Here is a 52,163-nt window from a genome sequence, read left to right as displayed (position 1 = left end):
ATCGTTTGTGGCGTATAATGATGCCCGTACATTTTTTCGATTAATCCAGCAATCTCAGACATTGTCACCCCTTTTTGAAACATATGGATGACGAATGATTCCAGTGTGTCATTAGAGCGCTTATAAGGCGCAACCGTCTGTTGTTTAAACTCACCATTGCGGTCACGAGGAATCGTGATTTCAAGATCACCAAACTCCGTATGCAGTTTGCGTGCATACGAGCCATTACGTGAATTACCTGAATTGAAGCCAATCCGGTCGTATTTTTCATAATCTAAAAAGGCCGTCAGCTCCGTCGCCAACAGCGTATTCACAGCTGTTTCTAAATGGGAGCGAAAAACTTCGGTAATATCTTGTTTTTTTACTAGAGCTTCGATGATTTCTGTTGTAAACTGATTCATAGGGAAGACCTCTTTTCTAGGATTGGTTGTGGTGACTTAATTCTACCAAGAAAAGGTCTTCCTTTTTTGTATTTATTCATTTACACAAAATATTTTACACTCTCAACTGAAATATCAGACTATAATTAGTTGAGAATATAATGTATGATGAAGGAATTAGGGTTAGGTATATTAGAAGGTAGCTTATGTCTACATTATAACGATGAACAGCGTAAGTCATTGTTTGACAAGTGGGCACAATGAAAATCTACACTTAAGAAATGAAAAGTGTATTGCCAAAATTATTACAGAAAGATTCTTCGATAAAAAAGTGTAGATAATAGGGAGAACAATGTGCTTGTCCTCGCTTATCAAGAAAAGGGCGAGGTACTTGAATATGTAACTTTTCGCTTAAAATATTTTTTCTTAGTCTGACGTTTACTACAAGGATTATTAATGATAATATTCAAAATAATAAATAATAAATGCGATGATGAGGAGAGTAAATAAATTTTTTCTTCCCAGAGAGCTCCGGTTGCTGAAAAGGAGTAAGAATAATTTATTGAATCAAGCCTCTGAGCAGCACATTGGAACCTAACAAAGGGGATGGTGTGACAGGAGCTCCTGTTATAGAGCTAAGGTATAAGCATTTCTTTTGATGTCGTACCCGATAAGTTTAATATGGTGACATATTAATAAACTGGGGTGGTACCGCGATTTTACAAATCTCGTCCCCAAGACACACAAGTCTTGGGGATGGGATTTTTTATTTTGTCCAAAATTATTAAAAGCTAAGGGGGAATTAAATTGAGTTTTAAAAAAATACTAGAAACTTGGCGACATCCATCCATCCTATTGTTCAGTATTGGTGTTTCAAGTGTTGGAAGTTGGGTTTATTTTATTGCATTGAATCTTATTGTTCTTGATATAACAGGATCAGCTATTGCTGTTTCTGGACTATATATTATTAGGGCTTTGTCAACGGTTTTTACTAATATTTGGTCGGGTAGTGTTATTGATCGTTTGAATAAAAAATATCTCATGATCGTTCTTAATATCTTTCAAACTTTACTAATTGTATTGTTACCTTTTTTTTCGTCTTTAAATTTTATATATTGCATGGTCTTTTTTATCACGATAGCCAGTTCCATGTATCATATAACATCTATGACTTACATTACAAAATTAATGCCAGCTGAACAAAGAAAACGTTTTAACTCTTTACGTAGTTTATTAGATTCCGGAGCTTTTTTAACCGGCCCAGCAATAGCTGGAATGTTGTTTACAATTGGTACACCTAACATGGCAATTTACGCTAATGCCATTGCTTTATTTTTATCAGTATTAATCACATTATGGATGCCAAATATTGAGTCCTCTGAACAACTTGCTGGGATTTCAGATAGAAGATTATCTGTTAAGTTATTAACAGATGATTGGAAACTTGTTATAAGGTTTAGCCGTAAATATTCATATATCATGATTGTTTATTTTTTATTTAGTGTCATGATTGTAATGATGACAGCTACGGATTCTTTAGAAGCAGCTTTTGCAACTCAAGTGCTCTCATTATCTGCAGGTGAATACGGCGTTTTAGTCAGTATCGCTGGTGCTGGAGTATTAGTAGGGTCTTTAACAAATACAATTATTGTTGAAAAAGTACCTACTTCTTGGCTTATTGGTACGGGATCACTGATAACTGCAGGAGGTTATATGGTTCTCACATGCTCTAATACATTTGTTATAGCATCTGTCGGATGTTTTGTTTTGGCGTTTGCCACTGCCTTTGCAAATACAGGTTTTTATACTTTTTATCAAAATAATATACCTGTGGATCTTATGGGGAGAATAGGAAGTATTTATGGCCTTGTTGAAGCCTTTCTAATTATCGTTGCTACAGCCATTTTTGGTGTTGCTTCTGAGGTTGTAGCTATTAGATTTATTGTAGTTTTGGGATCATCGATAATGTTACTAGTAGCAAGCATATTGTTTATTTGTACTATTCAATCATCAAAAACTAAATATTATTCTGCTGTCTTTACAAATCTCAAAGAAGAATAATTATCCTCTTTATTGATGAATGGCAACCTCCATTTTCCATAGTGAACGTTGGAGATGACGGATTAAGAATCAGTTTAAACAATAAGAAGTAATCTTCTATACCATTCGCGAAAAATATCTGAATTTTTAATAATATGATAAAATAAGTATATACGGTTTTGCGGAGGCGAAGGTTTGAGGGGAATTGCAGTATATACTTGGAGGGAAACTTATAGTACGTTTATTCCGAAAGATATTTAAGAACGTTGTAATGTAGGGACAAGAGATAAAGCGATTGGTCAGTTGTATTTTGGGGTACATATAGAAGTGAATGGGGGTGGGTCCTTGGTATATGTCAAAATAATCGTTCAAATACTCGTTATCGCAATGTTCATTTTTTATGTTAGTGGGCGGTTGATGGGTTCGCAAATAAATTTGATGAAACGGATTCTGTCGGTTTTCATGAGTGTAGCATTTACTTCCATTGTGTATTGGTATTCGTACTTACGTTACACTGATTATTTAGATGATGTGTATGTCTATATGGACGTTAGGACAATCATTTGGATTGGGAGTATGCTGCTTATTTCGATGTTACTTTATCTTTTTTTCGAGCTTTTCGACCCACTTGCGATTGGTGAAAAAGGGGAAAGGATTACAAGACATAAGTCACCTTTTTTACGTTTGCGAAATCAGTGGAGAAGCCAAAAAAGATTACGCCAAGTCATGCAAATTGCTGTGAAAAACGGTATTTCTCGTACGTTAAAGTATGCGCGCCACCGGGAAAATGAGCATGAATTAGCGATTGCTTTTCGAGACACACTCGAGGAGTCAGGTGGTATTTTTATCAAATTTGGTCAAGTGTTGTCTACTCGTAATGATTTATTTCCGACGGCATTTGTTCAAGAGTTAGGAACACTGCAACAAAATGTGAAACCCTTATCGGAAGAGCAAGTAAAGCATATTTTAGAAAAAGCGCTACCGTATAAAATGGATGATGTGTTTTTGCAGTTTGAAATGGCACCGATCGCTGCTGCGTCTATTGGACAAGTACATAAAGCAACATTGCGAAAGAATAACGAAGAAGTGGCTGTCAAATTATTGCGACCTGACGTAAAAGATATGATGAGAGATGATTTAACGATTTTAGTAGAGTTCGCAAGATGGGTATCGGATAAATCCACTTGGGCAGAGAATTTAGGTTTTCGAGAATTGGCAGTTGGATTTGCAACTAGTTTGCGCGAAGAAGTAAATTTTGATATTGAAATGCGTAATACAATGCAAGTGGCGACAACGCTGAGAAATAGCCCTTATCAAATGAAAATACCCCATGTTTATGAAGAATATAGCAATCATCAACTAATCGTTTCTGAATTTATACATGGTAAAAGTGTTGCAAGTGGGAAAGCATTGTTTGCATCTTTACAAGTAGATAGGGAAGAATTCGCTCGTACAGTGCTTTTTTCTTTTTTCGAACAAATGTTGTTTTCAGGTATTTTTCATGCGGATCCGCATCCAGGAAATATATATATTGATGAGCAAGATGGAACTCCCATCTTATTAGATTTTGGGGCAGTTGGTCGTTTAGCTGGACCTCAGCAAGAGGGACTTAAATTATTCCTCATGGGAATTCAGCAAAATGATGCGAATATATTATATGATGCTATTACGTTACTTGTAGAAGAGCATGAACATATAGACCGTGTGAAAATGGAGCAGGAGATGGCTCAGATTTTGCTACGTATCTCATATGTACCACGGATTCAAACGGATGAGTTAATCCATTCTTTTTTTGAAGTTGTTCGAGATTTTGGTTTATTATTCTATCCATCGGTCAGTATTGCATTACGCTCTATTATCACGCTAGATGGAACATTACGTCTAATCAAGGATGATTTTAATTTATTTCAAGAAGCCAAAGAGTTCTCCAAACATTATATAACATCCATGTTGAAAAGACCGTTTAAAGAACCGTTTGTGACAAAAGAGCGGTTGGAAGAAGAGTTGGCATTATGGTTACCAGCGCTTCGTAAAATACCCAGACGTGTCGATAAGCTTATCCAGCGGGTAGAAAGCGGAAAGATCATTTTGCATCATGATGTATTTTCCAATAAGCAAAATGCAATGTTTATTACCCAATTGTTTTCCCGTTTCGTGTTGTTACTTGCCGGTATAACGTTTGGTTTTATTTCGGTAGCCCTTTTAGCGATAGCGCAATTTATCAATGCACCATACGCTGTGTATTTAAATACTGCTGCATATGTTGGATTATTTTTATGTGCAGTTTTACTTGTGCGTTTATCGATTCAAGCAATACGGTTAATGAAGAGGGGTTAGTAGTCATCCATCATAAAGTTTGAAAAAAAGGATGTGTATATGACCACATCCTTTTTTTACTTATCAGTGAGGGCAGGGTGCTCCCAGTAGCTATCGGCAACTGTGTGAATATTGCCCGCTTTGAAATGTTGAAAGTTTATCTTTTCTAATGTTTCTCTGCTCATTAGTACTATCATCACGTCTCCAGTTTTTACATTGCCGAATGGGTCTGTGAGTGGTGCTTGGACGATGTAGGTCGCCTGTGTTACATTTGGGTGAGATTTCATCGATTTCAAATAATCAAAAGCAGTAGTCAACGAAGCATGTTTGAGTGTTTTAGCTGTTGAAATTTTGTTTGCCGATATAATAACTTCCACGACACCATTTTCATATTCAGCAGAGACGATTGTATTTTCTTTTTCTTCCTTTGTTGATCCAAATCTTTTTTTGATTAATTGAGCTGCAATTACATCAGGGGTCGGCTTGTTCTCTACTATTTCTTCCTTTACAGCCTCTTCTTGAAAAGCAGATGTGATTGCGTCTGCTCTTTCCATTCTAGCTTGGGTGCTATCATCAAATACATTTTCAATAATCCCTACTGCTAAAACAATGATTAATATAATAAACCACCATTGTTGGTAAAAAGGGTCCTTCGAATTTTCTGCCAAAGTAACTCTCCTTTCTTACTGGGACAAGTCTTTTATTCTATGCAAAGAGGTTAGAAAATATTTTTACTAGCGTTTGCAGTTTTGTGTCAAGGTATGACAAATGGTAGAATCACACTAAGCTCTTGTACGATTTATTTACGAAAAAGGGAAAAAATTTATGAAATAATGGATCTAGGAAATAATGGTGCGTGTAGAAATGAAACGTTTAAAAGTATTATGATAAGGTATTGCGTTTCGAGTGAGACTATCATTGATGAAAAAGTACTGGGCTGAAAGCTTAAATATTCTTCTAACATAACATTATTAAATTATTCCATTTGGGCAAAGTATTATGAAGACGAAGAAGTGGTACCTCGTTTTCGTATGATAAACAAGAACAACGACAATCGATTAAACGTGCTTTTAGGATGAATCTCTGTATAAGTATATATATCGTCTTCATTTTATCCTTTTCTTTCTACACCAATATGTTATTCAAAAATGAGCCTTTCATTTCTTCGAGTTTTGATGGAGTGATAAGATCGTTACTATTTCTCGGATTATTATATTGGTTTTATAAATTCCTTCAAATTTTGATCAATTATCGAAAAAGTATAAAGGCGTTAGATCAATAATGTAAACTGAATAGGAGGAAAATAATTGAGTATTAATCAGCAAGCTATTGAATTGCTTGAAAATAATAGATATGAAGATGCTTTAAAGTTATTTCAAAAAGCAGTAGATAAATCAAGAGATGTACAGTCTTTGACTAATCTTGCGTGGATGTATTGTTATGAAGAAGAGGAAGATACAAAAGCGATGAGTTTATTGGAAGAAACCATAATTATGAAACCATCCTCCCATATGCCTTATAATTTGTTAGGTGAGATTTATATTAGAAAAGAAAAGTGGTCATCTGCAAAAGGTGTACTGAGTAATTCAATTAGCATTCACCCAACTAAAACTGCTTATAATAATTTAGCGATTGCAAACTACCATATAGGAAACTTGAAAGAAGCTTCCAAATATTTTCTGATGGCTTCAGAGAAGTCTGATAATGCAATGTATAGTCATGTAAAATGTTTAATTGAATTAGGGGATTCAAACGAGGCAATAATTAAACTTGGTGAGTTTTCGGAGAACAACGATAAGTTTGTCGGGGATGTAGAAGTAGCTGATTTATATGTAGAGTTGGGTAGATATCAAGAAGCTATCAAATGGTTTGAAAAAGGGTGGAAAACCTATTGGAAGCAGCCTAATTGGGTTAGTCGATATGTATATTCACTACTTCAGCTAAATGATTCGACTCGTGCTCGTGAAATATTGAATGAAGCGATCAATCAAAAACTAGATGAAATCAAGGAAGCGATTGAAGAAGAATGTGATGATGATTGGTTAGAAAGTGACAAACAAGCGCATATAAATGAATTACTAAATGAAAAAGTAGAATACGAACAAATGATTAATGGAATCTCGTCTGGTCACATTCCTACTATGGAATTTGATACATTCATCATGACAGGATGTTACTTATTTGGTTGTGCCCGACATAATCATCCTGAGTATGATGATAAACAAAAAGAGTGACCCAAGTGGATCACTCTTTTTGTGCTGTCGTAGCTGCTCGGAGGGGAAGAAAGGAAGTTTCAAATCCTATGCACCTTTATGATCCGAGATTTGAAAGATTGTTTAAATTTGATTATTGAATGTTAAGACTTAAGAGCTTTAAATGTTCACTTTTTAAGTTTAAGGGTTAAGCTTTAAGCTTTTTTACCTTCCACTAAAATGCGTTGGATGCAGGGTTTGACCCAGACCCTGCTTCGGGGAAACTTTCTTCTTTTTCGCTAGAACAGCAAGTTGTAAAGAGAAGGTTAGCTAATAGAGATGAACGTTCGTGCATTGATTTCGCTTAATGCTACATCGACATCGTCTTCAAAAGTCTCGATATCTTGCGTCATTTTTGTCGCAACATCATTAACATGGACAGGGTCAATTAGCTTCGTTTCTTCCGATTCCCAAAAAAGCTTTTTATAACCTTCTACAGCCGTTAAGTCCGTTTTGCCATCTTTGGAAATCATATTATTTAGTTGTGTGTCCAGTCTATCCTGAGCTAGCTCGTTTTGTTGTTCTACTCTTACTTGAGCTTGACCGTAATCACTGTTCATTTTTCGGAGGAGTGTCTTTTCGATTTCGATAAAGTTTTTACGTTCGATTGCGTCAGCGACTGTCATCTTTACTCCAGCAACTTCTACAATTGTTTTCGCGTTCGATTCAACGATCGCTGTTTTGATTTGTTTTCTACGATTCATCAAATCTTGTATCGATTGAATGTTTTCTTTAGCTTTATTTTCGAACTCAGTGACTGTTTTGAAGCCTGCTATATTTTCTTTTGGTTTTTTTGATGTGGCAAAAGTTGTTTCATTAATCTTCTTAATAATACGTGCATCGAGTGTCTTTAATTCGCGTAAAGCTCTTGTAATCGTGATATCCATTTATATGTCACTCCTTTTGACGGTCATTCTATTATAACTACCAGTATATAGTAATCTCCAAATCTTTTCAAAACATCACATGAAAGGCTAAACTTAAAAGATAACCCGATACGATAAACGCTACAAACTGACGAAAAGGGACAACGCGCATATTGTGTAGGATAAATTCTTTTACACTTGTAATGGCAAGCAATCCGATCGTTACTCCTAAAAGAACACTTTGTACTTTTTCGCTGGGTATGACATGATGCCCAATCCAAATAAATGCACTAAAGCAGAAAGAAAGACCAATGAAACTAAGAAATAATCCACCTAGTTTATTACCTTGTGAAAGAAATGCGGAAGTGAGAGCGAATCCTTCCGGAAGATGATGAAGAAGCGTGGATGTCGTAAGAGAAAGAGCAACTGTAGACTCCCCTAGTAAATTTCCGATTGTCAAGCTTAATGGAATCGTATGTATGAACAAGGCAATTGTGAGAAAATAGACGGATGATTTATGAATGCTTGTGGAAAAAAACAAGCTGTCTATCAACAGTAGAAAGATGAATCCTATGAACACACCAAGTATTATTCCAGGTGATTTGTGTAGCCCTATCGCAGATGGAATAATATCAAGTACGAGTAGTCCTACTAAAAAACCACCACATAATAATGCTAATCTTTCATGGGAACGATGAAATATTTTAGATACTAGCCAAGCAAGACCGCCTCCAACACTTACACTGAAAAAAAGTAATCCACCAAGAATTAGTACGCTCAATTTTAACGTCCTCCAGTATAAAAAAGATGTTTACAAAATATATGCTTATCCATGATTCATATGTGCACACACAATTCTTCTTTCTTCCATTACTGTACTCATGTAAAATGAAAGTATACAAGGATGAAACAAAGGGGGAAGCGAGAGCGTTCATATGACAATAGAAAAAATGAAACAAACAACATTTAAAGCAGCTTCGATTTCAGATTGGGAGCAAGTAGCACTTAAATCATTAAAGGGGAAAACACTAGATTCACTTTCTACAAAAACATTAGAGGATATCATTTTGAAACCGCTTTATTCAATAGCTGATGCGGCATATATACCTGCTTCACAAACGGATATTGTACGACAAGCAAAAAGTTCTTCCGAGTGGTCTATCGCACAACTTGCAGAAGGTGCTACAAGTGAGGAAGTATTAGCGAATATTAAAGAATCGCTTGGAAGAGGGAATAATGTCATTCATTATAAGGTAGAAAAAGAACATGTATGGAATGCGGTTCAAATAGAAGAATGGAAAACACTATTAGCAGAACATGCAGCTATTTTAGACGTAACGAATAATCCATCTTTTATGAAGCCTTTCACTGTCCTAAAGGGACTCGTGAAAGGAGCAGAGGACATTCATATTCCAAACGTTCGAACGTATTTCTTAAATGGCTCTAACATCCATCAAGCAGGAGGAGATGCTGTTAGTGAACTAGCAAGCGTTCTTGTACAAGCAGATGCACTTGCTCGGCAAACAAGCATAGGGGAGCTTGTTCAAAAAGCATTTATTCAGTTTTCTGTGGATACACATTTCTTTATGGAAATAGCGAAAATTCGTGCTTTCCGTATACTTTGGCAAGCTTTTGGCGAAGGATATGGACATCACGATATAGAAGCAATTCCTGTACATGTGGAAACTTCCTTACGATCTTTTTCTATATTAGATCCGCATGTTAATATTCTTCGTGCGGGAAATAGTGCGCTTGCTGCAGTACTTGGGGGAGCGGACAGCGTGACGACGTACCCACATGATTATTTAACAGGAGTTACACCAACATCGAATCGTATTGCCCGTAATATGCAGCTCGTACTAAAAGAAGAAACCCATATTCAGCGCGTAGTCGATGCGGCAGGTGGTTCTTATTTTGTAGAGAGTTTAACGAAAGAACTTGTCGAAAAAGCATGGGCGTATTTTTTAGAGTTAATGAAGGAAGAAACAATAGAAGATAGACAAACGAAACTTTTAGACCGAGCAAATGAAAAATGGGAGCAGCAGCTTGCTTTACTTTCAACTCGTAAAAAGTCGTTAATTGGCACGAATACTTATGCAAATCCGGATGATCTAATACCTGGTTTCATACAACAGACAGAATACAAACGGCTTGCCTCGCCTTTTGAGCAGCTTCGAAAAGCATTCCAACAAAATCCATTGAATACAGCTATTGTTCCTTATGGTCTATTAAAAGAATATAAGGCGCGGATGGATTTTGTTAGTGGATATTTAATCGCGTTAGGAATTTCTCCAGTCGTAGCACCGGAAAACTTAAAACCATTCGATTTGCAAAAGTGGATAGACGAACATCGTATTGCCTATGTCATCTTTGTCGGAAGCGATGAACAGACAGCAGGTTTAGTACCCGCAATTTTAAATGAACAATTGTCTGTTCCAATGGATGTAGTAGGGAAATTTGAGGAGTACGAAGATTGGTTAGAAGCTGGACTATCCGGACGTGTTTTTGCCGGTCAATCACTGCTTGAAAAAGGACAACAATTACTCGCACTTGCAAAAAGGGAGGATTCAAATGTCAACGCCTAATTATTCAGCTGTTTCCATCGAAAAACTAGTAGAAAAAGCAACGGATAGTCAAGAGAAAGTCGCTTCATTTCTAACAAATGAAGGAATCGAGTTAAAAAAAGTATATGAAGAATCCGACCGAAGCAATGTGCAACATTTAAATGACTTACCAGGAATCGCACCAAATACACGTGGACCATATCCAACGATGTATGTTGCGAAACCTTGGACAGTCCGCCAATATGCAGGATTTTCAACAGCAGAAGAAAGTAATGCCTTTTATAGAAGAAACTTAGCGATGGGACAAAAAGGTTTATCGGTAGCATTCGATTTACCTACTCACCGGGGGTACGATTCGGATCATGAACGAGTAACAGGAGACGTTGGAAAAGCGGGAGTTGCCATAGATTCTGTGGAAGATATGAAAATTCTATTTAGTGGTATTCCACTCGATCAAATGTCTGTTTCGATGACGATGAATGGTGCCGTTTTACCGATTTTAGCGTTTTATATTGTAACTGCAGAAGAACAAGGGGTAACGCCGGAGCAGCTTGCTGGGACGATTCAAAATGATATTTTAAAAGAATATATGGTACGAAATACGTATATTTACACACCAGATATGTCGATGAAAATTATTGCGGATATTTTTGCATATACCGCAAAGTATATGCCGAAGTTTAACTCGATTTCGATATCTGGTTATCATATGCAAGAAGCAGGTGCCACTGCGGACATTGAGCTCGCTTATACGTTAGCGGACGGCCTTGAGTATGTACGAACAGGTTTAAAAGCAGGCATTGAAATAGATTCATTCGCACCTAGGCTTTCATTCTTCTGGGCAATCGGTATGAACTATTTTATGGAAGTGGCGAAAATGCGCGCTGCACGTAGAATATGGGCACAAATGATGGCAAGCTTCGATCCGAAAAATCCAAAAACATTGGCATTGCGTACACATTCTCAAACATCTGGTTGGAGTTTAACCGAGCAAGATCCATTTAATAATGTAACGAGAACGTTAGTGGAAGCAAACGCAGCTGCAATGGGGCATACGCAATCTCTTCATACGAATGCACTCGACGAAGCAATCGCACTCCCGACAGACTTTTCCGCTCGAATTGCCCGTAATACACAGCTGTTTTTGCAAGAAGAAACGAATATGACGTGCGTCATCGATCCATGGGGTGGTTCGTATTATGTGGAAACTTTGACAAACGAACTAATGGAAAAAGCTTGGAAGCTGATTGAAGAAATCGAAGAACTTGGTGGAATGGCAAAAGCGATTGAAACAGGCTTACCGAAGATGAAGATCGAAGAAGCAGCTGCGAAAAAACAAGCCCAAATCGACTCTTCGAAAGAAATTATTATAGGGGTCAATAAATATCGACTAGGACAAGAAGATGCGATTGATATTTTGAATATCGATAATACTGTTGTGCGCCAAAAACAAATAGAACGCATAACGGAAGTAAAAGCAAATAGAGACGAACAAGCTGTACAAGCAGCACTTGCTGCATTAACAGAAGCTGCGAAAACAGGAAATGTGAATCTACTTACCGCTGCTGTAGACGCAGCAAGAAAACGTGCAACAATTGGAGAAATCTCAGATGCGATTGAATACGTCGCAGGAAGACATAAGGCGGTGATTCGTTCCGTGAGTGGTGTGTATAGTGCAAACTTTAGTGATGCAGAAGAAATCGAAGCAGTCAAACAAATGGCGGAAGACTTCCGGGAAAACGAAGGAAGACGACCACGTATTTTAATCGCCAAAATGGGTCAAGATGGACATGATCGTGGTGCGAAAGTGATAGCAACAGCATTTGCCGATTTAGGATTTGATGTCGATATTAGTCCTTTATTTCAAACGCCGGCAGAAACTGCGCAACAAGCAGTGGAAAATGATGTCCATGTTGTGGGGGTAAGTTCATTAGCGGCTGGCCATATGACGCTTGTTCCTGCTTTACGTGAAGAGCTTGCAAAGCTAGGTCGAGAAGATATTTTAATCGTCGTAGGCGGTGTTATTCCTGCGCAAGATTACGCATTTTTACGCGAAAACGGAGCTTCCGCTATTTTTGGACCTGGTACAGTTATTCCAGTTGCAGCGCAAAAAGTGATTGAAGAAGTGTATAAACGATTAGGTTATGAGGAAGTAGAAGGCTAATGGCTGGAACGCATAATACAAACCAAACTTCGATGCATGTCATGAGTGGGATTAAATCGCAACATGATGGTATGGGGAAGGCTAGTGTAAAAAAATTCACTAAAAAGAAGTCACTTGTCATTGATGAGGAAGCATATATCCGAGAAATCCGAAATGGCTCTAGGTTACATTTAGCAAAAGCGATTACGTTTATTGAAAGTACGGTAAGTGATCAGCAAGCAATTGGTCAGCAATTATTAAAACAACTTCTCCCTCACACTGGAAACAGTATTCGTATCGGGATTACTGGAGTCCCAGGAGCTGGGAAAAGTACGTTCATCGAAGCTTTCGGGAAAATGCTTTGTGATCGAGGATATAGAGTAGCGGTGCTTGCGATTGATCCTAGTTCGTCTTTAACAGGTGGCAGTATTCTTGGAGATAAAACGAGGATGGAAGAGCTAGCAAGGAATCCAAGCGCTTTTATTAGACCTTCGCCTTCAGCAGGAACACTTGGCGGGGTGCATAAGAAATCTCGAGAAACGATGCTTTTATGTGAAGCAGCCGGATATGATGTCATTTTAGTCGAAACGGTTGGAGTTGGACAAAGTGAAACAATTGTTCGTGGAATGGTCGATTTCTTTTTGCTTCTTGCACTAACTGGTGCTGGAGACGAATTACAAGGAATGAAAAAAGGGATTATGGAGCTCGCCGATGCGATTGTGGTGAATAAAGCAGATGGGGCGAATGAAAAACTCGCTAAAAAAACAGTGGCAGAATATAAACAAATTCTTCACTTTTTAGCACCGTCTACGCCGAACTGGACAACACCAGCTCTTGCTGTTTCTTCCCTTTATAAAAAAGGACTAGATATCGTATGGAGCACGATATTGTCTTTTCAAAAAAGTATGCTAGAATATGGCGTTTGGGAAAATAGAAGAAAAGAACAAACGGTTGACTGGTATAAAACGATGATCCTCGACCGATTATATGATGACTTTTTTTCTTCTATTGAAAAAAAACAATCGATGAAGGAATTAGAGCAATTAGTAAGAGGAGAACAGATGACTGTCTCGCAAGCGGTAGATGAGTTATTTTCCTCGAATTCTAAACAATAATCTGATAAGATAATACTAGTTTGAAAAGGAGTGTTGAACAATGAATATGGATTTTAATTTATTGATGAATGATATGATTATGCAAGCCCGCGGAGAAATGGATGCAAGTGGTTACGAGCAATTAACAACTCCGGAAGATGTAGACGCAGCGTTTGCTCGTCCAGGTACAACACTTGTAATGGTAAACTCTGTTTGTGGTTGTGCTGGTGGTATCGCTCGTCCAGCAGCAGCTAACGCAGTGCATTACGATAAACGCCCAGATCATCTTGTAACAGTATTTGCAGGTCAAGATAAATTAGCGACACAACAAGCACGTAATCTTTTTGGAGATGACCATTTACCATCTTCTCCATCTTTTGTATTGTTAAAAGATGGTCAACCAATTGCTGAAATCGGTCGTCACGAAATTGAAGGACATGCTCCAACATCAGTTATTACACATCTTCAAGGATTATTTGAAGAACATTGTGAAGAAGTTTAATACAACTAAAAAACAGCGGAGGCATTGTATATGCTTTCGCTGTTTTTTTTAGGTATTTTTATATGCAAATACTAAATTAGAAATGCACAAAGATATGTTTTAGAGATCGAACAAGTTTATTATTTTTATAATGAAGACATTACTCATTATTTTCGTACATGGATGGTGCCTCGCTATGAATGGATGCACCGCTTTCGAAGTTCAATAGAATCTGTTCGACCATCACTTGAAATACCATATTTAAGAAGTTGGTAAACTTTTTATTGAATTTATATCGTATATTACGATATAATCAATTGAAACGATATATAAATTGGAGGTATATTATATGATTGATGAAATAAATAGATACTTTACTGATATTTATTTTGAACTTCATCTTGCACAGCAAGAAGCCATTTCCCACCAAAGTGTCCGTATATTACAAATGGTACATAAAAAGCAGTTCGTCATGATTCGTGATATTGCAGAGCATTTATCCATATCACACAATACTGCGTCGGAACACGTGAAAAAGCTAGTAAGTAATGGCTGGCTATATAAAGAAAGATATGAAAAAGATCAACGTAAGGTTTATTTGCATTTAACAAAGCTCGGTTTACAGATTTTAAAGAAGAATACAGAATTAGATGGAGAAAAATTACAAACAGCACTTGACAAGCTATCAAATAATGAAAGGATACAAATTGTTAAAGCCTTTCAATTACTAAGCGAGGTATCAAAATAAATGTACTTATTTATTAAAATTGTAAGTTCTGCTGTTATTATTGGCATAGTAACAGAAATAGCAAGGAGATTTCCAGTATATGGAGGGATTATAGCAGCTTTACCTTTAATCAGTATTTTAAGTATTATTTGGCTAACTGTACAAGGAGAATCTGCAAAAACTATTAATCAATTTACAAGTGGAGTAATAGCAGGTCTTCCAGCAACAATTGTAATGCTGCTGTTAATTTATATGGCACTAAAACATTCAGTCCATTTATCAATAGCGATTTTATTTGGAGTTATTGGTTGGGGGGTCTTTTTAATTATTCAAAAATATATAACCGAAATATTCTTCTCTTAGAATGTTTAAATAGCATATGTAACGAATACTATAAAATTTCTTATGCTTAAGTTGAAATTTTTTTTTATGAACTTTCAAACAACTAGAACGTCTTTATTTTTGTAGCCTTACTAAGAATGGGGAAATAGTGTCTTTTGATTCAACTTTAATCTTTCTAAATGGAATATTGGTCTTGAAGAAGAGGTTAGTCGATTAAAGGCTCAGGCATTGATAGGATGGGAAAAAGAGTTTAGAAATCTTAAGTGGTTCGGTATAGAAGACATATATTGGAGTTTGTCAACGGACTGATAAACAAACGAGGCGTTGATCCAAGAAGAGATCAATGCCCTTTTTAAACGTCTTTTAAGACGTTGCCCCTTTTTACGCTTGAAAAGTATTCCTGATAATACTCATTCCTTTGCCTCCCACTTTATTGAGTGTAAATCCTATGATAGAAAAGTAAATTAATAGAAGGGGACAGAATTCTTATGATTAAAGAAATCTTCAGATTATATGAGCAGAATGAATCGATTCATAATTTATACGTGTCAAAGTCAAATAGAGAAATATTTAGTTCCCAGGATAAGAAAAGTTCTCATTTAATAAATATTCGTTCAATGACAAAAAGCATCGTTTCTCTTTTAATTGGGATTGCATTAAAAAAAGGATTTATAAAGTCTCTTGAAACTCCGATTAATTACTTCCTACCTAGTGCTCCTAGTCATATATCTATAAGACATTTACTTACAATGAGTTCGGGTTTTGATATTGATGACAAAGATTTATATGGACTGGTTCTAAACAGTAATGATTGGGTAAGAGACATCTTAAACCTTCCATTAGCAGTAACTGGTACATTTAGATATAAAGGAGTTGATTATCATCTCCTATCTGCCATTATTAGTAAGTCAACAGGCTTAACATTGTCCAATTTTGCTCAAACAAACTTCTTTTCACCACTAGAAATAATAGATATTGAATGGGGAAGTGACCCTCAAGGTGTAACTGTCGGGAGTACAGGCTTAAAGATCTCATTTGAAAGTTTAATAAAAATATCTCAAATACTTGTTAATAATGGTTTAGAAAATACCAATGAAATTATTCCTGATGATTGGATAAATATGTCCACTTCAAGTGGCATACTAACAAATTTAAGTTTCGGTGATTATGGATTTGGATGGTGGATTAAACGGTATAAAGATAATGAGGTTTATCGGGCTTTAGGTTCAGGGGGGCAACAATTTCTCATTTATCCCAAGGAAAGGATTTCAGTTATTGTAACTGCGGACCCAAAAACATTTAATCACATAGAGAGTGACATTTTATCACATAAGATTCTCGACATAATTACATGATAAATCATTGAGTACAGAATGGAACCAGAATTAATAGTTAGTGCAATAAAAAGGCTGATTGAAGTCATATAAGAAAAATTGTAGTGAATTGCACTTAAACTGCTAAATGAGGTCATTAGAAACACCTCATTTAATAAACTAATTATAGTGTGTATTATTTAGGATATTAAGAATTTTTTTAATGGTAATAATTAGATTAAATTATATGGCTATAAAGGAGGAGAGAAATAGAATGCGAAGGATTATGACTAAAATATTTAAGTTTAGTTTAATAATTACTTTGTTTTTTGTTTTACTCTGGGTGTTTTTTCCTACATGGACACCGCCCATTAACAGTGAGCATGGCATTAGTACGATGGAACAGGTTGAAATTAATGGAACAGGACATGAGATTATGATTAGGGGAGAAGATTCAAGCAATCCTATTCTCATCTTTGTTCATGGTGGTCCAGCGTGCTCCGAAATTCCTTACGTAAGAAAATACCAAAAAGATCTTGAGAAGCAATTTACTATTGTACATTATGATCAGCGCGGGAGTGGAAAGTCCTATCATTTTTTTGAAGACTATTCAAACCTGACTACTGATTTACTGGTTGAGGATTTGCTAGCATTAACTGATTACATTTCGGAGAGGTTTAACCAAGAAAAAGTTCTATTAATTGGGCATTCATTTGGTACTTATATTGGAATGCGAGTTGTCGCTGAAGCACCTGAGAAATATTATGCATATATAGGAATTGGACAAGTAGCCAATACGGTTCAAAGTGAGTTGGATAGTTTAGAATTTACAATGAAACAGGCAAATCTAGAGGGAAATTCGGATGATGTGGAAAGATTAATGCAACTTCAACAATTGATTGAACTGGGAGAAGTGCAGACACCAAGAAAACTAGTACGTAAATATGGAGGTGCAGCAAGACTTATTAATGATAATAGAGATTATCTAATAGGTTTTCTTTTAAGTTCTGAATATAACGGGATGGATGTAATTCGTTATCTAAGAGGAATTTTTGTTACACAAGAAACTTTGTTGAACGAAGAGGCACAACATAATATTTCGGATATTGTAAATCAAGTGGATTTGCCAGTTTATTTTGTAATGGGGAAATTCGATTATATGACGTCTGTTAATGCTGCAAAAAATTATTATGATAGCCTGGAAGCACCTGTAAAAGAGTTTATTGTATTCGAAGAGTCTGCTCATTATCCGCAGTTCGAAGAGAAAGAGAAGTTTACTGTATGGTTAAATAAGACTTTCAATAAATGGTAATTTTTAGTTCATTTTTAATGATATCGGTGTTTGTCAATTTAGTTGTCGCATACAGCTAGTTTAGTATCTTTAAAATACATATTTATATAATCTTGTAACCCCTAATTCAGTAAAGGCGTCGAACTTTGCTTGCTGGCCAGTTGATTTGAATGGAATATAAGAGCGTTCTTTCACAGCAGGGTAAAGGGGATTAAGATTTAACCAATACTTCTGTTTGACTTAGTAGTTGATTTCTATGACGGTAGTATTTATGGAAAAACCATTTGTGAATACTTATAGGAGGACTATGGGATTCTTCAGGATTTATGACACCAGAAGAATTTAAACACGGTGCTGAAAGAAGGAAAGTTTTGTATAATGGGTGATGTAAGTTCATCCTTAGTATGTAATAATATTTTTGTAGGAATGTAAATTTACATTTATTAGTTGTGGAAGAGGGGAACATAATGGCAACAGGAACACATACAGTAGAAATTCCAGTAGATGTACAAGCAGTTTGGGATTATGTCAGTGATCTTGAAAAATGGGCAACGACGGTACCAGCCTATAAAGAACATGAAATTATCAATGACAAGCAATCTATTTGGACATTTGAAGGTAACGTAAAAGGTATAAAAAAAACAATTCAAGCGCAGGTAGATATTACCGAATGGAATGAACCTTCCAATATTATGTTTGAACTTAAAGGTTTAACAGATAATTTTACGGGAAGCGGTCACTTTACTGCAACAGAAGTTGATGGTAAAACGACAATGACTTGTACAGTGGAAGTCCATGCAGGCGGCTTATCGGGTGCGATGTTAACACCAATTATTAAATGGGCTGTTCCAAAAGTAGCATCTCGTTTAACAGAATCTATCGCACGTAAAATTGCAGTATTCTCCTAGTTTCGAAAGATGGAGAGTCGCTTTATTTTGGGGATACTTCCTCGAAAGTAAAGTGTTTTACTAGAAGGTTTATTAATATCGGAAAAAAGAGGCTGTTCTAAATGAATGGCCTCTTTTTTATGTAATGTTAGTAATAAAATGTATTGTTATAAAGGTATTTTCATTAATGGTAATTAAGTTTAAGAATATGGCTTATTTCAGACGACTGATCTAAAAGGGGATATATCGAGTTATTTGCATCAATCTAAATAGACATATTGAATCTTTAGTTATTATGTCAATTTAGTTATAGGAAGGTGCTCATTTTGAATTTCTTAATAAAAATCTTCTGTTTATTCGTGATTTTTTTAGTTATTGTCAATTTTATTGGCCATGAAACAATCGCTGCGGATGGTGAAACAACACTTAAAGAAGCGATTGATATTGGATTTCAGCGAGCGAAAGAATGGAATGTAAACGCAATACTTACAAGTGTAAACAGTGTGGATGAAACGATGGGTGGCTCAAGAGGAGAAGCAGGGAAACGCTTTAGTTGGTTTGTGCAATTTATGGTTCCAGGTACAGATGAGCATTTACTAATTGGTATCTCAGAAAAGAAAATTACCGTGTTTAGACCGATTAAGCAATCTCCGGATCCAACAATAATCTACGATGAAATCAAATTGGATAGCTCTGATGTTCTTCAACTAGCAAAGGAGAAATACGGACTAAAACAAGGAAAAGATTGGGCAACAGGATATCATTATACACTTGATAACATTAATGGTACACCCATTCTAACAGTGATCGGAAATGATGGAGATAACCGATTTACTCGTATTTCATTCAATGCCCGAAACGGAGATGTAGTCAATGCCATTCATAAATTACCATACGGTGGTGGATTAATATCCAAACGTATTGGTTCGGAAAACCTAACTAAAAAAGGGAGGGCGATTACAGGTGTTGTCGTTGGAAACAAAAAAATAGTCGTATGGGGAGACAAAAAGCCAACTCAATTTAGTACAACCAAGCAACCTTTTATTGAATGGAGCCATAACAATGGGGAAAAATGGACAGAACTACGAGTTAATAATTATGTGACACATGCTTGGTTTGATAGGAATGATCAATTATATGTAGCTACAGAAAAAGAATTATGGGCAGGCATTACATCCAAAAGTAAAGGAACAAAAATTCTTTCATTAAACCAACCGTTTGAGAACGTCGATTATTCCATCAACAATCATATAGCCGTGCTATCAAATGGCACTATTTTTTATACAACCGATCAAGGGAAAAGTTGGGAAAAAGCTATTGTTCCTAACCCGTTTAATGTGATTCAAATATCGGAAAATGGTGATTTGTTAGGACTCACAGAAGAAAGAAAGCTTTTGCAAAAGACAAATGATGGATGGAACGAAATTACAATACCGAATAGTAATGATCTACCTATGGATATGAAAGTGATTAATAAAAGGCTATTCATTACCACCCGAAGTGGTATTTGGACGCGAAATCTTCAAGAGAAGAATTGGAGAACAATTCAAGTGGATGAAATGGTAGTTAGTTTTATTAAAAAAGGAGAGAAATTATTCGGATACACCCATAGAGGTGAGGATATATATTCCATCAGTACGGGAGATGAAAGCAAATCTGAAAAAGTGTTTGAAGCGAACGACTCTATCGTTATGGATGTGGATATGATGGGAGATACGTTGTGGGTTGCAACTGCACCCAATTATTCATGGGAAGAAATTAAGACTCCGCAGAAGCGCAAAAAGTTTTAAGTATATATTCAAGAAATATATTTAATGGTGGGTTGCTTAGGTAACTCATTCTTCTTAATGAACCAACACTACAGGTTAATTGATGAAGTACTAAAAAAAATACCATAAGTGGTCTTTTTTATTATGAAAGATCTAAAGTTTTTAGTAACGTGACACTTTCTGTTTTAAAGGTAAAAAAATGAGGCTTATTTCCATCATATAGGAGTAAATATGGCTTTTTAAGACGGGATAAAAGTGTTAGAAGTCGGTAGCAGCCTTGGATTTTTTACGGAAAAATTAGACTTGAGTTTACCAACTAGTAAAATTTCAGCTTTAGAGCTGGACGGAAACTTTTTGTCAAAATCAAAAGAATTACTGGAGAAGCTACCTGGTAAGATTAAATTTTTCAAGCATCTGTTTATAACACTGGTCTTTAGCGTAGTAAGTATTTAGAAACAGCGAAAGCACTTGTATGCTTCCGCTGTTTTTATTCATTATTACAGTACGAAGCTTAACCCAAATAATAAGGTAGACATAACCATTATTAAAATCATTAAATAAACAACAATTTTACGGAATTTTTGATTGCCCATGAAATTCTCTCCTTTAGCATGTACTACTATTTTAACAAAAACGAAAAAAATCACAAGAGGTAGCCATTTATTTTTGAAATCTGTACAATAGAATAGAGAATAGTCAAACACTAAGGGGTGTGCAACAATGGAAAAAGTTGATCATATTGGGATTGCTGTGAAAAATATAGAAGATTCACTTCCATATTACACGGAAACACTAGGTTTGAAACTTATACATATTGAAGAAGTTCTTTCTGAAAAAGTGCGAGTTGCTTTTATCGATAGTGGCAATGTAAAACTGGAATTACTCCAGCCCATCGACGAAACTAGTGCGGTTTATTCTTTCATTGAGAAAAAAGGAGAAGGCATACATCATGTTGCCTTTGGTGTAACAAATATTCAAGAACGTTTAAATGAGCTGAAAGAAAAAGGGGTAAGGCTCATTCAAGAAACGCCAAAAGTTGGAGCGGGTGGTGCGCAAGTCGCATTCATTCATCCAAAATCATCAGGCGGCGTTTTATATGAGCTTTGTGATAAAACAGGGGGAGCGAAGTAAACAAATGGATATTTATGAAAAAATCAATGATTTATATGATCGTAAGCGCAAAATCGAATTAGGTGGTGGAGACGAGCGCATCGAAAAGCAACATGAAAAAGGGAAACTGACTGCACGAGAGCGGATAGAATTGCTCGTAGATAAGGATTCTTTTGTAGAGTTAAATCCGTTTATCCAGCATCGTACGGTAGACTTTGGGATGGACAAGCAAGAAGGACCTGGTGACGGGGTAGTAACCGGGTATGGGAAAGTAAATGGTCGACCTATTTATTTATTTTCACAGGATTTTACCGTATTTGGTGGTGCACTGGGAGAAATGCATGCGTTGAAAATAGCGAATGTAATGGATTTAGCTGCGAAAAATGGTGCACCATTTATCGGGCTAAATGATTCAGGCGGTGCTCGTATTCAAGAAGGTGTAGTATCGCTTGATGGATACGGACAAATTTTTTATCGCAATGCGATATACTCAGGTGTTATTCCACAAATATCAGTTATTTTGGGACCTTGTGCTGGTGGCGCTGTTTATTCGCCTGCTATTACGGATTTCGTTTTTATGACAGATGAGACAAGTCAAATGTTTATCACAGGACCGAAAGTAATTGAAACAGTAACTGGTGAAAAAATTTCCGCGGAAGACTTAGGTGGGTCAAAAGTACATAACACGATTAGTGGAAATGCCCATTTCCGTGGCAAAACGGAGGAAAATGTGTTAGAAAGTGTGCGTTTACTTCTGAGCTATTTACCTCAAAACTTCGAAGAGAAACCTGCAATTGCGGATGTGGCACCGGAAAATGATGACCGTCCAGAATTAGCAGATATCGTTCCATTTGAAGCCGTTCGACCGTACGATATTCGCAAAGTGATTGAGCAAGTAGTAGATGCGGATTCTTTTCTAGAAGTACAAAAAGAATTTGCTAAAAATATTGTCATTGGTTTAGCGCGTATTAAAGGAGAAGTCGTTGGGCTCGTTTGTAATCAGCCAAAAGTGATGGCCGGAGGACTCGATATTGACTCAAGTGATAAAGCAGCTCGTTTTATTCGTTTTTGTGATGCCTTCAATATTCCGATCATTACATTCGAAGATGTTACGGGCTTCTTCCCAGGTATTAAGCAAGAGCATGGCGGAATAATTCGTCACGGAGCGAAGATTTTATTTGCCTATTCAGAAGCAACAGTTCCGAAAATGACGGTTATTTTACGAAAAGCATACGGTGGTGCATATGTAGCACTGAATTCGAAATCAATTGGAGCGGATGTTGTGTTCGCATGGCCAAATGCGGAAATTGCCGTTATGGGACCTCAAGGTGCTGCGAATATTATTTTTGCACGAGAAATTGCAAATAGCGACAATCCTGAAAAAATGCGAGCAGAGAAAATCGAAGAATACCGTGAAAAATTTGCAAACCCTTATGTAGCAGCTTCCATGGGGATGGTAGATGATGTAATCGATCCTCGTGAAACACGTATTAAGTTAATACAAGCATTAGATATGATGCGAAATAAGAAAGAAGCAAGACCAAATAAAAAACATGGAAATATTCCATTATAAAGGAGTCTAACAACATGAACCGTTTAATAGAAGAATTTTTTGAATTAGTAAAAATAGATTCCGAAACAAAACATGAGGAAGTAATCGCACCGATTTTAAAAAATAAATTAGAGCAATTAGGTTTTTCTGTAATCGAAGACGATTCTGCAGAACGAACTGGACATGGTGCAGGTAATTTAATCGCAACTTTAAAAGGAACTAAAGCAGATACAGATGCGATTTATTTCACTGTTCATATGGATACAGTTGTTCCTGGTAAAGGAATCCAACCAATACTTAAAGAGGATGGCTATATATATTCGGACGGAACGACTATTTTAGGAGCAGATGATAAAGCAGGTATTGCTGCGTTATTCGAAGCCATTCGTCGTTTGAACGAGCAGAAGCTCCCGCACGGTGATATCCAAGTCGTGATTACGGTTGGGGAAGAAAGTGGATTAGTGGGTGCGAAAGAAATGGATCCTACGCTACTTACGGCTAAATACGGCTATGCGATTGATAGTGATGGTCCAGTTGGTGGGATCGTTACTGCAGCTCCGTTCCAGTCCAAACTGTGGACAACCATTACTGGAAAAACAGCCCATGCAGGAGTAGCACCTGAAAAAGGTATTTCTGCTATTACATTAGCATCTAAAGCAATTTCTGCGATGAAGCTAGGTCGAATCGACTCAGAAACTACAGCAAATATTGGACGCTTTGAAGGTGGACAAGCAACGAATATCGTATGCGATGAAGTGCATATTTTATCGGAAGCACGTTCGATAAATCAAGAAAAATTAGAGGCTCAAGTGGCGCATATGGTAGCAACCTTCGCAGAAACCGCGGAAAAACTAGGTGGTACGGCAAATACGGTAACAGAATTAATGTATCCCGGCTTCCATTTTGAAGAAGATCACGAAGTCGTACAAGTAGCAAAAAAAGCGGTTGAAAAAATTGGCCGTACTGCCGATATAAAAAGAAGCGGCGGAGGTAGTGATGCAAATGTATTTGCAGGATTTGGTGTCCCAACAGTTATATTATCTGTAGGTTATGAAGAAATTCATACGACAAATGAACGTATGCCGGTAAAAGAGCTAGAAAAATTGGCTGATCTTCTTGTGGAGATCGTACAAGTAGCAGCAGAATAATTACACAGGAGGTGCCTTTCATTGTCTAGTGAAAAAGTAGTTGTCTTTCAATGTGGAGACGAAGATTATGCAGTTCCGATTGAACATGTCGTATCGATCGAAAAATTAGAACAAGTGAATCCGATCCCGCATTTACCGAATTACTTAATCGGATTAATGAAAATCCGTGGTGAACTTGTCCCTATTATCGATTTTGAAGAAATCTTATATCATCGTAGTGGGGTAAAATTCGAGAACGCTCGTGTCGTGACGATGCATACACAAGATATGTCTATTGGAATTCTAGTGAAGGAAGCAAAAGAAATTCTTGATATCGCTTCGGAAGACTTAAAGCAAATAGGATTAGTAAATTATACAAAGACGCAATATTTTACTGCAGTCGCAAACTTAGAAAACCGCATGATTACAATTGTCGATCCATCCATTTTAGTTCGCTCATTAGAAGGAATTAAAGATATTCAATCGTATTTAGAAAATGTGAAGAAGGAAGAATTAGGTAGCTTATTATAGCTATCTTTTTTTTATACGCAGAATTTGTGAAAAATAGGGAAAGGGCAACTAGTTCTGTAGCGAAAGCAACTAGCTAATCGTCGAGAGCAACCGATTAGAAGTAAAAGCAACCAAACAGTTAACTAGAGCAACCAATTGACTTACGTAAGTTAGTAAATGCAATTTATGTAAGATTCGAGCGGAACGGTCTATCCGTTTATAGCTTAAATGTCGCCAAAATTGCTATAATAGAATAACACAAAGTGGAGGTGAGGTACGTGCAGCGTAAGGCAAGGATTATATTTCATCTAGATATGAATAGCTTTTATGCTTCTGTCGAGCAAGCGCACGATCCTTCACTGAAAGGAAAAGCGATTGCAGTTGCCGGGGATCCGAAACAAAGACGGGGAATTCTAGTCACCTGTTCCTACGAGGCTCGCGCAAAAGGTGTGTATACGACCATGTCTGTGTGGGAAGCGAAGCGAAAATGTCCGGAGCTAATATTAATCCCACCGAATTTTGAGCGATACCGTGCTGCATCGAAAGCGATGTTTGATATATTGCGTTCTTATACGCCACTTGTAGAGCCGGTGTCCATTGACGAAGGATATATGGACGTGAGTGACGTGGAGATGGGACAAGATGCGGTCGCTTTTGCTCAATCTATTCAGCAGCGAATTATTCGGGAACTGGATTTGCCGAGTTCGATCGGAATAGCTCCAAATAAATTTTTAGCGAAGACCGCATCGAATATGAAAAAACCAATGGGTATTACGGTTTTACGTAAACGAGAAGTGGCGGAAAAGCTTTGGCCACTTCCTGTTATCGAAATGCACGGTGTCGGAGAAAGCACGTCCAAAAAGTTTGCAGAATTTGGTATACATACGATTGGAGACTTGGCAAATGCCGCTCCTGGTCTTCTAAAAGAGAAACTGGGGAAAGTAGGAATGCGACTTTCCGAGCGTGCAAATGGCATCGACAATCGGGCAGTCGACCCTGAATCTGTTTTCGATACAAAAAGTGTTGGAAACTCTACAACACTTCCTTATGATGTAACAGATGTGGAGGAAATTGAAAAAGTATTAAGCCTACTTTCGAAAAAAGTCGCTGCTCGACTAGAGTCTAAAAATTTGGCTGGTCGATCAATTACAATTCATATTCGGGACGCTAATTGGAAAAATAAAACACGAAGCAAAACAGTGACGAATCGACTTTTTGAAGAAAAAGAAATATATCAGCTTGCGACAAAATTGTTCCATGCAACGTGGAAAGAAGAACCAATCCGATTACTCGGTGTTACAGTGAACAATGTGTACGATAAAGGGGAATCCGTAGAGCAGCTATCTATATTTAATTTTGAAAAGCATGCAAAAGAAGAACCTATTTTAAAACTTGTTGAACAAATACAAACTAAGTTTGGAAAAGATACGATTAAACGGGGAATAAAAGTTAAAAAGAAACCTTCGTTAGAATCTAAAACGAGTTTTAGTAAAGACTTTTTGGATGATCATGAAAAAAAATAAACAAAATCTTTTTACTTTACATACCCCTTGAGGGTATTGTATGCTGAAATAGATAGGAGGTTGGACGTTTGGATAATATAAGTGAAGAACATACTATCGCATCTGACATGTCTTGTCGAAAAAGTCATCACCCTGAATTTGTAAAAAAAGATTTAACGAATCGCTTAAACCGCATAGAAGGCCAAATTCGTGGTATCAAAGGAATGGTAGATAAAGACGTCTATTGTGATGATATAATTACCCAACTTTCCGCAACTCAATCTGCTTTGAATAGTGTGGCAAAAGTTCTTTTACAAGGACATTTGAAAGGCTGTGTAGTAGATAGATTAGCTGAAGGCGACGATGAAGTACTGGATGAATTATTAGTTACGATACAAAAATTAATGAGAAAATAAAAGGAGTAATGATCGAAATGGAAAATATAACATTGAATGTACAAGGAATGTCTTGTGGTCACTGTGTAAGTTCTGTTGAAGGTAGTGTAGGAAAATTAAAAGGTGTAGAACAAGTAAAAGTTCATTTAGATGCAGGAAAAGTGGATGTTTCATTTGATAACGAAAAAGTAACACTAGCTGAGATTAAAGAAACAATTGATGATCAAGGATACGATGTAAAATAAGTCAGTAAGAGTGCTGTTTTAGCACTCTCTTTCTTTCAACTTTAGATACCCCCTAATGGTATATAAAAAGAGGTGAAAATTAAATGAGCAATGAGCTTAAAGAAACAAGTCTCCAAATTAAAGGAATGACTTGCGCGGCCTGTGCAACAAGAATAGAAAAAGGATTAACTAAAATGGATGGTGTAGAAGAAGCAAATGTGAACCTGGCTCTTGAAAAGTCTTTAATCAAATACAATCCTGAAAAGTTGAGTGAACAAGACTTTGAAAAGAAAATTCAAGATCTTGGGTATGGGGTTGCGAAAGAGAAAAAAGAGTTTGCCGTTACGGGGATGACTTGTGCGGCATGTGCAACGAGAATTGAAAAAGGTCTTAACAAAATGGAAGGCGTAACCATTGCATATGTCAATTTAGCACTTGAAAATGCAACTGTAGAATATAATCCTTCTCAAGTTTCCGTTGGAGATATTATCGAGAAGGTTGAGAAATTAGGTTACGGGGCACACAACAAAAATAACGAAAATGATACGATGGATTACCGTGAGCTAGTCATACAAAAGCAAAAAAGAAAATTTATCATCGCCGCAATTTTATCGGTTCCATTATTGTGGACAATGGTTGGTCATTTTTCGTTTACTTCATTTATTTATATGCCAGAAATACTCATGAACCCATGGGTGCAAATGGTGCTTTCGACCCCAGTTCAATTTATCATTGGTGGACAGTTTTATGTGAGTGCTTATAAAGCGCTTCGAAATGGTAGCGCTAATATGGATGTCCTCGTCGTAATGGGAACATCCGCTGCTTATTTTTATAGTGTATATCAAGTAATCGTTACTATAGGTGAGCATCATCCAGCGCAACTGTATTTTGAAACTAGCAGCGTTTTAATCACCCTTATTATTTTGGGAAAACTTTTTGAGGCGAAAGCAAAAGGTCGTTCTTCAGCAGCGATCAAAAAACTTATGGGGCTTCAAGCGAAAACTGCGTTAGTTGTTAGAAATGATGCCGAAATAGAAATTCCCATAGAAGAAGTAATTACGGGAGATACGATTTTAGTAAAACCAGGTGAAAAAATTCCAGTGGACGGAGAAGTAGTAGAAGGGTACACGAGTGTCGATGAATCGATGCTAACAGGAGAAAGTATCCCAGTAGAAAAAACAATGGAAGATTTCGTTTTTGGTTCCACAATCAATCAAAATGGCTTTCTAAAAATGAAAGCAACAAAAGTTGGAAAAAATACTTCTCTCGCGCAAATTATTAAAGTGGTAGAAGAGGCACAAGGCTCTAAAGCACCTATTCAAAGAATGGCCGACAAAATCTCTGGTGTTTTTGTACCGATTGTCATTGGTATTGCGGTTATCACCTTTTTTGTTTGGATCATTTGGGTAAATCCAGGAGAATTTACACCGGCACTAGAAGCATTGATTGCAGTGCTTGTTATCGCTTGTCCTTGTGCATTAGGACTTGCTACACCCACTTCTATAATGGCTGGATCTGGTCGTTCCGCAGAGTTCGGTATCTTGTTTAAAGGTGGCGAACATTTGGAGACGACCCACCATATTGATACGGTCATTGTGGATAAAACAGGAACCGTTACAAATGGTAAGCCAGAATTGACGGATGTTATTGTTGCTCAAGGTGTAAAGGAAGAGGAATTCCTCTCACTCATTGGAGCAGCGGAAAAACAATCGGAACATCCACTTGCGGAAGCAATTGTACAAGGAATTCAAAATAAGGGGATATCCCTTCGTGAAGTACAACACTTTGAAGCGGTCCCGGGTTATGGGGTTAAAACAATCGTTGATCAAAAGGATGTTCTTGTCGGAACTAGAAGGCTGATGAATCAACACAATATTAACATTTCTAATATCCTACCAGTGATGGAAGCGTTAGAAGCGAATGGGAAAACGGCCATGTTAGCAAGTATCGATGGGGAATATGCGGGACTCCTTGCAGTAGCAGATACGATAAAGGAAACATCCAAAAAAGCAATTAAACGATTAAAAGAAATGAATATCGATGTCATTATGATGACGGGGGATAATGATCGTACTGCAACGGCAATCGGTAAAGAAGTTGGAATCGACCATGTTATAGCAGAAGTTCTTCCAGAAGGGAAATCGGATGAGGTTAAAAAGCTTCAGGCTTCTGGTAAGAAGGTGGCAATGGTCGGAGATGGTATTAATGACGCACCTGCGCTTGCAGTCGCTGATATCGGTATGGCAATTGGAACAGGCACAGATGTCGCAATGGAAGCAGCGGATATTACGTTGATTCGTGGAGACTTGAATAGTATTGCGGATGCAATCATTATGAGTCATAAAACAATGCGAAATATTAAGCAAAATCTTTTTTGGGCTTTTGCGTATAACGCGCTAGGTATCCCGATTGCAGCAGTAGGACTATTAGCTCCGTGGGTAGCTGGTGCTGCAATGGCATTTAGTTCTGTGTCTGTTGTATTGAATGCTTTACGATTACAAAGAGTGAAACTAGAGAAATAAATTTAGAAACTTGGCATACTTCAGTGGGAAATTTCCCCAACAAGTATGAACCACCCAAATAGTATGACTGAAATATTTTAAAAATCTTCCCTCATGCTATACTAGCAACATAGAAAATTTTTCGAAAATCGACGAAAGCAGGTAAACGAATGCAACTATTATTTTTAGGTACCGGTGCAGGAATGCCTTCCAAACAGCGCAATACGACTGCCACTGTTTTAAAATTACTTGATGAACGTGGAACATTTTGGATGTTTGACTGTGGGGAGGCAACGCAACATCAAATTCTACATACAACGCTGAAACCGCGTAAATTAGAGAAGTTATTTATCACACATCTTCACGGAGATCATATATACGGACTGCCTGGTTTACTAGGCTCTCGTTCCTTTTTAGGTGGGGATGAACCACTTACGATTTATGGGCCAGTCGGTATTAAAGCGTGGATTGAATTGACACTTGCTACATCGAAAACACATATTAAATATGAATTGAACATTATAGAAATCGAAGAAGGTACTATTTTTGAAGATGATCAGTTTATCGTCGAAGCAAAATTGTTGGAGCATGTGATTCCTTGTTTTGGGTATAAAGTGATGCAAAAACCACTCCCCCCTGAATTATTGATTGAAAAAACAGATGCCTTTGGTGTTCCAAGAGGTCCTTTGTTGAGACAGTTAAAAGAAGGGCATGACGTAGAGCTAGCAGATGGTCGTATCGTTAAGAGCTTTGAAGTGACTGGGAAACCAAAAGAAGGTTTCCAAGTAACTATTTTAGGCGATACGAAATTTTGCAAGAATTCGATTTTATTAAGTAAGGGATCTGATATTGTCGTACATGAAGGTACTTTTGATTTAGAAACGGCTGAACTTGCGGGTTTATATGGGCATTCGACCATTGTAGATGCTGCAAATGTATGTAAAGAAGCAGATGCAAAGCATTTGATCGTGAATCATATAAGTGCTAGGTTCATGCCATCCGATATTAAAGAGATGATTACTCAAGTTGCACATTATGATTTTCCTATTTATATAGCGCATGATTTTACTGAATATGATTGGGCAAATGGTCAATTAAGAAAGATTCCGAGTGAATAGTGATCACTCGGAATTTTTTCAATTCTATTCCGACAGTAACGATTTTATTTGGTCATAAAATCATTTATCTAGCACATTATTTATTATCCGTTCAGAAACTCAAAAACTCTGAAATTCTTTACTTTTTCTCAATGATGACTAAGCTAAGCGTTGCGATAGGACCGATTACTAATGAAAGTAGGAACCAATTCAATCCGCTTCTATTTTTTCCCTGTGCAATTCCTGCGTTGATGAGGGCAAGTGTACCCCAACCAACAAAGTATGAATTATCCATACAGTCTTCACGCCCTTCTAGTTGTTTGGATGCTTATGGGTTCCATTTAGTCGCTCTCCCATGCAAATTGGTTTCCCTCTTACAGTATCTCCCACTTTTACTCGTATTGCTTTCCGAGAACACGCGATTTGCTTTGGGCTGCGTCGATACAGGCAAATATTGCTTCATTTACTTTATGCTGAACTAGTTGTTCAACACCAGCTTCTGTTGTGCCACCTGGACTTGTTACTTTTCTTCGCAATTCAGATGGCTCTACATCTCCTTTTTTCAGCATTTGTGCAGCACCTTCCATCGTTTGGATAAACAATTGACGTGCATCTCCCAAAGACAAACCGTGCCGTGCAGCTGCTGCTTCGAACTGTTCTGCAAAATAGTATAAGTAAGCAGGGCCGCTTCCAGCGAGTGCCGTCACGACATGTAAATCTTCTTCGTCAACTACTTTTACGGAACCAATTGCTTCTAGTATATGGATAATTTCAAGTTTTGAACGTTCCGACACGAGTTCATTCCAACATACTGCAGAAGCACTTAAACCAACTGCTGCAGAAGTGTTTGGCATAACCCTTGCAATTGGTCGTGATCCTAAGTGGGTTGCGATTGTTTGAATAGATACACCTGCAATAACAGAGATGATCGTTGTATCTCCATTTAGATAAGATGCTATTTCACCAAATGCATCTATTGCATCTTTAGGTTTCATTGCCAAAACGACGATGTCCGCTTCCATTAAAGCCTTTCTTTCAGCACAAACAATTTGTACATTATAGGAGATTTGCAAGTGCTCTAACTGTTCGACATCTGATTTATTCATCACATGAATATGTGCAGGAGAAACTTTTTCTTCTTTCGTCAAGCCATTTATAATTGCCTCAGCCATTGCCCCAGCTCCGACAAATACGATCTTCGACATGAACAATCCACTCCTTTTTGTAAATATAAAAAAGCGCTTCCGTCCCTATAAATAAGGACGAAAACGCTTGTCTCCGCGGTACCACCTAAATTTGCCGAAAAAATCGGCACAACTTAATCCTCCTTATCGCGGGAGGCACGACTATGTTTGCATAGTAGCTCCGAAGTAGGTTCGACATATGAGCGGGAGGTGAAACTTGCAGCGGATCATTTCACTCTCTTGTACTCCATCATATATGTACTATTCTTCATCTTGGCTTTTATTTTCTGAATTAATGAAATTATATGTGTGTTCTTATAAAAAGTCAACTTATCTTTTGTTCCATATGACTTTATACTCTATACAACTGACACTTAAAGGAGTGGACCTCTTAGAGCTAAATTCTGTGACGTCTCATGGAAAAAGCTGTACAATGGAATGAATAACCATTCAGAACAAAGGGGAACTGAGAAAATGATACATAAAATTAGTGTACCAACACCATTTGCGGTAGGAGATGTTAATTCGTATTTATTAAAAGGTGACGCATTAACGTTAGTAGATGTGGGACCGAAAACAGAAGAAGCACTTGTATCACTCAAAAAGGGGATTCAAGAAGCAGGCTACGCATTATCAGATATAGAGCAAGTACTGCTTACGCACCATCACCCGGATCATTCCGGTTGGGTGGATGCATTTGAAAAAGCAACCGTCCTAGGTCATGCTTATAACCAGCCTTGGTTAACGAAAGACAAAGATTTTTTCCAATATCACGATGAATTTTACTTACAAAGTTTAATAGAAGAAGGAGTGCCAGAAGACTATTTACGCTGGATAGAAAAAATGAAAAGACCACTCCACTTTATAGGAAACCGTCCAGTTGATAATATCCTAAAAGATGGAGATATACTCCCTGGTCATCCTGAATTTACTGTACTGGAAACTTTAGGCCATGCGCAAAGTCATCTATCGTTTTGGTCAGAAAAAGAGAAAGTACTAATCGGTGGAGATCTAATTATAGACAAAATTTCATCCAACCCATTAATTGAACCACCGTTAAATAAAGGAAAACGTGCCAAATCAATGTTACAATATAATGCGTCATTGAAAAGAATTCAATCGCTCCCAGTAGAAAAGATATATAGTGGACATGGAGAAGAAGTCTATAACGTGTATGATCTTCTTACGATGAGACTTGAAAAGCAAAGAGAACGGGCTATGAAGGTTTTAGACATGATGAAAGATGGAGAGAAAACAATCTTTGAACTTACGCAAGAGCTATTTCCAAAAGTGTATGAAAAAGAACTTGGATTAACCCTCTCGGAAACAATAGGTCAAGTCGATTATTTAATGGATAACGAGTATATTACGGAGCAGCGAAATGAAAAAGGAATCTTACTGTATGGGCAAGCATAAGAAAATATGTATTACCGGCGCTACTAGTGGCGTCGGGCTTTTGCTTGCAAAAAAGCTGCAAACGGATGGACATGAAGTTTGGGCCACAGGACGTAATGTAGAGGTTTTAGAAAAATTAGCTGAAACCGGCATATATACGATACAAGCAGATTTATCAGTAGACCAATCTTTTGAAGGCTTATTCCAACAGATAGGTACGCCAGACATAGTTGTACTTTGCGCCGGTGTTGGTACATTCGATTATCTGACCGATTTAGAAGAAAAAGAGATGGATCAGATGATGAAAGTGAATGTTCTTGCTCCGATGAAGATTACTAAATACTTTGCAACGAAAATGAAAAAAAGAAGAAGCGGTCATTTCATTTTTGTTGCTTCTCAAGCGGGGAAAGTGGCTACACCAAAAGCATCCGTTTATGCAGCTTCCAAGCATGCAATACTCGGGTTTGCAAATGCCGTTAGAATGGAGCTGAAAGAAAATAACATTCAAGTGACAACGATTAATCCTGGACCAATCGATACACCATTTCTAGATATTGCAGATCAAACTGGAAATTATCGCCGGAGTATGAGCAAACATCTCCTATCTCCTGAAATAGTGGTCTCCGCAATTTTAAAAGTCATTAAACATCCAGTTCGTGAAGTAGATTTGCCCTCTTATATGAGCATAACAAGTAAACTTTATGCGGTTTTTCCGAAAGCAGTTGAAACACTTGGGAAAGGATTTTTTACAAAAAAGTAGGGGGAATTCACTAACTTAGAGACTACAGTGTGGACGGAGAATTACTTGTTGAAAGTTATTTACATGTCTAAATTTTTTCCTAAGCGACAATTCAAATAAGACCACTAAATTGACTATAGATGATTGTGATTATATACTTACTTACGTTATGTAAGTTATAATGGTATTGTAAAATGGTTTATTGGAGAATTTTTGGTTTTCCAAAGCAGGAGGATATGAAGTGAAATATAAAGTAGACGTATGTATCGTTGGAGCTGGGCCAGGAGGGGCACTGCTTGGGTATTTACTAGCAAAGAAAAATGTTTCCGTTATGCTTTTAGAACAACATCAAGCTATTGGAAAGGCATTCCGTGGCGAGCATTTAAACGAAGAAGGCGAAGCGATTTTAAAGAAATACGGTCTCTTTGAGGACGTTGAACAAGCAGGTTTGCTTCGCATGGAAAAATTGGAATATTGGCATGCAGGAAAACCCTTTAAAACTATTTTACCCGATTCTAAAGTTGGGCATTTAGGCATCCATGTACCACAAGTGCATTTGTTAACTGTGTTATTACAGGCAGCTCAAAAATACCCTAGTTTTACATCTATGATGAATACAAAAGTAGTTGAGCTGATAAAAGAGGAATCAGGCAGCTATTGTGGAGTCAAAGCATTAACAGATAAGCAAGAAATACTGATTGAGTGTGGGATTATTATCGGAGCAGATGGTCGATATTCAACCGTACGAAAAAAAGCGGAAATTGATGTAACCATTCGGAAGCATGGTTTTGATTTACTTTGGGCTAGAATTCCTGCACCGGATGATTGGGAGCCTTCTATTAGAATGGCACTTATTGGAGATAAGCAGTTATCTCTTTTTACTCAAGCGATGGGCTTTATACAAATAGGTTGGAATATCGAAGAAGGTTCATTTCCTAAGTTGCGAAAGCAGCCGTTTACACCGTTTATTGAGCAATTAATCGAAGCATTTCCACAGTTGGAAAAAAGCGTTCGTCAACATATTCAATCGTGGCGGGATTTTGTCTTGTTAGATGTATATAGTTCTACGAGTGAGAGTTGGGGTAGAGACGGCGTTGCATTAATCGGTGATGCAGTGCATACGATGACGCCAACAGGTGCTTTCGGCTTAAATAGCTCCTTAAAGGATGCAGACTGCTTGGCAGCGCTTATTGATAAAGACTATATAAAACAACTTGATCTCATGGATTGTGCAACAAAAAGGAAAAAAGAAATTGAAAAATTACAAGCGATTCAAGTGGAGAAAGAACAGACTTTTGCTTCCCAATTTGTCGTATTTGCTTAATAGAAAAAATAATAACGTAGCTTCATACTAACTGAGGAGATCTTTAGTAGCTAAAAGTATGGAGGTGCGTTATTTTAGTTCGCCTGAAAAAGAGATATATCTTCCGATATAAAATATTTTTCAATGTTTTTTTGGTTTCTAGTGAATACACCCATAATTCATTGGAATTTTCTTCAAATGCAACTCACTTAAATTGTTTGTATATCCTTAAAGTAAAAATAAAACCGACTACGTTTCGAGGAAAGTAGATCGGTTTTTGTATGTAAATCTAAGAAGCTATTTTTTGATACTTATTTAGTAATATATCTAGTTCTTGGCTACACTCTACAACTGCAGGATGTGTAAATCCATAGTTTTTCGCTTTCCTGTACATGATTTTTCTTTTTAATGCAATTTGAAACAATAACGCTTTTTCATCTAATAAATTTAACACGGTATTTCCTCCAAACAATATTTTAGATATTAAATAAATATCCGTTTTTTGTGGTTTCCAAACCAACTTTTACATTGTATAACATGAAAAGTGCAAATATTGTCGCATGGTGGAAAAAAACGATAAGTTCACAAAGACGTCACAATTTGAACGTATATTTTATAAAACAAGCAAAAATGAATCGTAATGGCTATAATAAATAATGTGGAATACATTGACTTTTTGGTGAGAGTTCTATCTATTTACTTATCAAGGATTTTGCTTTATCGTAGTAGCATGTAAATAGTCAGTCTTTTCAACATATATAAAAGGAGAAAAAATATGAATGATTATGTAGTAAAAGCAATTGCACTTCAAGATCAAGTTCGTGCTTATGCAATTCGCTCAACTGAAACAGTTAGTGAAGCGCAGCGGCGTCATAATACTCTTCCAACTTCGTCTGTAGCTCTCGGACGTTCTATGACGGCAGGGGCCATCCTAGGAGCTATGATGAAAGGCGAAGAAAAACTAACGATTAAAATTGACGGCGGCGGTCCAATCGGGACTATTCTTGTCGACGCAAACGCAAAAGGGGAGGTGCGTGGCTACGTATCATATCCACAAACACATTTTGAGCTGACAGAGTCTGGTAAATTAGATGTTAAACGTGCGGTTGGAACGAGTGGGACCCTTTCAGTTTCGAAGGACGTCGGGATGAGTCAGCCATTCGTTGGTCAAGTTCCCATTGAAACAGGAGAAATTGGAGAAGATTTTACATCGTATATTATGAATTCGGAGCAGACTCCTTCTTCTGTTGGTGTAGGTGTGCTTGTAAATACGGACGATACGATTCAAGCTGCTGGAGGTTTTATTATCCAATTATTGCCGGGCACTTCTGAGGAAACGATTCAATTTGTGGAAGACCGATTGCAACAAATTCCTTCTATTTCTTCGATGGTGAAAGACGGTCTCACACCAGAAAAAATGTTAGAACAAGTGCTTGGCGCGGAAAATGTAAGTATTCTCGAAACAATGCCGATTCACTTTCAATGCCAATGCTCAAGAGAACGTATAGCTAGTGCTATTATTAGTCTAGGTTCGGCAGAAATTCAAGATATGATTGAAGAAGATGGGCAAGCAGAAGCTCAGTGCCATTTTTGTAATGAGTATTATTTATTTACCAAAGATGATTTGGAACAATTATTAGAGGAAACAATATAAGAAAATTATTGGACTGTTTTGATGTTTATTCATCAGACAGTCTTTTTTTTGGACATGAATTAGCGTTCAGGGAAGGATTATTTAGTAATGTGGAGAATATTACTAACATACGAGATACGCCAGCACCAGCTACGGGGCTAATCATGCTGGCACACTCATGAGTTATCCGTTTTATTTATCATTTATTTATTTCATTAACGACGCCTTGCAAAGTAGTTCAGAGCGAAATTTTGGACGATGTGTCAACTAATCGGATGGAGTATATTGTTGCATTGGATACCCCTGATTTCCGAGAGGATGTATATAATTAGGAAAGTCTTGCAAGGTACTTCGATGTGTGTCGCGACAATATTTCGGTGGACCGATATAAGTTGAGGCTGTAATAGGTTCAATTGCTTTTTTCCATTGATTTTCGTCCATGCAATAAGTGTGTGCCATAACGTTCGATGGTGTTAGCTTTAATATATCGGATCCAAGAATTACTTCAGGTGTTGGGGCATTAAAGATAGCAAGTACATGTGTCCGATCCTCTGTAGCCATTTGGTAATGCCACCAGCCTTGCGGAATATTCGCTACTTGGCCAGGAGTAATTGTGTAATGTTGGTATTGCTTCGTAAACGGATTCAAAATAGAAACAGCCATTGCGCCAGAGATACAATATACTAGTTCGGAAGCATTTGGATGGTAATGTGGTTCAATATTGTTGTTTGTACATAGAAAAATATCAATTAACGATAAATTGTCCAGTGTATTAAGCTGTTCGATTCCTAAAATATTCATAAAGTTATAATTATCTTTTTTAAAGAAAAGGTTTTTATTGACATCAAAAGTGAACTGGGTGGATGGGGAAGTGTAGTCAATTGGCATATCCATAGCTTAACCTGCCTTTTCCGATTGTAATGTGTTTGTGGGCACATTCTTTCCATGATATGTGTTCAATCAAATTATTGTGCAATTCGTCTATGAATTAAAGACGTTTTTTCATGAGGAAGTTTGTCAGTGTTATCCCTTTTCGATCGACATAGTCGATAGAAGTACTAGTATAGCCACGATTTTCAAAAAACGGTTTCGCTGTAACACTTGCGTATGCTTGTACTTCCTGCATACTTAAAAACAACGCTTCGGATTCAAGTGTCTGAAGTAATGCAGAAGCAATACCCACCCCTTGAAAGTCTTGATGAACATAAAGTCTGTACAGTAAACCATTCATATTTTCACCTCTTCATCTTCTCTAACAATTGCTTTGTTTCTTTAACTATTCTATTACTTACATGAGGATTAGGGACTATTTAGGGAACTTGAAAAATACTAAAACTAAAAATTGGGAGATATTTATGAACAAACAAAAAAACTTAATCATATTCAATCAATTTGAAACAATAGTAGGAAAAATACATTCTATTTCATATCCAAATAGGCAAGGCGCTACTTCTGAAGTAGCATTCTTCCACACGGATAGTGGACAATTTGTATGTAAAAACGCTAAAACTTCCAAGTATAGAGAATGGCTCTCAACAGAAGCGCAAGTAATGAAAAGGTTAAATGAAGAAACGGCACTGCCGATTCCAACTATTTACGAATTCGTTGAAGAAGAGAACGTGAGCCATTTACTTATGAGTCTTGAAAAAGGAGTCACCTTAAGAGATGCACTCCAACAAGCCGATTCAGAAGAAAGATGCTCCCTTTTTGAAAGTTTTGGGGAACTTTTAAAGCAATTGCATGAAACAATGCCACCCCAATCGTGGACTACAGATAAAACTTGGTTGGAAAATCAATTAGAAAAAGCGACCTATAATTTAAAAAATTATCAAGTAGATAGGGATCAAATATTACTGGATAATTTAAAAAAGCATAAACCAACTGCAACAAAACAAACGTTAATCCATGGTGATTGTACTATTGATAATGTCCTGGTTTCAAATGGAAAAGTACATACTTTCATAGATTTAGCTGGAGCAGCTTATGGCGATCCACGCTATGATATCGCATTAGCCTTACGTTCCGTTCGAAATAATGCAGTAATGTTGAAAGCTTTTTATAAGGGGTATGAACGTCAGGTTATTACGGAAGATGAATTTGACTATTTTGATGGGGGCTTATATGAGTTTTTCTAACTCACTCAATGGGGTATCCAAGAGCCAAATCACTAGGTTTACTAGTTGAAGACAATAAAATTCTTCTAGAAGAACAACAAGCGAAGTGGATTTCATTGGAAGATATTTTGAATGAACGTAATATACTTTATCCGAATGGATCAAGAGAATTAATGCTAGCAGAATGGAAGGAGCGATTAGGATGCACAGTTGGAAAACGTTAAATACAAGTTATGTTTTTAAAACACCATTCGGAAATTTACGAAAAGATGAGTGTGAACTTCCAAATGGACAAAAAATTGAAAATTATTATGTCAATGAGTATGCTGACTGGGTAAATGCTATTGTTCTCACAAAAGAGAATAAGATTGTATTAGTCGAACAGTATCGATATGCAGCACAAGACTTCTTTTTAGAAATACCTGCTGGTAAACCTGAGGGAAATGAAGCGTATGAAAATGCAATTTTAAGAGAAGTAAGGTAAGAAACAGGCTTTATTACGGAAAAGAAGCCAATATTATTAGGTGAGTTTTATGTTAATCCAGCAACACAAACGAATAAAGTAGTGACCTTTCTAATTTTAGATGCTTATAAGGAATTTGACCAAGAATTAGATCCTACGGAATTTATTGATGTTCATTTGGTCGATTTAAATGACATGGAACTAATGATTACTAACGGAGAGATAAATCAATTATTTACCGCAAGTGCATACTATATGTCTAAATCATTTTTTACTAAATGATTACAGGAATTGGTGATAGTTATGAAAACTTTTTTGAAAATAGTAGGTATTTTATTTTTCTTTATGATTATGTCAGGGGCATGTTATTTATTATTAAATCTATCCATGAAATCTAGCATCTTCGTTGGGTATTTATGGTGAATTGATTTAAAACAAGAAAATACGAACTGATTTGTGAAAAAAGTTGATGGAGGACTATCCTGGTCAGTTTTGTTGGAATAGGAGAGCTAGCTATGCATAATCAAAAACCAAAGATATTAATAGTTGGAATGTTTCATATGGGAGCCAACACAGATATGATTCAAACTGACATTGGGAATGTTATAGTGTCGGAAGTTGAGCAAGTGATCCAGAAACTAAAGGCATTCAAGCCGAACCGAGTTGCAGTAGAAGTACTTAAGGAGAAAGATGCTGAATTAAATGAAGCTTATCAGCAATACATCAACAATTCATTAGAATTAGGAAAAAGTGAAGTATATCAAATTGGTTTTCGACTTAGTGCCGAGATGGGAAATGAAAAAATATATCCTATCGATTGGATGGGCGATATTGGGCAAAGAAGCATTGGAGAAGTGCTGGAATGGGCAAAAACTAATCAACCCCAACAATATCGACTAATTACCGAGGAGTATATTCCAAAGTTAATAGCTCAATCAAGTGGATTAACGATTCTTGAAAAGTTGGTAAATATAAACCAACAAGAAAGGTTACAATTTGACCATGAACTATATATGCAAGTTGCGCGTATCGGAGAGGGTACCGACTATATCGGGATAGATTGGATGAGATGGTGGTACCAACGAAACTTGATTATTTATTCAAATCTTTCAAGATTAGTACATGACTCAAACGATCGTATCCTGTTACTTATTGGAGCAGCACATGTACATTTAGTTAGCCAATTTCTTGAAGAAAGTAGGCTTGTTGAAGTAGAGTCTGCATGGCACTATTTACAATAAAGGAGATGTAAATATGCTGCAATAGTCAGAAGGAGTGATGACCGTGGAAAATGTTAGTCGAATTATAAAAAGATATAGAAGAAAAGAGCAGCGTGATAATAAGTAACTATCGGTCAAAGAGGATAAGAAATTATATGGTAACTGTTTTGATATCAATATAACTGGAGGAGATGAAATGACTACACTTGGACTAATAAGACATGGCATTACAGAATGGAATGAACTTAGCAGAGCACAAGGAATTTCAGATATCCCTTTAAATCATATAGGAATAAAGCAAGCACAAGCATTGGCAAACAGACTTTCCCTGGCGAGGAATTGGGACATTATTGTATCGAGTGATTTAGCACGCGCTAAAGAAACTGCACAAATAATATCGGAGAAATTAGAGTTGCCTATTCATATTTTCGACGAAAGAATTCGTGAAATTAATTGTGGAGAAATAGAAGGTACAACAGAAGATGAACGGATACAAAAGTGGGGAAGTAATTGGAGAGAATTGGATTTAGGTATGGAGAAAATGGAAGATGTATCTAAAAGAGGTTCTGAATTTTTAGAAGAAGCTGTAATTAAGTATATACATAAACGCATTTTAGTAGTAAGTCATGGCGCATTAATTGGCCTTACATTGCAACGCTTGCTGCCGGAAAAGTTCCCAAGTACATATATTGATAATACATCCATAACCATCCTTGAAAATATCGAAAAAAATTGGGATTGTATACTGTATAACTGCACTAACCATTTAGAGGACTAGATTTAGCAGAACCTTACAATTTTTACCTTTATTAAATATGAAAATAATATAAACAATGAACCAACTCTTCATCTGAAGGGTTGGTTTTGTCATTATTACTCCTTTAGATATATTACATTGACACACATAGTAATATGTTATACGCTGTAATTAGAGGTGATGATGATGGCTGAAAATGAAGTTAGTGCCGACTTGATCCGTGGAAATATCGACACGATTATTTTGCGTGTTTTAAAAAGTGGAGACAATTACGGATATGAAATTATGAAAGCCATATCTGAAGGAAGTTCTGGCGAGTACATTTTAAAAGAACCCACACTGTATAGTAGCTTAAAAAGACTTGAAAAAGCCGATTTAGTAAAGGCGTATTGGGGCGATCAATCACAAGGGGGGCGTAGAAAATACTATACGCTAACCGATGAAGGGAATATTGTATTGGCGGAAAACTTGTTGGCTTGGAATAGAGCGAAAGAACTGATTGATCGGCTAGTTCAAGATAGGAGTGAGAATGATGAATGAAGTTAGAGAACATGTTGATAAAATGTTTGCTAAGTATCCTAAAACAGATGAGACCCGAGAATTAAAAGAAGAGGTAATTGGGAATTTAGAAGCAGAAATCGAGGACTTACAAAGTAATGGGGTATCATTCGATGAAGCTTTTCGAATTAGTATAGGAAAGATGGAGAAGTTGGATGAACTAATAGACGGAGTAAAAACGGTACGGATTAGTAATATTCTTACAGAAATGATGCAATGGACGCTTATATACACACTAATTGCGTGGATTCTGACCATTCCTTTAAGTGTATTTCATTCGGTTAGAAGTACTTCGTGGATTCTTTTTATTATTATAACTATTCTAGGTGTAATTTATCTGATTCTATATTCTATTAAAGGAATTCTTCAAAAGTATATTATGAATATTAATCTTTTCAAAATTGACAGATGGAAGAAATTTATATGGATCATCTGGTTTTTATTTATTCTTATCAAATGGGGAATGGTTACAGCGATAACTTTTGGAAGCAATATATGGTTTTGGCGTCCAATTTCTATTAATGGACCGTATGAGTTTGCTGGAATCAGTTTGATGTACGCAGTTCCACTAATAACTATTATCATTCCGCTTCTAATGAGTAGGTTGAAAAAAATAATTGATAGAGAAGATAAGGATAATTCAGATGAAAGATAAATTGATAGCTTGTTTATTTATAGTGGGTCTTATTATGTTCGCGTGGATGCAAATCGTTTATTTTCCAGGTCAGGAAAAACTTCAGGAAGAAGCGAGCTTAAAGCAGTTGAATCCTGAAACTCATGATTTTAATAAAGTACTTAAATATGAAAATCTTTATATGGGAAATGCAGGTAATAATATCAATCTGTTTGGCAATTTACCATTAACGCAGCATCAAGGAACATTTGAAATGGATTCCGATCAGTTTCTGCTTATTATTAATTACACCTCTTTAGAAGGTGAATCTGAACGAACAGTACAACAATCGGTCATTTATAACACGACAGCAGCTTTTGTTCTCATAAAAAATTTACAGCAAATCGAGATGCGTTTTCCAGATGAGTCATTTATAGTTCAGCGTGGAAATGTAGAGAAATGGTTTGGCAGTGATTTATCAGATTTAACTGATCCTATACAATTCAAAGAGAAAGTCCAAGAACCCTTGAAGAAGAACAATTTAAAAGAATGGTTGGCAACATATACAGGGCAGACGAAATAAGATTATGGAAAAAACTATATGATTTAACAATATACTAAAAGACCAAATTTTATTGGTCTTTTTTTAATCAGTAGCTTTATTATTTTTTAAGATATATTTTTATCTGTATGTAATTTCAGAATAATGGAACTCTTCAAATGTAAAAACGTATGTATAATATAGAATTATTTAGAAATAGGCATTTTGTAAAAGAATATAGGAGGATAACCTAAAAAGACTTATCTAGGAGCTGAATTGTTGTGAGTAGTAGTTTTAGTGTGGGAGATGCATTTGTGAAAAAAATGGACGATCTGAAGGAACAAATAAATATATTAGAAAGGGAAAGAAATAATGGAAATTAGACTTGCTGTGAAAAAAGATATTGTCCAGTTAATTAAAATGAGATGGGATTTCACTATGGAGGATTATGAAGAAAAACCGTTTGAAGATAGTGATTTTGAAGCATTTCAATTGGAATGCCAGACATTTTTAGAATCTGCTATCGATAGTGAAGACTGGTTTATTTGGATCGCTGAAGACGAAGGAAGAATACTGTCTCATATTTACATAGAATTAATACAAAAAGTACCACGACCCGGCAGAATAACTTTTCCGTTTGCATTTATGACAAATGTCTACACAGTCCAGGATTCTAGAAACAAGGGTATTGGAAGCAAATTGATCACAACCATCAATGAATGGGCCAAAAATAGGAAATATGAATTCATTATCGTTTGGCCGAGTGATGATAGCATTGAATACTATAAGAGGAATGGGTACATTCATTGTAAAGAGCCTATGGAATATTTTCCTTCTTAGAAGAATTTGAGGTGAGTGGAAAAGCTCAACTTATGTAGGGGACATAAGAGTGTTTTTTTATCTTAAACTGGGATACTCCAAAATTTTCTTTTATAAAGGAAAAGAGTTTTCAACTAATAGAAATTTAGTTTGGTAAGGTTTACTTAATGCAAAGATTCTCTTAATAGGTAGGATTAAATAGGGAGCTGACACAAATGAAAAAGTGGTTATCACTCATTTTATGTACTTTGTTACTCGTAACTATCACTGCTTGTAATACGATAGCGGAGCCAAATATTACTGTGGTAGCACAAATTTCACAGTTAAGTGATGAAGAATATGGATCTGTTGGAACAAGTGGTTTAGAAAATCCAAATAAAGATGATTTTAGAAAATTCTCGTTAAATTTTGATGCAGAAAATTTAAATGGCTTAAAATCTAGGTTAATTGAAATTCCAAATAATTGGAGAAATCTTATCAATTTTGATAAAGACAGATATTGGTATGGTAGTGGGGAAGAGCAAGATAATAAGGACGAAAGTTTTGCACATTACAAATATGAATTCGTATTCTATTCGAATGGATTGAGTGATGAGGATATAAGAAAGGCTTTTGACTCAGCAATTATTACAGTTTCTTGGGTTACAAAAGAAGGAGAAAACGCAATAATTGAATATGTAATTGGAGATTTAATCGCATTTAATTGAATTAACCATTCCTTTCAAGTGAAGGAATAGAAAAAAGAATATAAGTAAGTGGGCATGAAAAATAGTGGTGTTTTTCTTGAATATGGTGTTAAGTACCTAATTTTGCACAGCAATTTTTAAAAAGGGCTGATGAAATAAACAATCATACGGAAATAGAAATTACCCTTTATGAACCGAAAAGTAACGAGGACCATATAGAAGGTAGGTATTATGTTGGGATATTAGTTGATGGTACTTTATATGAGATTCCAGCCGGCATGGAATATATCGAGATTACAGGATTATATCAACGTCAGGGGGAAAATAACTAATGTAGAAGATCTTCATTCCAAATTATCAAAATGGGGAGAACTACAAGGTTACAAAAGAAACTTAGAATCTTATATTCTTGAAACATATCATCCAATTGAAAACAGGGAGGCAGAAGTAGAGATATACTTACCAATCCACCGTAACTAATCAATTGTTTTATAATCAGATAAGGAGGAAAATGATGTTTCCAGATAACCTTGAAAGTTTTGAAATTAAAATTGCTTCAAGCGAAGATGCCTCTAGAATAATCGAAATGTTAAAACAGATAGCTGTATGGATGAAGGATAATGAAATAAACCAGTGGCGATTTCTTTTAGATGGCGGTGATGACGAGGAAATTGAACAAGCAATATCCAATCGAGAAACGTATATCGTCTTAGGAGATGATGCAATAGTAGCCACATTCACACTTTTATGTAAACAAAGTGAGTGGGATAAACATATTTGGGGGGATGATTTCACAACCAATTCTCTTTATTTACATCGCCTTGCACTTATTCCCTCTTATATGAGAAAAGGATTAGGCAGCAGTTTATTAATCTGGATACAAAACAATATTAGCAGCGACAAAGAGTATATCAAACTAGATTGTGTTGCAGACAATATAAAGCTAAATGCCTTTTATAAGATTAATAACTTTGAACTTATTGGATTGAAAGATGGACATAATAAATATCACAAAAGTATAAGAAAAGAGATTTAGAAGTCTTACTCTAAGTGCGGAATTATCTCGAACAACCGAAATCGTATTAGTATAACGAATGAGGAGAACGAATCAATGATATATGTGATTAGGCATGGACAAACGGATTTGAATAAAGAAGGAAGAATGCAAGGTAGGTCGGGCTTGCCATTAAATGACTATGGTATAAAACAAGCGGAGTCTTTGAGGGAAAAACTTAGAAATACAACATTTGATTATGTATTTTCTTCACCTCAAGAAAGAGCTATCCAAACAGCAGAAATAGCAACGGGGTTAAAAGTGAAAATTGATACAAGATTGGACGTTTTTGACATAGGAGAGGCTGATAGATTAAAAAAAAAGGATGTAAAAGTGGCAGGGGTAATACCAGATCCTAGTGTCTATAAAGGTGTTGAAAATGTCGGTAGTTATATTAAAAGAGTTTTTAGCTTCATGCATGAGCTGGAAGTTTCATATGGCAATAAAGAATTAAACATTTTATTATCAGGACACCGATGCACAACTGGTTGTATAGGTGCCTATTTTGAAGGAATTCTAGAAGACGGGAATATTTTAAATTTGTCTTCTGATAATGGGGAGTATAAAGTCTATCATTTTAGTGTGATTCACTAATAGAATTATACAATACTAAAAATTTATCAGGTCAAACGACTCGAATTAATTAACGGAGTATTCTGTCGAAATAGGTAACTAAGGTAATTATATGAGTTGAGAGAAGGTAATTACGTGGAAGTGTTTGGAGAAAGAATTGATGATCTTGTATATAATATAAGGTTGCTACGCAGTAATTTTTAATCAGAAATGTGATAAGGTCCTTACTGTTCAAACAAATACGGAGAGTTGTTTTTTGCCTGCTGGTGGGATTGAAGATGATGAGTAACATAAAGAATGTCTAAAAAGAGAGATTAAAGAAAAAACAGGTTATGAAGTAATAATAGGCTCTTTTATTGGGTATGCGATAAGGTAATTTCAGACACGTAATAATGAGCAAATATTAAGTAACGGTCACTTTTATTTGGCCACAATGGGGAAAAAACTACAGGAGTCGGTGGAGGATGACTACATTTAAAATGGATACGTATTGGGAGCAGTGAGGAACTTTTATTCCATGAACATCAAGTTTGGGCGGTAAAAAGAAGGTTTAAAGATAGCAAATAATGAATAACTTTGTTTTATTGGACTGGAGTTTATTGAAGGTGGTTCTTGTGTAGTGTGTAACGAAGATTTCTACAATTGGTTCAATTAACTTCATAATGGGGGTTTGATATGAATTTTTTTATAGAAAATATGAATGAGGAAATAGCTAAAGAGATATTATGCTGGAAATATGAACAGCCATATGATTTTTACAATCATGAACTGACAGATGAATCTATCAAGGAAATTTTAGATGGTTCTTACTATGCAATAGTTGATCATTATAAAGCAGTAGTAGGATTTTTTTGCATTGGAAAGTCTGCTCAAGTTCCAAGTGGAAACCGGTTTGGCGTATATACAGATGACTTTCCAGATATGGGGTTAGGCATGAATCCGAAACTTGTAGGAAAAGGGAATGGTTTAGAGTTTTGCTCATTTATATTGATGTATATTCAAGAAAAATATAATGGTATTCCAATTCGATTAACTGTAGCAAAGTTCAATAAGCGAGCTATTCATTTATATGAAAAGCTTGGCTTTGTTAGGAGAAACGAATTTACGACTGATTTTGCAGATTTTATAATTATGATTAAGTGAGATTTAAACAATCTGTAGGAGAAAAGGGTGGAAAGTGATCCGTTTATAGAAAAGATAAAGTTATTGATGCAAATGCATTCGAAAAAGGATTGCTCGGTGGAGACATGCCTGAGGGGAGGAACCACGTGTTACTTGGGCTGTTCTAGAGGACTGGGAAACTCCTAAAGGGCGGCCTTATTCATAGAAAAATAGAGGGTGAAGAAATATGTATGGAATAATTGCGTTGTTTGATGAACAGACCGAGCAAATGATTACAGATATATGGAAAGAGTTAAAAGAAAAATCGATTTCTTATTATGCATATGAAGTAGAAAACCGAAGACCACATATCACTTTGGCGAGTTACAACAAAATATACAAAAACGAGTATATGAAATTAATGGATGAATTTTATAATGACAAACAAGCTATTGATATTACATTTAATGCAATTGGCTCATTTTTGAATTCGGGAACATTGTTTTTTTCACCAACTGTTACGGAAGAATTATTTGAGTTTCATGCTAATCATCACAGGAATTTTCAGCAATTTAATGATGATCCTAATTCATTTTATTTGCCGAATAGCTGGATACCTCATTGTACTATAGCAAATAGATTATCTTCTGAAAAATTACTAGAGGCATTTGATTGTTGTTCGAAAAGAAATGACATTATATATGGAAAGATAAAAGAGGTGGCCATTATAAAAGTATCTAGCAGTAATTATGCTCCGATTATTTATTCAAAAGAATTAACAAAGTAGTAAAAGGAAATGAAAGGAGCCATGGGAAGGACTTATTTAAAAATGAATGGTTGACACAGCATCCGCAACTCTCTGAAATCAAAAATATGATAGATAATAGTAACGTAGTGATCGGATTAATAAATAGCGAAACAGAAGAATTAGTAGGCTTGCAACATCAATCCTGTGGAGGAAATGAAATGGAAAAATTTGTTTTTGTATTTGGACCACAAGCTGTTGGGAAAATGACAATTGGACAAGAACTAACTAATATAACAGAGTTAAAGCTTTTTCATAACCATATGACCATTGATTTATTAGAACCTTTATACGGATTTACTCCTGAAATGTGGCGTCTAACACAATTATTTCGAAGAGAAATATTTCATTCCTTTTCCCAAAGTGAACAATATGGTCTTATATTCACTAAAATATGGTACTTCGATAAAAAAGAAGACTGGGAAGAGATTGAATACATATGTAATATTTTTAGCTCGCAAGGGGTAGAGATTTATTTCGTTGAATTGGAAGCGGATGTAGAAGAAAGGCTTGTTCGAAATAAAACAACTCATCGGCTAGAACATAAACCTACTAAGCGAAATGTCGAACAATCCGAACAACATTTACTTAGTACATTAGAAAATAGAAGGTTAAATTCGTTTGAAGGTGAGATTAAAACAAAAAACTACTTACGAATCAACAATACGAACTTGGATGCAATGGAAGTCGCTCGTATGATAAAGGAAGAATTTAATTTATAGATGAGGAATATGAGCTATTTTTTTGTTGCTGGATTTCAACTGACAAGTTATTTAATTACCTATCTATTGGATAGGGTTTATTTAGATTATCTAGGGGTCTTGCCGATGAAAATAAAATGGATTAATGGGCAGCATGCGGAAGATAATAGAATCTTTGATTCGTTAATCGAAGCTTATGAATGGACAGATTCATTATATCATGATTTTTCTAATAACCTAATTAGTAGAGTTAAAGTGGGATATGCAACACCTGATGCAAAAGTTATTGATTATTTAATCGATTTTATACCTGAATGGGCAAATTACTTAAATGTAGGGGTTAATGTAAATAAAGTAAAAACACGAGTAGATGGAAAAATCATTTATAGAATTTGGGTCACATACAGTTCCGAGAGTTAAGCGTAACTGTAGATTCAACTCTTGTTTTGCACTTGGTTTTTGCAAATTGAATTGTAGAGAGTCCGTCGATAAAAGATAGAACAACATTTTTACTTGGATGAGAAGGAATACTATTATTGCATAGCAAAAGCTATTGTATAAAAAATAAATAAAGATAGCCTTTGCTTTCCTAAAATAAATATTTATATTTAGGGGTGCAAAAATGAGCTATAAAAAAGCAAAGAATGTTCTACCAGCTGAGTTGGTACAGTTAATATAACAAAAAGAGAATTGGATTTATGAAATTCTAATATTTATAACGATTATCTAGCAGGAATGGATATGGTTACTTTGTGTAGAAAATATTATTTGTCATCAAAAAGCATTCAAAGAATTGCACTCAATGAAAAGAGATCGAACGTTTGAAATAAGCTGATGTGTTCTTAAGCCGCATTTGCTTATTTTCTTTTAAGAATTAAGTATGAGGTTTATTTAAATAATGTAAAACAGCTATAATCTAGTCAACTCTTATAAATGGCGAAAAGAAATGAACCAGCTAATTATTTTTGAATACTCAGTCTTAGTCTATTTAGATTAATGGACTATTGAAGATGGAATTATTTAATTTAGTGCAGAGTGAATGTTTGCAAAGGGAATGGATTGGGGATGGATATGAACAATTTATTTACAATAGACTGTGGTGAAATATTACTGAGAGAGTTTAGAATTGAAGATGTAGATAGTATTTATGAAATTACCTCACAAGCTGAAGTTTATGAATTTCTGCCTGATTGGCTTTCAACAAGAAAACAACGATTGAATTGGGTTACAAATTATGAGATTCCATCCAATAAAGAGTTTTTGTCAGCTGTACCTAATATCGATGGTCAAAATTATTTGAAGTTGGGAATTGTATTAAAGGAAACTGGCAAATTTATTGGTTTCTGCAATACAGGTACTAAAGAAGGGCTAAGTGAACCAAATCAGGAAATTGCTTATGCTATTTCAAAACATTATAGAAATCGTGGATACACAACCAAAGCAGTAAAAGGCTTGAAAAAATATTTGTTTGAGAATACAAATATAGAACAACTTAATGCAGTTATTCTGCCCCGCAATGTTAGCTCAAATAAAGTTATTCAAAAATGTGGTTTTCGTTTTAATGGAAATATTGAAATGGAAGGACAATCGCATTATCATTACACGCTTAACAAAGAAGAATGCGTAAGACAAAATAGTCACTAACGCTATTGAATTGAACTCCCATGAAAGTTAATCGCTCAACTTGGTGCAAGGAGGTTTTCTAGTCCCCAAACAGCATACCGAACAATGGCAGTTGCTTGTTTTTCAATATGGGATGGCGGCTGAAGATTCTGCTCGTTTTGTGTTTTTTTTACGCCGCTGTACGCCTGAATATGAATAATAGTGCTCTTAGAGCAATGATATAGAAGTAGAAATATGAAGGGAGTGATACTTGTTGGGAGAGTTACAATTCATTAAAAATTATAGAGATAATGAGCAACATAGAGAGAGCTTTTTCGAACTTGCTAATAGTGTTTTTGGCTTGAATTTTAAAGGTTGGTATCAACATGGGTTTTGGGGAATGGGATACATCCCTTTTTCATATGTGGTAGAGGATAAAGTTGTAGCAAATGTTTCAATTAATATCATTGATCTTATTATACAAGGTAATCAAAAACGGGCATTACAAGTTGGAACAGTGATGACTCATCCTGATTACCGAAACAGGGGGCTTTCTAAAAGTTTAATGAATAAAGTTTTAGATGATTATAAAATGTACGATTTGATATACCTTTTTGCAAATGAGAACGTTTTAGATTTTTATCCGAAGTTTGGCTTTGAAATAGTGGAAGAATATCAATTTTCCATGAATTATTTGTCCAATCAAAAATCCAAAAATGCCCTCCGTAAACTGGACATAACAAATATGGATGAAATAAAATTTATTTTTAAATTTGCTAAAGAGAGAATACCTGTTTCCCAACGGTTTTCAACTGTAAACTCCCATGAAATTTTAATGTATTATTGCTTGACAGTTTTTTGTAATGACATTTATTATCTTGAATCCGAAGATGCAATAATAATTTATAGAGAAGACGAAAACCAAATTAATCTTTTTGATATCATCAGTAAGCAAAAAATAAACTTTAACCATATTCTAATAGAAATCTCAGGTGAGGGAAGCAAAAGGATAATTTTTCATTACACCCCAGATTATGAAGGCTTTCTATTTGAAAGTAGTCCTATAAATGGTAGTGGAGCTTTATTTGTGAAAACAAATGGTGATAATTATTTTCCCGGAAATTTGAAACATCCTATTACTTCGGAAGCGTAAAACAATTTTGTTCAGATTTCAATTGTTTGTCCCTTATTATGAAAAATAAGCCTGAAACAATTTTTTTACATGTTCATCTAAGAGTATGGACTTCAAGAAGGAAAATCTAAACTGAATATAGAAATTAGACATATGCCAATTTTTAAAAGGGAGATAACAAATTGATGGAATATAAAGTGAAAACATATGAGGAAGCGATAGGTGTAATAGAAGAGATTGGTTTACTCCCCCTTGCCCCTTTAATACCTGATTTCCCCTCTTTAAATACGATTACTTCTCCAGAGTATTGGCATTCTGAATCAGAGTTTGCTCCTTGGATTTGGAGGACAAGATTTTCAACAGACGGAGTTGCGGCATACGGTAAATTCATTAAGAAAAAATCGGTATTGGTTTCCAGTCAGCTTCTTCCATATATAAAGAAAGTTTTAGGTTATACCGAGTCCATCGAAGAACGTTATTTTAATGGAAACGTATCAAAAGAAGCATTTGAAATAAACAAAATCATTGGCCAAGAGGAAGGAATAGACACAAGGGCATTAAGAATAAAGGCAGGACTAAAGGAAAGAGACAAAAAGAAGATATTTGATAACGCATTATTAGAATTACAAGGATCAATAGATATTGTAATTTCAGGTATACAAGTGAAAAAAAACGCTGAAGGTGAAA

General features: G+C 36.0%; 56 protein-coding genes, 1 pseudogene and 2 other annotated features (1 of these 59 cut by a window edge). Of the genes and pseudogenes, 47 read left to right on the top strand and 10 right to left on the bottom strand.

Annotated features, from left to right (window positions below; translation table 11 throughout):
* Positions 1-401, bottom strand: a 401-nt coding sequence (locus ACIQYS_RS05605) for a transposase (protein ID WP_402976000.1), incomplete at its 3' end; no start/stop codon positions are given.
* A gap of 460 nt (positions 402-861) precedes the next feature.
* Positions 862-1,119, top strand: a binding site (T-box leader).
* A 68-nt stretch (positions 1,120-1,187) separates the two neighbouring features.
* Between ACIQYS_RS05605 and ACIQYS_RS05600 the strand changes: the two genes are divergently transcribed.
* Positions 1,188-2,441, top strand: coding sequence for an MFS transporter (locus ACIQYS_RS05600; protein ID WP_402975998.1), 1,254 nt, complete (start codon positions 1,188-1,190; stop codon positions 2,439-2,441).
* Positions 2,442-2,765: 324 nt separating this feature from the next.
* Positions 2,766-4,757, top strand: a complete 1,992-nt coding sequence (locus ACIQYS_RS05595; RefSeq protein WP_402975996.1) for an ABC1 kinase family protein — start codon at positions 2,766-2,768, stop codon at positions 4,755-4,757.
* 56 nt (positions 4,758-4,813) lie between these two features.
* On the opposite strand, the gene ACIQYS_RS05590 is transcribed toward ACIQYS_RS05595, so the two are convergent.
* On the bottom strand, positions 4,814-5,404 hold the full coding sequence (locus ACIQYS_RS05590; RefSeq protein ID WP_402975994.1) for a hypothetical protein: 591 nt from the start codon (positions 5,402-5,404) through the stop codon (positions 4,814-4,816).
* A gap of 639 nt (positions 5,405-6,043) precedes the next feature.
* Here ACIQYS_RS05590 and ACIQYS_RS05585 point away from each other — a divergent pair.
* Entirely contained in the window at positions 6,044-6,970 is a 927-nt protein-coding gene (locus ACIQYS_RS05585) for a tetratricopeptide repeat protein (protein WP_402975992.1), read from the top strand.
* Positions 6,971-7,254: 284 nt separating this feature from the next.
* On the opposite strand, the gene ACIQYS_RS05580 is transcribed toward ACIQYS_RS05585, so the two are convergent.
* Both ACIQYS_RS05580 and ACIQYS_RS05575 read right to left on the bottom strand, forming a co-directional pair.
* Positions 7,255-7,875 (bottom strand): hypothetical protein, encoded by a 621-nt coding sequence (locus ACIQYS_RS05580; protein WP_402975990.1) that lies wholly within the window; start codon positions 7,873-7,875, stop codon positions 7,255-7,257.
* A 67-nt stretch (positions 7,876-7,942) separates the two neighbouring features.
* Entirely contained in the window at positions 7,943-8,635 is a 693-nt protein-coding gene (locus ACIQYS_RS05575) for a ZIP family metal transporter (RefSeq protein WP_402975988.1), read from the bottom strand.
* A gap of 154 nt (positions 8,636-8,789) precedes the next feature.
* Here ACIQYS_RS05575 and ACIQYS_RS05570 point away from each other — a divergent pair, with 154 nt between their 5' ends.
* The 11 genes and pseudogenes from ACIQYS_RS05570 to ACIQYS_RS05520 all read left to right on the top strand — a co-directional run bounded on the left by ACIQYS_RS05570 (position 8,790) and on the right by ACIQYS_RS05520 (position 20,486).
* Positions 8,790-10,439, top strand: coding sequence for a methylmalonyl-CoA mutase family protein (locus ACIQYS_RS05570; RefSeq protein WP_402975986.1), 1,650 nt, complete (start codon positions 8,790-8,792; stop codon positions 10,437-10,439).
* A complete protein-coding gene (gene scpA, locus ACIQYS_RS05565) occupies positions 10,426-12,582 on the top strand; it encodes a methylmalonyl-CoA mutase (protein ID WP_402975984.1) in 2,157 nt (718 codons plus the stop codon). Before ACIQYS_RS05570 ends, scpA begins: the two co-directional genes overlap by 14 nt.
* Positions 12,582-13,676 (top strand): methylmalonyl Co-A mutase-associated GTPase MeaB, encoded by a 1,095-nt coding sequence (meaB, locus tag ACIQYS_RS05560; protein ID WP_402975982.1) that lies wholly within the window; start codon positions 12,582-12,584, stop codon positions 13,674-13,676. Before scpA ends, meaB begins: the two co-directional genes overlap by 1 nt.
* Before the next feature lie 40 nt (positions 13,677-13,716).
* Positions 13,717-14,157 carry a BrxA/BrxB family bacilliredoxin gene (locus tag ACIQYS_RS05555; protein WP_402975980.1) on the top strand — a complete coding sequence of 147 codons (441 nt, stop codon included), beginning with the start codon at positions 13,717-13,719 and terminating at the stop codon, positions 14,155-14,157.
* Positions 14,158-14,232: 75 nt separating this feature from the next.
* Positions 14,233-14,385, top strand: a pseudogene (locus tag ACIQYS_RS05550) (HIT family protein); the annotation flags it as partial.
* Between the two features lie 100 nt (positions 14,386-14,485).
* Complete coding sequence (locus tag ACIQYS_RS05545) at positions 14,486-14,884, top strand: MarR family winged helix-turn-helix transcriptional regulator (protein WP_402975978.1); 399 nt, start codon at positions 14,486-14,488, stop codon at positions 14,882-14,884.
* Positions 14,885-15,226, top strand: coding sequence for a DUF3147 family protein (locus tag ACIQYS_RS05540; protein ID WP_402975976.1), 342 nt, complete (start codon positions 14,885-14,887; stop codon positions 15,224-15,226). It begins immediately after the preceding gene.
* A 467-nt stretch (positions 15,227-15,693) separates the two neighbouring features.
* Positions 15,694-16,560, top strand: a complete 867-nt coding sequence (locus ACIQYS_RS05535) for a serine hydrolase domain-containing protein (protein WP_402975974.1) — start codon at positions 15,694-15,696, stop codon at positions 16,558-16,560.
* Between the two features lie 232 nt (positions 16,561-16,792).
* On the top strand, positions 16,793-17,830 hold the full coding sequence (locus ACIQYS_RS05530; protein ID WP_402975972.1) for an alpha/beta fold hydrolase: 1,038 nt from the start codon (positions 16,793-16,795) through the stop codon (positions 17,828-17,830).
* 446 nt (positions 17,831-18,276) lie between these two features.
* Positions 18,277-18,717 carry an SRPBCC family protein gene (locus tag ACIQYS_RS05525; protein WP_402975970.1) on the top strand — a complete coding sequence of 147 codons (441 nt, stop codon included), beginning with the start codon at positions 18,277-18,279 and terminating at the stop codon, positions 18,715-18,717.
* 305 nt (positions 18,718-19,022) lie between these two features.
* Positions 19,023-20,486: a WD40/YVTN/BNR-like repeat-containing protein gene (locus tag ACIQYS_RS05520; protein ID WP_402975968.1), complete on the top strand. Its 1,464-nt coding sequence runs from the start codon at positions 19,023-19,025 to the stop codon at positions 20,484-20,486.
* 476 nt (positions 20,487-20,962) lie between these two features.
* Here the strand turns inward: ACIQYS_RS05520 and prli42 are convergent, their stop codons facing one another.
* Positions 20,963-21,058: a stressosome-associated protein Prli42 gene (gene prli42 / locus ACIQYS_RS05515; RefSeq protein WP_402975966.1), complete on the bottom strand. Its 96-nt coding sequence runs from the start codon at positions 21,056-21,058 to the stop codon at positions 20,963-20,965.
* A 127-nt stretch (positions 21,059-21,185) separates the two neighbouring features.
* On the opposite strand from prli42, the gene mce reads away from it, so the two are divergent.
* The 9 genes from mce (at position 21,186) to rnz (ending at position 30,504) form a co-directional block, all read left to right on the top strand.
* Positions 21,186-21,596 carry a methylmalonyl-CoA epimerase gene (gene mce, locus ACIQYS_RS05510; protein WP_402975964.1) on the top strand — a complete coding sequence of 137 codons (411 nt, stop codon included), beginning with the start codon at positions 21,186-21,188 and terminating at the stop codon, positions 21,594-21,596.
* 4 nt (positions 21,597-21,600) lie between these two features.
* Positions 21,601-23,148: an acyl-CoA carboxylase subunit beta gene (locus ACIQYS_RS05505; protein ID WP_402976024.1), complete on the top strand. Its 1,548-nt coding sequence runs from the start codon at positions 21,601-21,603 to the stop codon at positions 23,146-23,148.
* Positions 23,149-23,162: 14 nt separating this feature from the next.
* Positions 23,163-24,275 carry a M20/M25/M40 family metallo-hydrolase gene (locus tag ACIQYS_RS05500; protein ID WP_402975962.1) on the top strand — a complete coding sequence of 371 codons (1,113 nt, stop codon included), beginning with the start codon at positions 23,163-23,165 and terminating at the stop codon, positions 24,273-24,275.
* 21 nt (positions 24,276-24,296) lie between these two features.
* A complete protein-coding gene (locus ACIQYS_RS05495; RefSeq protein ID WP_402975958.1) occupies positions 24,297-24,785 on the top strand; it encodes a chemotaxis protein CheW in 489 nt (162 codons plus the stop codon).
* A 257-nt stretch (positions 24,786-25,042) separates the two neighbouring features.
* Positions 25,043-26,287, top strand: a complete 1,245-nt coding sequence (locus tag ACIQYS_RS05490) for a DNA polymerase IV (RefSeq protein WP_402975954.1) — start codon at positions 25,043-25,045, stop codon at positions 26,285-26,287.
* A 107-nt stretch (positions 26,288-26,394) separates the two neighbouring features.
* Complete coding sequence (locus ACIQYS_RS05485; protein WP_402976023.1) at positions 26,395-26,682, top strand: metal-sensing transcriptional repressor; 288 nt, start codon at positions 26,395-26,397, stop codon at positions 26,680-26,682.
* 17 nt (positions 26,683-26,699) lie between these two features.
* Complete coding sequence (gene copZ / locus ACIQYS_RS05480; protein ID WP_402975952.1) at positions 26,700-26,906, top strand: copper chaperone CopZ; 207 nt, start codon at positions 26,700-26,702, stop codon at positions 26,904-26,906.
* A gap of 83 nt (positions 26,907-26,989) precedes the next feature.
* On the top strand, positions 26,990-29,407 hold the full coding sequence (locus ACIQYS_RS05475; protein WP_402975950.1) for a heavy metal translocating P-type ATPase: 2,418 nt from the start codon (positions 26,990-26,992) through the stop codon (positions 29,405-29,407).
* A 149-nt stretch (positions 29,408-29,556) separates the two neighbouring features.
* The gene (gene rnz, locus ACIQYS_RS05470; protein WP_402975948.1) at positions 29,557-30,504 is read left to right on the top strand and encodes a ribonuclease Z; all 948 of its coding nucleotides are present in this window, start codon (positions 29,557-29,559) and stop codon (positions 30,502-30,504) included.
* 118 nt (positions 30,505-30,622) lie between these two features.
* Here the strand turns inward: rnz and ACIQYS_RS05465 are convergent, their stop codons facing one another.
* Positions 30,623-30,778, bottom strand: a complete 156-nt coding sequence (locus ACIQYS_RS05465) for a hypothetical protein (RefSeq protein ID WP_402975946.1) — start codon at positions 30,776-30,778, stop codon at positions 30,623-30,625.
* A gap of 97 nt (positions 30,779-30,875) precedes the next feature.
* Entirely contained in the window at positions 30,876-31,688 is an 813-nt protein-coding gene (gene proC / locus ACIQYS_RS05460; RefSeq protein ID WP_402975944.1) for a pyrroline-5-carboxylate reductase, read from the bottom strand.
* 50 nt (positions 31,689-31,738) lie between these two features.
* Positions 31,739-31,951 (bottom strand) — a binding site (T-box leader).
* 190 nt (positions 31,952-32,141) lie between these two features.
* On the opposite strand from proC, the gene ACIQYS_RS05455 reads away from it, so the two are divergent.
* The 3 genes from ACIQYS_RS05455 to ACIQYS_RS05445 all read left to right on the top strand — a co-directional run bounded on the left by ACIQYS_RS05455 (position 32,142) and on the right by ACIQYS_RS05445 (position 35,125).
* Positions 32,142-33,083, top strand: coding sequence for an MBL fold metallo-hydrolase (locus ACIQYS_RS05455; protein ID WP_402975942.1), 942 nt, complete (start codon positions 32,142-32,144; stop codon positions 33,081-33,083).
* Positions 33,070-33,822, top strand: a complete 753-nt coding sequence (locus ACIQYS_RS05450; protein WP_402975940.1) for an SDR family NAD(P)-dependent oxidoreductase — start codon at positions 33,070-33,072, stop codon at positions 33,820-33,822. The genes ACIQYS_RS05455 and ACIQYS_RS05450 overlap by 14 nt, the downstream gene beginning before the upstream one ends.
* A 220-nt stretch (positions 33,823-34,042) precedes the next feature.
* Complete coding sequence (locus tag ACIQYS_RS05445; RefSeq protein WP_402975938.1) at positions 34,043-35,125, top strand: FAD-dependent monooxygenase; 1,083 nt, start codon at positions 34,043-34,045, stop codon at positions 35,123-35,125.
* A gap of 268 nt (positions 35,126-35,393) precedes the next feature.
* On the opposite strand, the gene ACIQYS_RS05440 is transcribed toward ACIQYS_RS05445, so the two are convergent.
* The gene (locus ACIQYS_RS05440; protein WP_402975936.1) at positions 35,394-35,558 is read right to left on the bottom strand and encodes a Spo0E family sporulation regulatory protein-aspartic acid phosphatase; all 165 of its coding nucleotides are present in this window, start codon (positions 35,556-35,558) and stop codon (positions 35,394-35,396) included.
* Between the two features lie 321 nt (positions 35,559-35,879).
* Between ACIQYS_RS05440 and hslO the strand changes: the two genes are divergently transcribed.
* Positions 35,880-36,758: an Hsp33 family molecular chaperone HslO gene (gene hslO, locus ACIQYS_RS05435; RefSeq protein ID WP_402975934.1), complete on the top strand. Its 879-nt coding sequence runs from the start codon at positions 35,880-35,882 to the stop codon at positions 36,756-36,758.
* 246 nt (positions 36,759-37,004) lie between these two features.
* On the opposite strand, the gene ACIQYS_RS05430 is transcribed toward hslO, so the two are convergent.
* Both ACIQYS_RS05430 and ACIQYS_RS05425 read right to left on the bottom strand, forming a co-directional pair.
* Positions 37,005-37,631 carry a cupin domain-containing protein gene (locus ACIQYS_RS05430; protein ID WP_402975932.1) on the bottom strand — a complete coding sequence of 209 codons (627 nt, stop codon included), beginning with the start codon at positions 37,629-37,631 and terminating at the stop codon, positions 37,005-37,007.
* Positions 37,632-37,725: 94 nt separating this feature from the next.
* Positions 37,726-37,968, bottom strand: coding sequence for a GNAT family N-acetyltransferase (locus tag ACIQYS_RS05425; RefSeq protein WP_402975930.1), 243 nt, complete (start codon positions 37,966-37,968; stop codon positions 37,726-37,728).
* Positions 37,969-38,092: 124 nt separating this feature from the next.
* Here ACIQYS_RS05425 and ACIQYS_RS05420 point away from each other — a divergent pair, with 124 nt between their 5' ends.
* The 20 genes from ACIQYS_RS05420 to ACIQYS_RS05325 all read left to right on the top strand — a co-directional run.
* Positions 38,093-38,872 (top strand): aminoglycoside phosphotransferase family protein, encoded by a 780-nt coding sequence (locus ACIQYS_RS05420; protein ID WP_402975928.1) that lies wholly within the window; start codon positions 38,093-38,095, stop codon positions 38,870-38,872.
* A gap of 8 nt (positions 38,873-38,880) precedes the next feature.
* A complete protein-coding gene (locus ACIQYS_RS05415; protein ID WP_402975926.1) occupies positions 38,881-39,075 on the top strand; it encodes a hypothetical protein in 195 nt (64 codons plus the stop codon).
* Positions 39,054-39,335 (top strand): NUDIX hydrolase, encoded by a 282-nt coding sequence (locus ACIQYS_RS05410; RefSeq protein WP_402975924.1) that lies wholly within the window; start codon positions 39,054-39,056, stop codon positions 39,333-39,335. Before ACIQYS_RS05415 ends, ACIQYS_RS05410 begins: the two co-directional genes overlap by 22 nt.
* 494 nt (positions 39,336-39,829) lie before the next feature.
* A complete protein-coding gene (locus ACIQYS_RS05405) occupies positions 39,830-40,555 on the top strand; it encodes a DUF5694 domain-containing protein (protein WP_402975922.1) in 726 nt (241 codons plus the stop codon).
* 175 nt (positions 40,556-40,730) lie between these two features.
* Positions 40,731-41,312, top strand: a complete 582-nt coding sequence (locus ACIQYS_RS05400) for a histidine phosphatase family protein (protein ID WP_402975920.1) — start codon at positions 40,731-40,733, stop codon at positions 41,310-41,312.
* Positions 41,313-41,477: 165 nt separating this feature from the next.
* Positions 41,478-41,831 (top strand): PadR family transcriptional regulator, encoded by a 354-nt coding sequence (locus ACIQYS_RS05395; RefSeq protein WP_402975918.1) that lies wholly within the window; start codon positions 41,478-41,480, stop codon positions 41,829-41,831.
* On the top strand, positions 41,824-42,504 hold the full coding sequence (locus ACIQYS_RS05390) for a permease prefix domain 1-containing protein (RefSeq protein WP_402975916.1): 681 nt from the start codon (positions 41,824-41,826) through the stop codon (positions 42,502-42,504). Before ACIQYS_RS05395 ends, ACIQYS_RS05390 begins: the two co-directional genes overlap by 8 nt.
* Positions 42,494-43,045: a DUF4825 domain-containing protein gene (locus ACIQYS_RS05385; protein ID WP_402975914.1), complete on the top strand. Its 552-nt coding sequence runs from the start codon at positions 42,494-42,496 to the stop codon at positions 43,043-43,045. The genes ACIQYS_RS05390 and ACIQYS_RS05385 overlap by 11 nt, the downstream gene beginning before the upstream one ends.
* Positions 43,046-43,375: 330 nt before the next feature.
* Complete coding sequence (locus ACIQYS_RS05380; protein ID WP_402975912.1) at positions 43,376-43,843, top strand: GNAT family N-acetyltransferase; 468 nt, start codon at positions 43,376-43,378, stop codon at positions 43,841-43,843.
* Positions 43,844-44,037: 194 nt separating this feature from the next.
* Positions 44,038-44,529 carry an HMG-box domain-containing protein gene (locus ACIQYS_RS05375; RefSeq protein WP_402975910.1) on the top strand — a complete coding sequence of 164 codons (492 nt, stop codon included), beginning with the start codon at positions 44,038-44,040 and terminating at the stop codon, positions 44,527-44,529.
* 228 nt (positions 44,530-44,757) lie between these two features.
* Positions 44,758-44,988 carry a hypothetical protein gene (locus tag ACIQYS_RS05370; protein WP_402975908.1) on the top strand — a complete coding sequence of 77 codons (231 nt, stop codon included), beginning with the start codon at positions 44,758-44,760 and terminating at the stop codon, positions 44,986-44,988.
* A 34-nt stretch (positions 44,989-45,022) separates the two neighbouring features.
* Positions 45,023-45,544 carry a GNAT family N-acetyltransferase gene (locus ACIQYS_RS05365; RefSeq protein ID WP_402975906.1) on the top strand — a complete coding sequence of 174 codons (522 nt, stop codon included), beginning with the start codon at positions 45,023-45,025 and terminating at the stop codon, positions 45,542-45,544.
* Between the two features lie 75 nt (positions 45,545-45,619).
* A complete protein-coding gene (locus tag ACIQYS_RS05360; RefSeq protein ID WP_402975904.1) occupies positions 45,620-46,156 on the top strand; it encodes a histidine phosphatase family protein in 537 nt (178 codons plus the stop codon).
* Positions 46,157-46,810: 654 nt separating this feature from the next.
* Positions 46,811-47,278, top strand: a complete 468-nt coding sequence (locus tag ACIQYS_RS05355) for a GNAT family N-acetyltransferase (RefSeq protein ID WP_402975902.1) — start codon at positions 46,811-46,813, stop codon at positions 47,276-47,278.
* A 205-nt stretch (positions 47,279-47,483) separates the two neighbouring features.
* The gene (locus ACIQYS_RS05350; protein ID WP_402975900.1) at positions 47,484-48,023 is read left to right on the top strand and encodes a 2'-5' RNA ligase family protein; all 540 of its coding nucleotides are present in this window, start codon (positions 47,484-47,486) and stop codon (positions 48,021-48,023) included.
* Between the two features lie 179 nt (positions 48,024-48,202).
* Complete coding sequence (locus ACIQYS_RS05345) at positions 48,203-48,763, top strand: DEAD/DEAH box helicase family protein (RefSeq protein WP_402975898.1); 561 nt, start codon at positions 48,203-48,205, stop codon at positions 48,761-48,763.
* Between the two features lie 105 nt (positions 48,764-48,868).
* Complete coding sequence (locus ACIQYS_RS05340; protein ID WP_402975896.1) at positions 48,869-49,162, top strand: hypothetical protein; 294 nt, start codon at positions 48,869-48,871, stop codon at positions 49,160-49,162.
* A gap of 651 nt (positions 49,163-49,813) precedes the next feature.
* Positions 49,814-50,386 carry a GNAT family N-acetyltransferase gene (locus tag ACIQYS_RS05335; protein WP_402975894.1) on the top strand — a complete coding sequence of 191 codons (573 nt, stop codon included), beginning with the start codon at positions 49,814-49,816 and terminating at the stop codon, positions 50,384-50,386.
* 232 nt (positions 50,387-50,618) lie between these two features.
* On the top strand, positions 50,619-51,497 hold the full coding sequence (locus tag ACIQYS_RS05330) for a GNAT family N-acetyltransferase (protein ID WP_402975891.1): 879 nt from the start codon (positions 50,619-50,621) through the stop codon (positions 51,495-51,497).
* 176 nt (positions 51,498-51,673) lie between these two features.
* Positions 51,674-52,163 carry the 5' portion of an AlkZ-related protein gene (locus tag ACIQYS_RS05325; RefSeq protein WP_402975889.1) on the top strand. 170 nt of this gene lie beyond the right edge of the window, so only the first 490 of its 660 coding nucleotides appear in the window; it begins with the start codon at positions 51,674-51,676; its stop codon lies off the right edge, out of view.

Source organism: Psychrobacillus sp. NPDC096426 (assembly GCF_044762745.1).
Taxonomy (GTDB): domain Bacteria; phylum Bacillota; class Bacilli; order Bacillales_A; family Planococcaceae; genus Psychrobacillus.
This window is presented reverse-complemented; position numbering and strand designations above follow the sequence as displayed.

Excerpts from the sequence above, each read along its gene's own strand:
- ACIQYS_RS05580 (WP_402975990.1), bottom strand. The coding sequence starts at position 7,875 with ATGGATATCACGATTACAAGAGCTTTACGCGAATTAAAGACACTCGAT.
- ACIQYS_RS05570 (WP_402975986.1), top strand. The coding sequence starts at position 8,790 with ATGACAATAGAAAAAATGAAACAAACAACATTTAAAGCAGCTTCGATT.
- scpA (WP_402975984.1), top strand. The coding sequence starts at position 10,426 with ATGTCAACGCCTAATTATTCAGCTGTTTCCATCGAAAAACTAGTAGAA.
- meaB (WP_402975982.1), top strand. The coding sequence starts at position 12,582 with ATGGCTGGAACGCATAATACAAACCAAACTTCGATGCATGTCATGAGT.
- ACIQYS_RS05555 (WP_402975980.1), top strand. The coding sequence starts at position 13,717 with ATGAATATGGATTTTAATTTATTGATGAATGATATGATTATGCAAGCC.
- ACIQYS_RS05545 (WP_402975978.1), top strand. The coding sequence starts at position 14,486 with ATGATTGATGAAATAAATAGATACTTTACTGATATTTATTTTGAACTT.
- ACIQYS_RS05540 (WP_402975976.1), top strand. The coding sequence starts at position 14,885 with ATGTACTTATTTATTAAAATTGTAAGTTCTGCTGTTATTATTGGCATA.
- ACIQYS_RS05535 (WP_402975974.1), top strand. The coding sequence starts at position 15,694 with ATGATTAAAGAAATCTTCAGATTATATGAGCAGAATGAATCGATTCAT.
- ACIQYS_RS05530 (WP_402975972.1), top strand. The coding sequence starts at position 16,793 with ATGCGAAGGATTATGACTAAAATATTTAAGTTTAGTTTAATAATTACT.
- ACIQYS_RS05525 (WP_402975970.1), top strand. The coding sequence starts at position 18,277 with ATGGCAACAGGAACACATACAGTAGAAATTCCAGTAGATGTACAAGCA.
- prli42 (WP_402975966.1), bottom strand. The coding sequence starts at position 21,058 with ATGGGCAATCAAAAATTCCGTAAAATTGTTGTTTATTTAATGATTTTA.
- mce (WP_402975964.1), top strand. The coding sequence starts at position 21,186 with ATGGAAAAAGTTGATCATATTGGGATTGCTGTGAAAAATATAGAAGAT.
- ACIQYS_RS05505 (WP_402976024.1), top strand. The coding sequence starts at position 21,601 with ATGGATATTTATGAAAAAATCAATGATTTATATGATCGTAAGCGCAAA.
- ACIQYS_RS05500 (WP_402975962.1), top strand. The coding sequence starts at position 23,163 with ATGAACCGTTTAATAGAAGAATTTTTTGAATTAGTAAAAATAGATTCC.
- ACIQYS_RS05485 (WP_402976023.1), top strand. The coding sequence starts at position 26,395 with ATGTCTTGTCGAAAAAGTCATCACCCTGAATTTGTAAAAAAAGATTTA.
- copZ (WP_402975952.1), top strand. The coding sequence starts at position 26,700 with ATGGAAAATATAACATTGAATGTACAAGGAATGTCTTGTGGTCACTGT.
- ACIQYS_RS05475 (WP_402975950.1), top strand. The coding sequence starts at position 26,990 with ATGAGCAATGAGCTTAAAGAAACAAGTCTCCAAATTAAAGGAATGACT.
- rnz (WP_402975948.1), top strand. The coding sequence starts at position 29,557 with ATGCAACTATTATTTTTAGGTACCGGTGCAGGAATGCCTTCCAAACAG.
- ACIQYS_RS05465 (WP_402975946.1), bottom strand. The coding sequence starts at position 30,778 with ATGGATAATTCATACTTTGTTGGTTGGGGTACACTTGCCCTCATCAAC.
- proC (WP_402975944.1), bottom strand. The coding sequence starts at position 31,688 with ATGTCGAAGATCGTATTTGTCGGAGCTGGGGCAATGGCTGAGGCAATT.
- ACIQYS_RS05455 (WP_402975942.1), top strand. The coding sequence starts at position 32,142 with ATGATACATAAAATTAGTGTACCAACACCATTTGCGGTAGGAGATGTT.
- ACIQYS_RS05450 (WP_402975940.1), top strand. The coding sequence starts at position 33,070 with ATGGGCAAGCATAAGAAAATATGTATTACCGGCGCTACTAGTGGCGTC.
- hslO (WP_402975934.1), top strand. The coding sequence starts at position 35,880 with ATGAATGATTATGTAGTAAAAGCAATTGCACTTCAAGATCAAGTTCGT.
- ACIQYS_RS05430 (WP_402975932.1), bottom strand. The coding sequence starts at position 37,631 with ATGGATATGCCAATTGACTACACTTCCCCATCCACCCAGTTCACTTTT.
- ACIQYS_RS05425 (WP_402975930.1), bottom strand. The coding sequence starts at position 37,968 with ATGAATGGTTTACTGTACAGACTTTATGTTCATCAAGACTTTCAAGGG.
- ACIQYS_RS05420 (WP_402975928.1), top strand. The coding sequence starts at position 38,093 with ATGAACAAACAAAAAAACTTAATCATATTCAATCAATTTGAAACAATA.
- ACIQYS_RS05415 (WP_402975926.1), top strand. The coding sequence starts at position 38,881 with ATGGGGTATCCAAGAGCCAAATCACTAGGTTTACTAGTTGAAGACAAT.
- ACIQYS_RS05410 (WP_402975924.1), top strand. The coding sequence starts at position 39,054 with ATGCACAGTTGGAAAACGTTAAATACAAGTTATGTTTTTAAAACACCA.
- ACIQYS_RS05405 (WP_402975922.1), top strand. The coding sequence starts at position 39,830 with ATGCATAATCAAAAACCAAAGATATTAATAGTTGGAATGTTTCATATG.
- ACIQYS_RS05400 (WP_402975920.1), top strand. The coding sequence starts at position 40,731 with ATGACTACACTTGGACTAATAAGACATGGCATTACAGAATGGAATGAA.
- ACIQYS_RS05395 (WP_402975918.1), top strand. The coding sequence starts at position 41,478 with ATGGCTGAAAATGAAGTTAGTGCCGACTTGATCCGTGGAAATATCGAC.
- ACIQYS_RS05390 (WP_402975916.1), top strand. The coding sequence starts at position 41,824 with ATGAATGAAGTTAGAGAACATGTTGATAAAATGTTTGCTAAGTATCCT.
- ACIQYS_RS05385 (WP_402975914.1), top strand. The coding sequence starts at position 42,494 with ATGAAAGATAAATTGATAGCTTGTTTATTTATAGTGGGTCTTATTATG.
- ACIQYS_RS05380 (WP_402975912.1), top strand. The coding sequence starts at position 43,376 with ATGGAAATTAGACTTGCTGTGAAAAAAGATATTGTCCAGTTAATTAAA.
- ACIQYS_RS05375 (WP_402975910.1), top strand. The coding sequence starts at position 44,038 with ATGAAAAAGTGGTTATCACTCATTTTATGTACTTTGTTACTCGTAACT.
- ACIQYS_RS05370 (WP_402975908.1), top strand. The coding sequence starts at position 44,758 with ATGGTACTTTATATGAGATTCCAGCCGGCATGGAATATATCGAGATTA.
- ACIQYS_RS05365 (WP_402975906.1), top strand. The coding sequence starts at position 45,023 with ATGTTTCCAGATAACCTTGAAAGTTTTGAAATTAAAATTGCTTCAAGC.
- ACIQYS_RS05360 (WP_402975904.1), top strand. The coding sequence starts at position 45,620 with ATGATATATGTGATTAGGCATGGACAAACGGATTTGAATAAAGAAGGA.
- ACIQYS_RS05355 (WP_402975902.1), top strand. The coding sequence starts at position 46,811 with ATGAATTTTTTTATAGAAAATATGAATGAGGAAATAGCTAAAGAGATA.
- ACIQYS_RS05350 (WP_402975900.1), top strand. The coding sequence starts at position 47,484 with ATGTATGGAATAATTGCGTTGTTTGATGAACAGACCGAGCAAATGATT.
- ACIQYS_RS05345 (WP_402975898.1), top strand. The coding sequence starts at position 48,203 with ATGGAAAAATTTGTTTTTGTATTTGGACCACAAGCTGTTGGGAAAATG.
- ACIQYS_RS05340 (WP_402975896.1), top strand. The coding sequence starts at position 48,869 with ATGAAAATAAAATGGATTAATGGGCAGCATGCGGAAGATAATAGAATC.
- ACIQYS_RS05335 (WP_402975894.1), top strand. The coding sequence starts at position 49,814 with ATGAACAATTTATTTACAATAGACTGTGGTGAAATATTACTGAGAGAG.